Origin of the sequence: Salipiger sp. IMCC34102, assembly GCF_004145405.1 — a bacterium.
In the GTDB taxonomy this organism is placed as follows: domain Bacteria; phylum Pseudomonadota; class Alphaproteobacteria; order Rhodobacterales; family Rhodobacteraceae; genus Loktanella.
The window spans coordinates 56,999-112,702 of sequence record NZ_SELQ01000001.1 but is presented as its reverse complement, the minus strand read 5'-3'; the positions used below and the strand labels follow the sequence as shown (position 1 = coordinate 112,702).

Genomic DNA, 55,704 nt, shown 5'->3' with positions numbered 1-55,704 from the left:
AAGAAACCGACTGTTCAAGCGGTTGGACAAGACAGGCTCGGTCGCGGGACTGCGCGCCGGGGAGGCCGAGCTTGGCGCCTACCTGGCGGCGGGCTGACTACATCAGCGGGCGGGGTTGTGCGGCTTCGACCTCGACCCCGGCAACGTCGGCCAATTTCGCGGTGTCGGGAACGGTGATGTGCCCGTCGGTCCAGCCGATGAACTGCCGCTCGCGCAGCTTGCTCAAGGTCTTGTTGGTATGCACCAGGGACAAACCCAGCGCATCGGCCAGATCCTGCTGGCGCAAGGGCAATTCCACCGTGGCGTTCTCGACCAGCCCCAGTCCTTCGGCGCGTTCGAACAGACGGAGCACCGCCCAGGCGACCGATTCCATGGCGGTGCGTTGCCCAAGGGTCGTCAGCGCCTCGCCCAGGAAGTGCTCCTCGGTCGCGCAGGCCCAGATGATATCATAGGCGCGTTCCGGGTTGTTCTTGATGAAGCCGAAGAGTTCGGAGCGGTTGAAGACGCAAAGCGTCATTTTCGATCGCGCTTCGATGGAATGGGTCATCTCCTCGCGGACGCTGCCTTGGAGCCCCAGAAAATCACCGGGAAAGACGAAATTAATGACCTGTCGCCGGCCGCTTTCGGTGGTCTTGTAGCGGATGCCGATGCCGCGCAGGACGGTAAAGAGCTGCAGGGCATTCGATCCTTCCTGAAGAATTGGCGTTCCGGCATCCACAGTCAGTTCCCCGACCTTGAATCGGTCCATGACGCGGACCTCTTCGGGGGACATCGGCACGAACATCTCGAGCCGCCGCAGCGGGCATCGCGCGCATTTGGTCGCCATTGCGTGCCCTTTCGATCGTTTTTTCCTTGGTTCAGCCTAAGGATGTCCGGTCGCCTGTCTACCGGAAGTTCGACACGAAAAACCCCCGCCCGAGGCCGGGCAGGGGTTTCTTCACTGTGTCGAGAACGGTTTAAAGCAACCCTTCGCGTTGGGCCTTTTTGCGCGCCAGCTTGCGCTGACGGCGGATCGCCTCGGCCTTCTCGCGCGCTTTCTTGACGGAGGGCTTCTCGAAATGCTGCTTGAGCTTCATTTCCCGAAACACGCCTTCACGCTGAAGCTTCTTCTTCAAAGCACGAAGCGCCTGATCGACGTTGTTGTCACGAACACTAACCTGCATGTGGTTTTCACCACCTTTCTAGTCGGATTTGCAATAAGTTGCAGGAGGTGGTCCCATAGCCGTTCCAGCCTAGCTTGTAAAGCCAGGCCCCGCGACGAAAGGCATCCCCATGACCCCCGACCCCGACAAACTGACCCTGCTCGACGCTATCGTGCCGCAGGTGGCCTTCGACGGCTGGTCCGAGACGTCGTTCAAGGCCGCCGTCGCCGCGACAGACGTGCCCGAGGTACGGGCGCGGTCCTTGTGTCCGCGGGGTGCCACGGATCTTGCGATCCTGTTCCACCAGCAGGGCGACCGCGCGATGGTCGAGGCGTTGCGGGCCGAGGATCTCTCGACGCTGCGCTTCCGTGACAAGGTGGCACGGGCCCTGCGCTTGCGTCTCGACGTGATCGAGGACCGCGAGGCCGTGCGCCGCGGTATGACGCTGTTCTCCCTGCCGCATCTGGCCGCCGACGGGGCCAAGCTGATGTGGGGCACGGCGGATGCGATCTGGACGGCGTTGGGCGATACCTCGGCGGACGTGAACTGGTACACCAAGCGCGCCACGCTGTCCGGCGTCTGGAGCGCGGTGATCCTCTACTGGCTGGGCGATCAGTCGGAAGGAACGGTCCAGACCACCGCCTTCATCGACCGCCGGATCGACGAGGTGATGCAGATCGAGTGGGCGAAATCCGCCCTGCGCGGCAACCCGCTGCTCAAGCCCCTCACTGTGCCTCTGGGCAAGCTGGGCGAGATGATCAAGCCGCCCCGACAAACGCCCGACATGGACGTCCCCGGCATGTGGCGGCCCGGAGCGCCGAAATGAGGGCGGTCGAGATCAGCAAGCCCGGCGGTCCCGAGGTCCTGAAGATCTGCGACCGGCCGGTGCCAGAACCGGGGCCCGGACAGGTGGTCCTCAAGGTGGCCTACGCCGGCGTGAACCGTCCCGACGCACTGCAGCGCGCGGGGGCCTACGACCCGCCGAAAGAGGCCTCCGACCTGCCGGGGCTGGAGGCCTCCGGCACCGTCCATGCGGTGGGCGAGGGGGTGACGGATCTGGCCGTGGGCGACGCGGTCTGCGCGCTGCTGCCGGGCGGCGGGTACGCGGAATACGTGGCAACCCCCGCGGCCCATTGCCTGCCAGTGCCCGAAGGCATGGGACTGCGCGAAGCCGCCTGCCTGCCGGAGACCTACTTCACCGTCTGGACCAACGTCTTCGACCGCGGGGCCCTGCGCAAGGGAGAGACCTTGCTGTGCCACGGCGGGTCTTCCGGGATCGGGACCACGGCGATCCAGATGGCCAAGGCCTTCGGGTCGAAGGTCATCGTGACGGCGGGGTCTGAAGACAAGCTTTCGGTCTGCCGTGACCTCGGCGCGGATGTCTGCATCAACTACAAGACACAGGATTTCGTGGAGGTGGTGAAGGCCGAAGGCGGGGCGGACGTCGTTCTCGACATGGTGGGCGGGGATTACATCCCGCGCAACGTGGCTTGCTTGAACGTCGAGGGACGGCTGGTACAGATCGCCTTCCTGGGCGGCGCCAAGGCCGAGATGAACTTCGCGCCGATGATGGTCAAGCGGCTGACTTTGACCGGCAGCACCCTGCGCCCGCAGAGCGATGCCGCCAAGGCCGAGATCGCGCAGGCGCTACTGGGCCACGCCTGGCCCTTGTTGGCCGAAGGCAAGATCGGCCCCGTGATGGACCAGGAATTCAGCCTGGAGGATGCCGCGCAGGCCCACGCCCGCATGGAAGCGGGCGATCACATCGGCAAGATCGTCTTGCGGGTCTGACGGGACGACTCTGCTCGCGGCTGCGTCGCGATGGCGGCTTGTCCGCCACCCCTCATACGCGCGGCGGGCGGCTGCGATAGACCGGTATCCGCCAGCGCCACGCGATCCCGCTCGCGCGCAAGGCGAAGGTCACCGTGCCGCACAGGGCCAGCGGGACGGCGCCCGACAGCCCGGCGGCCTGTGTCAGCACCGCGGCCATGGCCCCGGCCAGCGCGCAGGTGACGTAGGGCTCGCCTTGTTTCAGGACCAGCGGCACCTCGTTGCAGACCACGTCGCGGGCGAGGCCGCCAAAGCAACCTGTGGCGACCCCCATGACCAGCACGACGGGCCAGTCCATGTCCATCGCGCTGGCGACGGCGACTCCCGCGGGCACTGCGACGGCGAGGGCCAGCGCGTCGAACCAGACGATCCCGGCCTTGCGACTGTCCAGTCGGTGCGCGGTGAAGAACACCAGGATCGCAGCCGCGCCCGCGACGGCGATGTAGGTGGGGTCGGCGATCCAGAAGACCGCCGCGCGGTTCAGCAGCACGTCGCGCAGAGTGCCCCCGCCCACCGCGGTAAGGGCGGCCACGAAGACGAAGCCCACGATGTCCAGTTGCGCGCGACTGGCGACCAGCGCCCCGGTGATCGCGAAGACGAAGACGCTGGCGTAATCCAGGGCCGCCATCAGGACGGAGAGGTCCGCGAAGGCGTCCGGGATCACGGCTTGAAGGGCGCCATGCCGGCGCGGGCCAGTTCGTCGGCGCGCTCGTTCTCGGGGTGCCCCGCGTGTCCCTTGACCCATTCCCAGCGCACGTCATGGGCCTGCGTGGCGGCGTCGAGGCGCTTCCACAGATCCTCGTTCTTGACTGGCTTCTTGGCGGCCGTCTTCCAGCCGCGTTTCTTCCAGCCGTGGATCCAGGAGGTGATCCCGTCCTTCACGTACGAGCTGTCGGTCACGATGGTGATCGTGCTGCGCCCCGACAGGCTTTCCAGCGCCGAGATCGCGGCCATCAACTCCATCTGGTTGTTCGTGGTCTTGGCCAGGCCGCCCTTGAGCTCTTTCTCCTTCACCACCGCGTCGCCGTTGCGGGCGACGAGCAGGCAGCCCCAGCCGCCGGGCCCCGGGTTCCCCGAACAGGCGCCGTCGGTATAGGCAAAGAGGTCTGGCATGGCATGGGTCCTTCGCGTGTCGGGGGCTCGCGAAGGGTCATCGGGCGTGCGGGCGGATTTGTCCAGCCGGACCCTTCAGAGGATCAGCGGAAGGTAGGACAGGACCACCACGCCCGTGAGCAGCACGCGAAGACGCATCCACCACTCCGGGGCCCAGCCCTGTTTCGCGAACTGCCAGTCGAGCAGCAGAAGGCCCAGGAAGCCCGCGCAGAGGTTCACCGCCGCCGAGGTCGGCCCGCCGCCTACCATGAAGAAGGCCCACAGGGCGGGGATCACGGACAAAGCATAGGGTACCCAGGATCCCTGCCGCGTGGCGAAGCCCCAGAGCACACCCGACATGAACGACAGGATCACGGAGCCGTAGGAAAGTTGCACGAAGGGGGCGGTGAAGCGCCCCGAGAGGGCGACGTTCGCCCATGCGCCCAGATCCGGAAGGAGGGCAGTCAAGGCCCCCCACAGGAACGGCAGCAGACCTGCGAGGCCAAGAAGAAGCGGACCTTTGGGGATGCCGTGCATGTCTTCACCTCCATCTTGCCTGGCGCGGTTGCCGCCAAGCTGGCCGTTCTGGATCGGGCATGTCCCGGGGCTTTGCCCCGGACCCCGGTTGACTGCAGCCGGTAGAAGCCGCGGGGCGGTCTCTCAGGCGGGTTCGCGCAAGGCGCGGGGGACCTTGAATTCGACCGTCTCGACCGCGGTTTCGACCTGTTCGACCGTGACGTCGTAGCGCGCGCGGAAGGCGTCGATGACTTCTTCGATCAGCACTTCGGGAGCCGAGGCGCCGGCGGTGATCCCGATCGACGAGATCCCCTCGAGCGCACGCCAGTCGATGTCCGCGGCGCGCTGCACGAGCTGGCTGTAGGCGCAGCCTGCGCGCGCGCCGACCTCGACGAGGCGCTTGGAGTTCGACGAGTTGGGCGCGCCCACCACCAGCATCGCGTCGCACTTGGGGGCCATCGCCTTGACCGCCTCCTGCCGGTTGGTCGTCGCGTAGCAGATGTCTTCCTTGTGCGGCCCCACGATGGCCGGGAAACGGGCCTTGAGGGCGGCGACGATGTCGATGGTGTCGTCGACCGAGAGCGTCGTCTGGGTCACGAAGGCGAGGCGCTCGGGATCTCGCACCTCGACCCGGGCCACGTCATCGGGCGTTTCCACCAGAAGCACCTCGCCTTCGGGAAGCTGACCCATGGTGCCGATCGTCTCCGGGTGGCCGGCATGGCCGATCATGATCATCTGCAGGCCGTTCTCGGCGTGGCGCTGGGCCTCGATATGGACCTTGCTGACGAGCGGGCAGGTGGCGTCGACGTAGACCATCTCGCGCCTGGCCGCCGCCGCGGGCACCGCCTTGGGGACGCCGTGGGCCGAGAAGATGACGGGCCGGTCGTCGGGGCAGTCGTCCAGCGTCTCGACGAAAACGGCACCTTTCTCGCGCAGGCTGTCCACGACGAACTTGTTGTGCACGATCTCATGTCGCACGAAGACCGGCGCCCCCCACTTGTCGAGTGCCATCTCGACGATCTTGATCGCGCGATCGACGCCCGCACAGAAGCCGCGCGGCGCGGCAAGATAGAGGGTGAGCGCGGAATGGGTCATCGGAACTCCGGTATCAGGCTGTCCTGAAGGTAAGGGTGCCGCCGTGCAAGGTCCAGTGTCGGGCCCCTCCGAAAGGGCGCCGCATCCGATGCGCTTGGACCAGAACGGCAGGCGCAACGCCCGTCGGCCCCCGCTGGGTCAGGCGTCGGCCGTATCCTGCCGGTCGCGGTCCATCGGTTCGCGCGGAGGGCGGCCGATCACGTCCCGAAGATCCTCGAGATCGATGAAATTGTCGCACTGGCGGCGCAGCTCGTCTGCGATCATCGGCGGCTGGCTTCGGACCGTCGAGACGACGGACACCCGGACGCCTTGCCGTTGCAGCGATGTGACCAACGGGCGGAAGTCGCCGTCGCCGGAGAAGAGCACCACGTGATCGATCCGAGGGGCGAGCTCCATCGCGTCCACCGTCAGTTCGATATCCATGTTGCCCTTGATCTTGCGCCGGCCCGCGGCATCGGTGAACTCCTTGGCGGGCTTCGTGACCATGGTGTAGCCGTTGTAGTGCAGCCAGTCGACCAGAGGGCGAATCGGCGAGTATTCCTCGTTCTCGAGCAGGGCCGTGTAGTAGAAGGCGCGCAGCAATTTGCCCCGCCGCATGAATTCCTGCCTCAGCAACTTGTAGTCGATGTCGAACCCAAGCGCCTTGGCGGCAGCGTAGAGGTTCGATCCATCGATAAAGAGGGCAAGACGTTCGTCGCGATAAAACATTAAGAAGTCCTTGGGGGTCGCAGTCGATCTTGGGTGCCGAACGGGCGCACTTTAAGAGGTTTGACGAGGTGATCAGGCACCGGAACTGCGCTATATGGTAATCGCACGGCTCGCAACAAGGTGTCGAAATGTCAGGTGTTCGTGAAACGGCTTTCGTCGCCCTCGGCGCAAACATGCCGATCGAGCGGAGCCGGCGTATTGCCACCCTCACGCGTGCGATCGAAGCGATCGCCCGCGATCTGGCCCTGCCCGACACCTTGCGCGTTAGCGCCTTCTACGAAACTCCGGCCTACCCCGTTGGAATCGGTGCTGATTTTGTGAATGCCTGCGCCGCGTTCGAGACGACGCGGGCCGCACCTGAGCTGCTGGCGGCGCTCCACGCCATCGAGGCAGAAGCCGGCCGGACCCGTTCGAAGCGGTGGGGAGAGCGTTCGCTCGACCTCGACCTGTTGGCGCTGGGAGGGCAGGTGTGGCCTGACGTCGCGTCACAGGTCCGGTGGCGCGATCTGCCGCTGGAGCGGCAGGCCCGGGAGGCGCCCGCCGAGCTCGTCCTGCCGCATCCGAGGCTGCAGGATCGCGGCTTCGTGCTGGTGCCCCTGGCCGAGATCGCGCCGGGCTGGACCCATCCCGTGACCGGCCTGACGGTCACGGAGATGCGCGATGCCTTGCCGCAGGCGCAGCGCGCCGGAATAGCTGAGATCGACCGCTTGTAATTCGCAACCGCCCGTGGCATCAGCAGGCCTTGCTATTTCAGGTCCTTGACAAACAGGAGTGTGCCGATGGCCCGCGTTACCGTCGAAGATTGCGTCGACAAGGTTCCCAACCGGTTCGAACTGGTCATGCTGGCGGCCCATCGTGCGCGCGAGATCACGGCGGGTTCTCCGGTCACGGTCAACCGCGACAATGACAAGAACCCGGTCGTGTCCCTCCGCGAGATCGCGGACGAGACGCAGCAGGCCGACGATCTGCGCGAGCGCATGATCGAGGCAAACCAGACCCAGATCGAGGTCGACGAGCCCGAAGAGGACCAGATGGCCCTTCTCATGGGGGCCGAGGCCGACAAGCCTGTCGAGGACGACATGTCCGAGGAAAAACTGCTGCGCGCCCTGATGGAAGCGCAGGGTCAGCGCTGACGCGCGCGGCCGCGACATAAGGTGCCGGACCGGGATGACGACAGCCGATGACCTGATCGACCTGGTCCGCACCTACAATCCCCGCTGCAACGATACGCTTCTCAGGCGCGCCTTCGTCTTCGGAGACGAGATGCACGCGGGCCAGTTCCGCCACTCCGGCGAGCCTTACATCACCCATCCCGTCGCCGTGGCCGAGACGCTAGCCAAGATGCAGATGGACGATGCCACCGTCATCACCGCCCTGCTGCACGACACGATCGAGGATACGCCCGCGACCTTCGCCCAGGTCGAGGAAATCTTCGGCCGGGAAATCGCAGACCTGGTCGACGGTGTCACCAAACTCACGAACCTGCAGCTGAACAGCCGGGAGACCAAGGAAGCCGAGAACTTCCGCAAGCTCTTCATGGCCACCAGCCGCGATCTGCGGGTCACGCTGGTCAAGCTTGCCGACCGGCTGCACAACATGCGCACGATCCGGTCGATGAAGCCCGAGAAACAGGCGCAGAAGGCGCGGGAAACGATGGACATCTATGCCCCGCTCGCGGGGCGGATGGGCATGCAGTGGATGCGGGAGGAACTCGAAGACCTCGCCTTCCGCGTCCTTAATTCCGAGGCGCGCAATTCCATCCTTCGGCGCTTCATCAAGCTGCGGCAGGACGCCGGCGACGTCGTCAGCCGGATCACCACCGACATGCGGGTCGAGCTCGATCGCGCCGGTATCTCGGCCGAGGTCATGGGGCGCGCCAAGAAGCCCTATTCGATCTGGCGCAAGATGCAGGAGAAGGACCAGGGCTTCAGCCGCCTGTCCGACATCTACGGCTTTCGGGTGATCACCGCGACTGAAGCGGATTGCTACCGTGCCCTGGGCGCCATCCACCAGCGCTGGCGGGCGGTGCCGGGGCGCTTCAAGGATTACATCAGCCAGCCCAAGACCAACGGGTACCGTTCGATCCACACCACCGTCTCGGGCCGCGACGGGCGGAGGGTCGAGGTCCAGATCCGCACCCGCGAGATGCACGAGGTGGCCGAGACCGGGGTCGCAGCGCACTGGTCCTACAAGAACGGCGAACGGGTCGAGAACCGCTTCGCGGTGGATCCGGTCAAATGGATCAACGCGCTCACCGACCAGTTGGAGGACGACGAGGATCACAACGCCTTCCTCGAAGCCGTCAAGCTGGAGATGTATACCGACCAGGTCTTCTGCTTCACGCCCAAGGGCGATGTCATCAAGCTGCCGCGCGGGGCCACGCCGATCGATTTCGCCTACGCGATCCATACCCGGATCGGCTCGATGTGCCAGGGCGCCCGGGTGGACGGGTTGCGGGTGCCGCTCTGGACCCGGCTGAAGAACGGCCAATCGGTCGAGATCATCACGGCCCAGGGTCAGACGCCGCAATCCACCTGGATCGACATCGCCGTGACGGGGCGGGCCAAGACGGCGATCCGCAAGGTCCTGCGCGACCAGAACCGCGAACGCTTCATCCGGCTGGGACGCGAACTGGCCCGGGTCGCCTTCGAGAACGTGGGCAAGCGCATGACCGAGCAGGCGCTGCGCACCGCCGCTCGGGCCATGACGATCGAGGGCGTGGACGAGATGCTTTCGCAGATCGGCGGGGCGGAGATGTCCGCGCGCGACATCGTGGCGACGCTCTACCCCGATCTGCGCCCGCGCGAAGGTGACGAGGTGGAGGCCGCGCACGCGGTCGTGGGCCTGACCTCGGATCAGACGCACCAGCGCGCGCTTTGCTGCCAGCCCGTGCCGGGAGAGCGGATCGTGGGCATCGCCTTCCGCGGGCAGGGGGTGCGGGTGCATGCCATCGACTGCGCGGCCCTGGCCGATTACGAAGACCAGCCCGAACGCTGGATCGACCTGCGCTGGGAGGACGGCCAGCACCGGCCGGTGCATACCGTCACGCTGGATTTGTCGATCACCAACGACGCTGGCGTCCTGGGCCGGATCTGCACCTTGATCGGTGAGCAGGGCGCCAACATATCGGACCTGAAGTTCATTGACCGAAAACCCGATTACTTCAGGTTGCTGGTGGATGTGGACCTGCGCGATGTGGATCACCTGCATCGGGTCAGAACCGCGATTTCGGCGGACAGCAGCGTTTCGCACGTCAGCCGACACCGCGATCCGGGGCAATCGGGCGCGGGGTGACCGCAGAAAGGCCAAGTGGTGTTCAAGCGCAGGGACAGACGGCCGGCCTGGCAGATCGTGCGTCACACGGTGCGGCCCTACGGCGGCTGGCGGCGCGCATTCTGGTACGTGCAGGCCCGTCTGCAGCGCCTGCCTGACACGCCCGAGAAGATCGGTCGCGGTATTTGGGCCGGGGTCTTCACCACCTTCACGCCGTTCTACGGACTGCACTTCATCGTCGCGGCGCTGCTGGCCAAGATCGGGCGGGGCAATATCCTGGCCGCGCTGATGGCGACCTTCTTTGGCAATCCTCTGACCTATCTTCCCATCGCCGCGGCCTCTCTGACCACCGGTTACTGGATCCTGGGTCGCGACGAAAGCGCCCACGACCCGGCCGCTCTGGGCACCCGTTTCGCGGATGCGGGCCAGGACCTGTGGCACAACACGATCGCGCTGTTCACGCCAGAGCGGGCGGATTGGCACGGGCTGTCGCTGTTCTACGACGACATCTTCCTGCCCTGGCTGGTCGGCGGGCTGATCCCGGGCGCGCTGGCCGCGACCTTGTCCTACTACCTGATCGTGCCGGTGCTGACCGCCCAGCAGAACCGCCGCCGCAAGATCCTGAGCTCCAAGCTCGAGCGTCTCTCGACCCCGAGGCCGCCGGGGGATGGCATCGGGCCGAAAGACGGCTAGGTTTGCCGCAGACCGACAGGAGCCCGCCATGACCGATCGCCTGCGCCTTGGCGTAAACATCGACCACGTCGCCACCGTCCGCAATGCCCGCGGCGGCGACAATCCCGACCCGCTGCGCGCCGCGTTGATGGCGCAGGAGGCGGGGGCAGACGGCATCACGGCGCATCTGCGCGAGGACCGGCGCCATATTCGCGACGCCGACATGGCGGCGCTGAAGGAGCACCTGACGATCCCGCTCAACTTCGAGATGGCCGCCACCGAGGAGATGCGCGAGATCGCCTTGCGCACCCGGCCCCACGCCGTCTGCCTCGTTCCGGAAAAGCGCGAGGAACGCACGACCGAAGGCGGGCTGAACGTGGCGGGGCAGGCGAACGAGCTTGCCTATTACATGCGGCCCCTGCAGGAGGCCGGGGCGCGGATCTCGCTCTTCATCGCCGCGGACCGCGCGCAGGTCGAGGCGGCGCATCGCACCGGCGCACCCGTGATCGAGCTGCACGCCGGCGCCTATGCCGACGCCTGGGCCGAGGGCCGCTGGGCCGACCGCGACGAAGAGCTGCGCAAGCTGACGGAGATGGCCGCCTATGCCCATGACCTTGGGCTCGAGGTCCACGTGGGCCACGGCCTGACCTACGACAGCGTCGGCCCCATCGCCGCTCTGAGCGAGGTGCGCGAACTCAACATCGGCCATTTCCTCATCGGGGAGGCGATCTTTCGCGGTCTGGGCCCCGCGATCGCTGAGATGCGCCGCTGCATGGATGTGGGTCGCGCATGACGCCCGTCGACGCCGAACTCCGCGCGATGCGTGACGTCGCCGACGACGCCTTGCGGCTGCACGCCGAGCAGGGCGGTATCGTCTTCACCGCCGCCGTGGTCCAAGGCGCAAAGACGATCGTTACGGCCCGCAACGAGGTGGCGGAAACCGGCGATCCGTCGCGCCACGCCGAGATCGTGGCGCTGGCGCGGGCCGCACGGAAGCTGGGCACCCGCGATCTGTCGGGCTGCACGCTCGTCGCCTCCTGCCAGCCCTGCGAGATGTGCCTGTCGGCCATGCGCTGGGCCGGGGTCGACCGCCTGATCTTCGGTGCGCGCCAGGAGGACAGCGCGGCGGGCTTCTTCCAGTTCCCCGGCCTTTCCATCGCCGATTACCACGCGGCCTGCGAGGGGGTTTTCGGCTACCTCGGCGGGGTGGAGGAGGACCGGCTTCGCAAGATCTACACGCAAGGGGGCGGGTCATGATCGACCACATCGTCCTGTGTCGCCTTGACCCCGACCACGATCCGCAGGCGCTTCAGGCCGTCATGGCGGGGCTCGCGGGACTGGTAGGCACCTTGCCCGGGTTCCTGTCGTTCGCCCATGGGCCCAACCTCGATCTCGAAGCGCGCTCGCCCGGGTTCGGCTACGGGTTCCGCGCCACGTTCGCGGATCGTGACGCGCTCGGCGCCTATGCCGCGGATCCCGAACACCAGCGTTTGGGCGCGGCGCTCGTCGATCTGTGCGCGGATGGAATAAATGGCCTCTTCATCGCGGATCTGGACCACGTCGCATGATCCTCGGCATCGGGACGGATCTGGCGAACATCGAGCGGATCCAGCGCACGCTGGACCGCTTCGGGGATCGCTTTCGCAACCGCGTCTTCACCGAGGTCGAGCAGGCCAAGGCCGAACGGCGGGCCGATATCGCGGGGACCTACGCCAAGCGCTGGGCGGCGAAGGAGGCCTGTTCCAAGGCCTTGGGCACCGGACTGCGCATGGGCATCGCCTGGCGAGACATGGCGGTGACGAACCTTTCCACCGGGCAGCCCGTGATGGCCGTCACCGGCTGGGCCGCCGACCGTCTGGCCCAGATGACACCGCCGGGACACGAAGCGATCATCCACGTCACCTTGACCGACGACCACCCCTGGGCGCAGGCCTTCGTCCTGATCGAGGCACGACCCATCGCTTGACAGCACGCGCCTGCACGATCATCTAGCCGGGCATTCAGACTGACGGGACAGATCGCAATGGCCGAAGACAAGGGCGCCCTCGCGGGCGTGATCGAGACCGTCAAGACCGTGGTCTACGCGCTTCTGATCGCGGGCATCTTCCGCACGGTGCTGTTCCAGCCTTTCTTCATCCCCTCGGGGTCGATGAAGGACACGCTGCTGGTGGGCGATTTCCTCTTCGTCAACAAGATGGCCTACGGCTATTCCTACGCCTCCTGCCCGTCGATCTATCTGCCGGGGCTGGGCGTCGACATCGGCGCCGACGACTTCTGCGGCGTCTTCGAGGATTACGACGACCGTCTCTTCGGCAGCGATCCCGAACTAGGCGACGTCGTCGTCTTCCGCCACCCTGTCACCGGGCGGGACTTCATCAAGCGGGTCGTTGGGATGCCCGGCGACCGGATCCAGGTCCGCGACGGCACGCTCTACATCAACGACGAGGCGGCACCACAGGTCCCCGCAGGCGAATTCGTCGAGACTTTCGCGCCGCAAGGCTCCGCCCGTCAGCTGCCGCAATGCTCCAACGGGGCGGTGGGGCAAGGGTCTGACTGCATCAAGGAGCGCTATACCGAAACGCTGCCCAACGGCACCGAACACGCCGTCCTGAACATCGGCACCCGCAGCCTGGACAACACGGGCGTCTTCACGGTGCCCGCCGATCATTTCTTCTTCATGGGTGACAACCGCGACAATTCCACCGACAGCCGGGTCGCGCAGTCCGCCGGCGGAGTGGGTTTCGTGCACCGCAAGGATCTGGTGGGGCGCGCCGATCGGGTGATCTTCTCCTCCGCGGGCAGCTCGATGCTGGCCTTCTGGACCTGGCGGTCCGACCGTTTCTTTAAGGCGATCGAGTGAAGCTTTCGGCCCAACTGACGGCCTTCCAGGATCGGCTGGGCCATCGGTTCTCGGACCCGCAACTCTTGTTGCGCGCGGTCACGCATCCGTCGATGTCCAGCCCGCATCGCGATGACAACCAGCGGCTGGAATTCCTGGGCGACCGCGTTCTGGGTCTCGTGATCTCGGAGGCCTTGCTGGAGGCCGACAAGGCGGCCGCCGAAGGACTGCTGGCCCCGCGCTACAACGCCCTCGTCCGGCGCGAGACCTGTGCCGAGGTCGCCCGCCAGATCGACCTGGGCGAGGTGATGAAGCTGGGGCGGTCAGAGATGAAATCGGGCGGTCGCCGCAAGGACGCCCTGCTCGCCGATGCGATGGAGGCGGTGATCGCCGCCGTCTACCTCGACGCGGGCTTCGAGACGGCGCGCGGCCTCGTGCGCGGCCTGTGGGGCGACCGTGTCCGCAACGTGGCCGAGGATGCGCGCGATCCGAAGTCGGCGCTGCAGGAATGGGCGCAGGCCCGCGGGGAACCGCCGCCCACCTATACCGAGGTCGCCCGTTCCGGTCCCGATCACCAGCCCGATTTCACCATCGAGGCGCGGCTGACCACCGGCCAGACCGCCCGCGCCACCGCCCGTGCGAAGCGGCAGGCCGAACAGGCCGCCGCCACCGCCCTCTTGAAGAAGGTAGCCCCATGACCGACGACACCCGCGCCGGATTCGTCGCCCTGATCGGTGAGCCGAATGCCGGCAAATCCACCCTTCTCAACCGCATGGTCGGGGCCAAGGTGTCCATCGTGACTCACAAGGTCCAGACCACCCGCGCCCGGATCCGCGGCGTGATGCAGCACGGTGCCTCGCAACTCGTGTTCGTCGACACGCCCGGCCTCTTCGCGCCGCGCCGCCGTCTCGACCGCGCCATGGTCGCCGCCGCCTGGACCGGGGCCGGGGACGCCGACGTCGTTGTCCTGCTGATCGAGGCGCACCGGGGCCTGACGCCGGGCGTTCAGGCGATTCTCGACGTGCTGGCCGAGCGGGTTGGCCGCGCGAAGGTGGCGCTGGCCATCAACAAAATCGACAAGGTGAAATCCGAACGGCTGCTGGAACTCACCGCCAAGATGAATGCGGCCTATCCTTTCGCGGAAACATTCATGATTTCCGCCGAACGCGGTCACGGCCTCGATGCGCTGAAGGATTGGCTTGCGGGGCAGGTCCCCGAGGGCGCCTGGCTCTACCCCGACGACCAGATCGCCGATGCACCCCTGCGCCAGATCGCGGCCGAGATCACGCGCGAAAAGCTGACGCTGCGCCTTCACCAGGAGCTGCCCTACCAGCTGACCGTCGAGACCGAGAACTGGGAGGACCGCCCCGACGGCTCCGCCCGGATCGACCAGTTGATCTATGTCGTGCGCGACGGTCACAAGGGTATCGTGCTGGGCAACAAGGGCGAGACGATCAAGGCGGTCGGACAATCCGCCCGCGCCGAGATCGAGGACTTGATCGGCCGAAAGGCGCATCTGTTCCTGCAGGTGAAGGTCCGTGCAAATTGGCTCGACGACAAGGAACGCTATTCCGAGATGGGACTCGATTTCACGGACGGCGATGGCTGAGCCACGCCTGACCGCCGATTTCTGGGTGGCGGCCTACCTCGCGCGGCTGCGCAGCTTCGACATTCCCGCCTTCGTGGTGGCTCGCGGCGATGCGACCGCCGGGTCCGTCCTGGTCAAGCTCAACACCCTCGACGGGGAAGCGACCGCCTACCAGCGCAGCTTCGATTTGATGACCGGCGACCGTGTCTGGGCCGTCCTTGTCGAAGGGGCCGAAACGGACGTCGATGCGTCTGTCGCGCGTCAACGCGGCTTCGACCCCGACCTCTGGGTGATCGAAGTGGAAGATCGAGAGGGCCGTCATCTTCTGGACCAGCCGGGTCTGGCCTGACCGCACGAAAAAGGGCCCCCGAAGGGGCCCCGTCTCGAAGTGGTCAGGACCGGCGGTCCTTGAGCTGTCAGTCGAGGAAGCTTTCATCGACGCTGGGCAATTGCTCCAGCTGCTCTTCGGTCTGGCGCACGACCAGCGCGTAGGAACGGTCATCGACCGGCGCCAGCTTGATGTCGTTCATCTCGATCATCACGTGCTTGTCGCCGATGTCGAGGAAGCCGCCGATTTCGGCCACGACACCGACCATCTGACCGTTCTGGTCGAGAACGAGGTCTTCGATCTCACCGATGTCGTTCCAGCCGTCGTCCATCGTGCCGACGTCCATGCTGTCCCAGCTGGTGTCGTCCATGTCGGTGTTCGTCGTGTAGACGTCACCGCCGGTGATGTCGCGCGACCGGATCAGGTTGTCGGTGCTCATCGCGTCCTGCGCCATGGCGGAACCGCCGGCCAGCGTTGCGACGAGAGCGAGTGCGGTAAAGCGTTTCATGTCTTTCCCTCCTTAGGTGTCTGGTCCCCCAACGGCGCGCCCCCGCATGATGTTCCGACCCAATTTCGGCGGATGCGGCTAGTCCCCGTGCGGGATCAAAAGACCGCGAAAACCTGCGAAACCGGGTCGCAATTCTTAAACAAACTGCGCCACAAGGGGTCTCGCAAGCCCAAGCGCCGTGACCTGATCGGCACGTCCGCAGGTGCAATCGGGTCAAAACCTCAAACAGATTTGCATGTGCGGGGACCGCGTTGCACCTTGGGTGAAAAATTGAGGAAGGGCAGCTTCATGTCTATTCGTGCCACCGTCTGGAACGAGAACGTCCACGAGACGCACAACAAGATCGTCGGGGATCTTTATCCCGAGGGGATCCACGGCACCATTGCCGCCGCCCTCAACGCGAGCGACGGGATCGAGGCTACGACCGCCACCCTGCAGGAGCCGGAGCACGGGTTGACGCAGGACCGACTGGACAACACCGACGTGTTGCTGTGGTGGGGCCATGCGGCCCACGGCGAGGTCTCCGACGCGGTGGTGGAGCGCGTGGTCGAGGCGGTCTGGTCCGGCATGGGTTTCATCGCCCTGCACTCCTCGCATTTCGCCAAGCCGTTCAAGCGGCTCATGGGCAGCGCCTGCAACCTTACCTGGCGCGAGGCGGGGGAGCGCGAGCGGCTTTGGGTCACCTCGCGCAACCACCCCATCGCGGCAGGCCTGCCGGACCACTTCGAGTTGGAAAACGAGGAGATGTACGGCGAACCCTTCGGCGTGCCCGAACCGCTGGAGACGGTCTTCGTGAGCTGGTTCCAGGGGGGCGAGGTCTTCCGCTCCGGCCTGACCTACAAGCGCGGCGCGGGTCACGTGTTCTACTTCCGACCCGGGCACGAGACCTATCCCACCTACTTCGACGACAATGTCCGCCGGGTCATCGTCAACGCGACGCGCTGGGCGCATAACCCCGCCGCCCGCGTAACGGGCGTCACCGACGCGCCCAACGTGCCCGTGCAAAAGGCGCTGGAGCCGATCGAGGCCCGCGGTCCGAGCCTGCACGCCGAGGGCGAGGAGGGCTTCCGGTGACCGAGTCTCCTCTGCGCGTCCTGATCGTCGGCACCGGTGGGATGGCCCATGCCCACGCCGATGCCTACAAGGCGATGAATTCCGTCCACCTCGTGGGCGGTGTCGACCGCAATCCTGCGAACCTGCATAGCTTCAACGCCGAATACGGGATTACCCATGGGTTCGATTCCGTGATAGAGGCGCTGCAGTGGGGCGAATTCGATGCCGTGTCGAACGTCACACCGGACGCGGTGCACTTTCCGACGACCCTGCCGCTTCTGGGTGCGGGCAAGCACGTGCTTTGCGAAAAGCCGCTCGCCGTCACCCATGCCGAAGCCGCCCAGATGGCCGAGGCCGCGCAGGAGGCGGGTGTCGTGAACATGGTCAACCTGACTTACCGCAACATCCCCGCGATCATGGAAGCCCACCGGCTGGTGGCCGCCGGAGCGATCGGAGAGGTCCGCCACTTCGAGGCCTCCTACCTGCAAAGCTGGCTGACCCAGCCCGCCTGGGGCAAGTGGAACGAGGAAGAGCAATGGCTCTGGCGGCTTTCGTCCGAGCACGGCTCTCTGGGGGTGTTGGGCGATGTGGGCGTGCACGTGCTCGACTTCGCGACCTTCGTGGCCGGCGCCGATACCGCGCGCATGTCCGCGCGGCTTCAGACCTTCGACAAGGCGCCGGGCGGGCGCGTGGGCGCCTATACGCTCGACGCCAACGACAGCGCGACGATGCAGGTCCAGCTGACCAACGGGGCCGTGGGCGTGATCCATGCCTCGCGCTTCGCCAGCGGGCACCTGAACGACCTGCGCCTGCGCATCTTCGGCACGAAGGGTGGCCTGGACGTCCGCTGGGAGGACGAGCAGTCGATCCTGCGGGCCTGCACCGGTGACGATCTTACCACGGCGGCCTGGGAATATCTGGACGTGCCGGCCGTGCAAACCAACTACACCCGTTTCATCGAGGCGATCCGTGCGGAGTCTTTCGTCCTGCCGGATTTCGCCCGCGGGGCGAAACTGCAGGCGGCCCTGGATGCGGCCGTCGCCTCCAACGCCCACGGCTGCCGGGACGTCCTGGTGGAGTAACCCATCCGCAAGGCGGTGCGGTCATGGCCGCACCGCGATTGCCAGCATCTTATGTCAGACAGCCGCCGGGGATGCCGGGTTGCCGCTGCCAGCTTGCAGCGACGCGGGCCCGACGCGTCGAACCTGCCCCTGTAGATCCGACTGATCGCACCGGGGGCATCCGGTGCCATCGGCGTTGCGGACCAAGGTCCGATGAGTGAAAAGCCATCGACACCCTCCTACTCGCTCCCATTCAACCGAAAACGCACGACGTGCGGTCTTGTGTCCTGCGACGTATGATTACCCGAAACTGAACCCGGGCCCGACACAGTGGCGCCACGGTTAACCCGATATTGACCGCCATCAGGTCAATCGGGCCGCCGACCCGGAAACGGACCCCTGAGCCACGAGAGGCAGTCAAGATGCAACTATCGGTGAAGTTCGAGAATACGCAAGGTGGCGATCCGGGTCGCGGGCCGGTGCAGGTCGGCTGGTTCCTCAACCAGCGCAAGGCCGGCATCGTCTACTTCCCGCCCGAACGCGTCCGCTCGGTCGACATGAACAAGTCGCATGCCAAGTCCGCCAGCCGATGTCCGGCTGTCGTGAATATGGAAAGCCGTTACTTCGTCGTCCGCTGCCCCTTCGATCTGAACCTGCAGTTCGTGCGCGACAAGGACGGCAAGCCCGCGATGCGCAACCTCAACGGCGATCGGTCGGGCATTCGCGCCAACAAGCTGCGCGAGCGGGTCCACCTCGCCGCGGAGCACGAATGGCGCTATCCCGGCGTGCCCACCCTGCAACTGGAACTGCCTTACGTCTTCATCGCGGACGAGCCGGTCTACATGTCCCAGGTCGCGCCCTTCATGCACTACGCGCGCACCCCGCTGCCCGGCACGATCTTCGGTGGGCGCTTTCCGATCAACGTCTGGCCGCGCCCGCTGATGTGGGCCTTCGAGTGGGTCGATCACGAAAAGCCGCTGGTCGTGAACCGCGGCGATCCGCTGTTCTACGTCACTTTCGAGACGACACCGCAGGACCGATCCGTCACCGTGTCCGAGGTCGAGGTCACGCAGGATCTTACCGATTACATGGACCTGATCTCGGGGGCCGTGAACTACGTCAACCAGACCTTCTCGCTCTTCGAGGCGGCAGAGGCGCGCCGCCCCGCCAAGCTGGTCACGCCGCTCAAACGCGGCGAGCGGGACTGACGTGACGGAGGCGGCCCTCTCGCCGGCGGTCCTGCGGGACAAGGGGCTTCGGGCCCATATGGCGGGTGAACCGGACGCGGCCATGCGGGCCTATGCGGACTACCTGGCCCGCGTGCCGGGGGATGCGGTGATCTGGTCGAACCTCGGCGCGCTGCACCGCAAGCAGGGTCGCCACCTGCAGGCCCGCCGGGCCCACGACCGGGCCGTGCAGGCAGACCCCTGGAACGAGACGGTGCTGAACAACGCCGCGAACTGCTACTCGGACATCGGTCTTTACGACCGGTCCATCGCGCTGCGGCAGACCCTTCTCGCGGCCCGACCGGGGGATCCGCAGCAATTGGCCTTGATCGGCCGCTGCCTGCGCGGCAAGGGGGATTACGCCGGGGCGATCCGTTGGTTGACCGACGCGCTCGGCGCCCATCCCGACGATCCCGAACTGCACATGCAACTGGCCTTCGCGCAACTGGGGGCTGGTGACTACGCCGCCGGGTTCGAAAGTTACCGCCATCGCTGGCGGGCCGGGGAGGTAGCGCCGCGCGATCTCCACCTGCCCGAATGGGGCGGTGGCGATCTTGCGGGCAAGACCATCGCCGTCCTGCCGGAGCAGGGGTTCGGCGACGCGATCCTCTTCGCGCGTTTCGTCGCGCATCTGAAGGGCCGCGGCGGGCGTGTCGTGATGCCGCTCAAGGCCCCCCTCCGGCGGCTTCTGGGGGGCGTCGACGGGGTGGACGAGGTCACCGACAGGCAGCCCAGCGCGGATCTCTACGTCAACATGATGGATCTGGCCCTGTCGCATTTCCGCGAAGAGGGCAGAATTCCCCCGCCCGCGGCCCTGACGATACCCGAAGACAGCCACGCCCGCGCGCGCCAGATCCTCGCACCGCATGCGGGAACCTTCAACGTCGGGATCGTCTGGACCGGATCGGTCACCTACAAGGGCAACGCCTTCCGCTCGATGTCGCATCGCGATGTGGCCCCCCTGGCGGATCTGCCGGGCGTGCAACTCTTCTCGCTTTACAAGGGACCGGAACTGGCGCCTTACCATGCCGACGGCACCGATGCCTTCATCATCGACACCGGCGGCTCGGAGCGTGATTTCGCCGACACCGCCGCGATGATGCAGGCGCTGGATCTCGTCATCACCACCGACACCGCGACCGCGCACCTGGCCGGATCTCTCGGGATTCCGGCGTGGGTCGTGCTGCATTGGGATCCCTTCTGGGTGTTCCGCCACGCGGGCGAGACGACCGGCTGGTATCCCACCTTGCGCCTGTTCCGACAGGAGACGCCCCTCGACTGGAGCGGCGTCATGGCCCGTGTCGCGCAGGCCGTGCGCACCCGAACGGAGGACCACCCATGACCGACATCCTTGTTCCAACCGCCCCGGGAGAGCTGATCGACAAGCTGACCATACTGCGGCTCAAGGAAGAGAAGATCACCGACCCCGCGAAGCTGGCGAACGTCCAATACGAACGGCAGGTGCTGCAGGGGATCGCGGATCACCACCTGCCCGGGATCGACGAGCTTTCCGCGCTATGGGACGACCTTTACGCGATTAACGGCGATCTCTGGGCGATCGAGGACGATATCCGGGCCTGCGAGGCCCGCGCCGACTTCGGTCCCGGTTTCATCGCCTTGGCGCGTGCGGTATACGTCACCAACGACGAACGCGCCGCGGTCAAGAAACGGATCAACCTCCTGCTGGGCTCCGCCATCGTCGAGGAAAAATCGTACTACAGCCCGGAAGGTCAGCCCCTATGAACCCCGCCGAACGCGTCGCCGCCGCCCGCAAGGATCTGACGGAGGTCCGCAAGGAACTGTCCGACATCCTGACCAAGGAAAAGAGCCGCCGCCGGGGGCCGGTCATCCGCCTGCTGCACGAGATCGCGGGCATGATGACGCCCGGCTTTCCCTATGCCTCGCAGGCGGGGCAGGATCAGGTCGTCGACACGATCTACAAGGGCAAGACCGGCGGCACCTTCCTCGATATCGGCGCCTTCAACGGGATCACCGGGTCCAACACCGTCTATTTCGAGAAGTGGCGCGGCTGGACCGGGCACCTCGTCGAACCCGTGGTCGAGAACCGCGAAACGGCGGCCCTGTGGCGCACCGCGCCGATCCTGCCCTACGCCGTCTCCGACACCGATGGAGAGGCGCCCTTCATCGCCGTCACCAAGGGCTACACCCAGATGAGCGGGCTGGAGGATACCTATGACGCGGCGCTGCTCAAGCGGGTCCGGTCCGACAAGCGCCACGCAGAGGATCGCCTCACCGTCGAAACCCGCACCCTGAACGCGATCTTCGCAGAGATCGGCACGAAAGAGGTCGATTTCGTCTCACTCGACATCGAGGGCGGAGAGATGACTGCCCTGCGTGCCTTCGACTTCGACGCACACCGGGTCGGCGTCTGGGCGATCGAGAACAACACCGGCAGCCGCGAGATGGTCAAGTTCATGGACGAGCATGGCTACAAGCTGGCCGAGTTCTGCGGCGTGGACGACATCTACATCGCCAAGGACCTCGAGACTTGAACCTGTCCTGCAAGGTCGTCTGCGCCGAGCGATTTTCGGGGCGGACGACTGACGCGGCGCACCGCGCGAGGGAAACTCGCCGCCGGTCCGCATGGCTTTAACTGATCCTTATCCCACATCGCACGAATCCGGCCTTTAATTCCGGTTTCATCCCTTCGCATGCATGACGGTCCCGTATCACAGCAGGACCGTCGCCATGGCCACCGGGCACAACCGACCGATCATCATCAAGCGCAAGAAGATCACCGGCGGGGACGGCCATCACGGCGGCGCGTGGAAGGTCGCCTACGCCGATTTCGTCACCGCGATGATGGCGTTCTTCATGCTCATGTGGCTGCTCAATGCCACCACCGAGCAGCAACGCTCGGGGATCGCGGATTATTTCTCACCGACGATTCCGATAAGCCAGAATTCCGGCGGGGGGGACGGTATCATGGCAGGCGACAGCCTGCAGGCCTCCGATACCATGATACAGACCGGCAGCGGCGGGCTGGCCGAGCGCGAAAACGGCGCCGGTCCGGGCGTGGCCGAAGCAGTCGAAACCCGTGAACTGCGCCAGCTCGAGCAGGCGCTCCTCGGACTGGGGGGCGAATCCTTCGAAATGGAGAACGCACTCAAGCACGTGTTGAGCCGGCTTACCGACGAAGGCCTCGTGATCGAACTGTTCGACCGTCCCGAAGCGTCCTTGTTCGACGGCCCCACCGCCACGCCGAACCCGGTCACGCGCGACCTGGCCCGCATGCTGGCGCGGGTGCTGCGCCTGGTCGACAACGGCATCGCCGTGCGCGCGCATCTGGCCCGGACCGAGGGAATGGACGATGCCGCCATGTGGTCTCTGTCGCTCGATCGGGCCCGGACCTTCGCTGCACTGACGCGCGACGGCGGTCTCGCTCCGGAGCGCATCGCGCGGTTATCCGGGCGGTCGGACCGAGATCCGGCCACCGTCTCGCCCGAGGCGCCGCGGAACAACCGGATCGAGCTGATCGTCCTGCGCGAAAGCCTCTACCGCGATTAACCGGTCTTTCAGGGCTTCGCGCTACACAAGGGCAACACCGCTCCGAACCCGAAAAGGCGTGCATCCTCGATGACCATCTCCTCCTCGCTCAATGCCGGCGTGTCCGGCCTCGCCTCCAACGCGACGCGGCTCGCGACGATCTCGGACAACATCGCGAATGCCTCCACCCACGGCTACAAGCGGGCCGAGACGGATTTTCAGTCCCTCGTCACCGCGAACAGCCGCGGAAAGTATTCCGCGGGGGGCGTCCGAGCGATGACGCAGCGTTTGATCGATCAACGCGGCTCTCTCGTGTCGACGTCGAACTCGACCGATATTGCCGTGCGCGGCCGCGGCATGTTCCCCGTCACGACCGAAGCGTCGATCGTCGCGAACACGGGCGATCTGCCGATGCAGCTGCAGACCACCGGGTCGTTCCGGGCCGACGATGAAGGCTATCTTCGCAGTCCCGCGGGGCTGGTGCTGATGGGGTGGCCGGCAGATGCCGATGGCGCGATCCCGGCCTATCCGCGCGATTCCGCCGCGGGGCTTTCGCCGGTGCAGGTCAACGGCAACCAGTTCTCCGGCGATCCCACGACAGAGATGCAATTGGTCGCAAACCTGCCGGCGACGGAAACCCTGGCGGGGGCCGATGGAACGGCGGAGCCCTTGTCCATCGAATACTTCGACAACCTGGGCAAATCGGCCAACCTCAATGTCACCTTCACGCCGACCGTTCCCGCGGCGGGGTCGTCCAACGAATGGACCATGACGATCGCCGACAGCGCCTCCGGCGGGGCGACGATCGCGGAATACACACTGACCTTCGACGATTCCCGCGGCGGCGGCGGGACACTTGCCTCGGTGACGACCGTGACCGGCAACGCCTACGATCCGGCGGAAGGCACCTTCGTCCTCGATGTCGCCGGCGGCCCCATCACCGCCGAGATCGGGGTGATCGGCAGCGCGCAGGGCATGACCCAACTCTCGGACAGCTTCGCGCCGGTGAACATTTCCAAGAACGGCAGCGTGGTCGGAAGCCTGACATCCATCGACATCGATGCGAACGGGTTCGTGCGCGCGTCCTTCGACACCGGCGTCAGCCAGGTCCTCTACCAGGTGCCGCTGGTCGATGTTCCCAACCTCAACGGGTTGGAAGCGCTGGACAGCCAGGCTTATCGCGTGACCCCTGAATCGGGCACCTTCTTCATGTGGGATGCAGGCGACGGTCCGACCGGCGACATCGCCAACTTCGCACGGGAAGAATCGACCGTCGACGTCGCAAGCGAGCTGACCCAGCTGATCCAGACCCAGCGTGCCTATTCGTCCAACGCGAAGGTCATCCAGACCGTGGACGAGATGATCCAGGAAACCACGAACATCAAGCGCTAGGACCGAACCGAAAGGCTGACCGATGACCATCTCTTCCGCCCTGGCCAATTCCCTGTCCGGACTGACCGCGAATGCGCGCCGGGCCGAGGTGGCGTCGGCCAATATCGCGAACGCTTTGACCGAGGGATATGGCCGACGGTCGGTGGAACTGGCGCCCACGGCGATCGGGGCGCGGGGACAGGGCGGCGTGCAGCGGGCGTCGAACATGGTCATCCTGACCGACCGGCGCAGCTCGGACGGGGCGGCGGCGGGGGCGGACACGCAGGCGCGGGCCTTGCGGACGGTGGAAACCGCGTTCGGCAGCGTCGGCGATCCCGCGAGCCTTTCGGCCCGGCTGGTGGATCTGGAGCTGGCTCTGGGGGCCGCCGCAGGGGACCCGGCGTCGGACCGGTTGCTGCGCGGCGGCGCTCAGGCGCTCAAGGATCTTGCCGGGGCCATTTCGCAAACCGGCGATGCCATTCAGACCGAACGGCAACGCGCCGACACCCGCATCCACGACGCGGTGCGGCGGCTCAACACCGCGCTCGGCCAGGTCGAGACCCTGAATGCCGATATCGAGCGCGCCTACGGCACCGGGCGCGACCCTTCGGCGCTCATGGATCAGCGGCAGGTGGTGATCGACGGGATCTCGGAACTGGTGCCGGTCCGCGAGATCGCCCAGCCGAACGGCAAGGTGGCGCTCTGGACCGCGAGTGGCGCGCAGCTTCTGGACGGTCGCGCCGCCCGCATCGCGTTCACGCCCCGTGCCGTCATCACGCCCGACATGACGCAGGCGAGCGGTGCGCTGTCGGGTCTGACCGTGAACGGCATCCCGCAGGCCAACGGGGGCGTGGGCCGCCTGACCGGCGGTGCACTCGAGGCGGATTTTACCTTGCGGGACGAGACGTTGACCGGCCAGCAGGCAGCCCTCGACGATATCGCGCTGGATCTTCTGTCGCGGTTCTCCGACCCGGCCGTCGATCCCACCATCGCGCCCGGAGCGCCGGGGCTGCTGACCGACAATGGCCTTGCCTTCACCGCGGGCGACGAGGTCGGCCTGGCGCAGCGCCTGCGTGTGAACGCCGCCATCGATCCCGCAGGCCTGGGCGAGGTCTGGCGCCTGCGCGACGGGCTCGGTGCCGCAGCGCCGGGCGAGGTGGGGGATCCATCGCAGCTGAACCGCACGATCGCCGCCCTGTCGGAGCAGCGCGCCACCGGCCCGGGGAGCACAGCACTTTCGGCCTTCGACCGCATCGCCCGCGCCTCCGAAACAGTGTCGATCGACCGGCTCGCCGCCGAGCAGGAGCTGATCTTCGCTTCCGCACGCCGCGACAGCCTGCGCAGCGCCGAACTGGCCGAGGGTGTCGACACCGACGCGGAACTGCAACGCCTGCTTCTGGTCGAGCAGGCCTATGCCGCGAACGCGCGGGTGATCCAGACGATCGACCAGTTGATGCAACGCCTGATGGAGATTTGACCATGCTCACCGTTGGAGATCGCAGCCAAGCGTTCCAGTCGCTCAACACGGGTGCAAGACTGAAGACCGACCTGAACCGTTACAGCAACGAATTGTCCTCGGGCAAGCCTGCGGACGTGGCAAAGCACCTTTCGGGCCGAACGGCGGCAGTCGCGGGGCTCGACCGCGATATCGAGCGGATCGACGGCTTTCTAGACCGCGCCACCGCGCTGGATCTGACCCTTGATCGGCAGCAACTGGCCTTGGCCTCCATCACCGAAACGCTCGAGGATTCGGGCCTGCGCATGATCGTGGTGCGCAGCGATACGACCCTGTCCCAACTCGAAACCGCGGAAAAGCTGGGGGAGGATGCCTTCGGCTCCGCCATCGAGCGGTTGAACGGGTTTTCCGCGGGGCGCTCGCTGTTTTCGGGGGTGGCGACGGATCGCGTGCCGCTCGCTTCGGCCCAGACGATCCTCGACGCGCTCGAGATCGAGGTGGCGGGGCTGACCGAGGCCGGGGATATCGCGACCGCGGTCCGGGACTGGTTCGCCGATCCCGTGGGCGGCTTCTCTGCCGTGGCCTACCAGGGGGCCACCGGCGATGCCGCAAAGCACCGGATCAGCGAGATCCATTCCATCGACGGCACTGCACGCGCGGACGCGCCCGAAGTCCGCAGCGCGCTGGCCGCCAGCGCCACGGCGGCTCTCAGCGCACGTCTCTCCGGCACCATCGGTCATGCCGAAAGGGCGGACCTGCTGAAAGGGGCGGGGACGGATGCCTTTTCCGCGGCACAGGGCTTGCATGGTCTTGCCGCCCGCATCGGTGACGACCAGGCGCTGATTGCGAACGAACGGGTACGCCTCGGGGCGCAGCGCACGATGTTTGCCTCCGCCCGCAACGACCGCGTGAACCTCGATCCCTTCGAGTCCGCAAGCCGCCTGCAAGAGGCCCAGCAAAGCCTGGAACTGCATTTCACCGCAACCGCGCGCCTGTCGCGCCTGAGCCTGGCGAATTACCTATGATGCGATTGCTTCTTCTTTTCCTCGCGTTGACCTTCACCATCGCGGCCCCGGGGGCGCAGGCGACCCAGATCCGGCTCAAGGACCTCGTCGAATTCGACGGCGTGCGGTCCAACGACCTCGTGGGGTACGGGCTGGTCGTGGGGCTCAACGGGACCGGCGACGGCCTGCGCAATTCGCCCTTCACCGAGGAGATCATGGTCAACATCCTCGAACGTCTCGGTGTGAACGTTACCGGAGAGCAGTTTCGCCCGAAGAACGTCGCCGCCGTGCTGGTCACCGCCAGCCTGCCGCCGTTCAGCCGTGCGGGCAGCTCGATCGACGCGACCGTCTCGGCCATCGGTGATGCGAAAAGCCTGCTGGGCGGCACGCTGATCATGACGCCCCTGAACGCGGCCGACGGCGATATCTACGCCGTGGCGCAGGGTACGATCATCGCGGGCGGCGTCGTGGCCGAAGGCGAGGGTGCGACCATCACCCAAGGCGTGCCCACCGCGGGGGTGATTCCGTCCGGTGCCACGGTCGAGCGCGAGGTCGATTTCGACTTTGCCGGGCTCGACCGGATCCGGTTGGCCTTGCGCACCCCCGACTTCACCACGGCCGCGCGGATCGAGCGGGTGATCAACGACAACTTCGGTCGCCACGTGGCCACCATGATCGACGCCGGCACCGTCCAGTTCGAGATCGCCGCGGCCGGCATGCACTCGCCGGCCCATGCCCTCGGCCGGATCGAGACGCTGACGGTCGAACCCGAACGACGGGCGCGGGTCGTGGTGGACCAGGCGTCTGGCACGATCGTCATGGGCGAGGACGTGCGCATCAGTCGCGTCGCGGTCAGCCAGGGCAACCTGACCTTGCGCGTGCAGGAGGCGCCGCTCGTCTCGCAGCCCAATCCCTTCTCGCCGGGTGAGACGGTCGTTGTGCCGCGCACCAACGTCGGCATCGCGGACGAGCCGGGGATCGGTCTGGCCGAGGTGCCCACCGGCACCTCGCTGAGCGAGGTGGTGGCGGGCCTGAACGCGCTGGGCGTCGCGCCGCGCGACATGATCGACATCCTCAAGAGCATCAAGGCGAGCGGTGCTCTGCACGCGGAGTTCGTTGTCCAGTGATGCCCGGGCTTTGCGTTTAGACATTGCCCAGAGCCTGCCATAGGGTGCGGCAGACCAAAGCAATCCACAGGCATCCTTCATGACCGCGACTTTCGCCGACCCGACCGACAGCGCCATTGCGCTGCACATCGTCTCCGACGCCGCCGACGACATCCCCGAAGCCGCCCGCGCCTGGGCGCAGGCCAACGGCTTTGACGGGGCGGCGGGATCCACGCTTTGCGTGCCGGGCCCCGACGGTGCGCTGGCGATGGCGCTTGTCGGCATCGGCGGAGAGACCGCGCGCAAGCGGGACCGGTTCCACGTCGGTGCCGCCGCGCGCAAGCTGCCACAGGGGACCTACGCCATTGCCACCGACCTGCCGTCGGACGCGGCGGAGGAGGCCGCCCTCGGCTGGTTGCTGGCGTCTTACGGTTACAACCGCTACCGCAAGCCCGCCCGTCCGGCGGCGCAGCTGATCGCGCCGGACGGCATCGACCCCGCGCGGGTGGAGGCGATCGCCGCAGGCGAATACCTGACCCGCGATTTGATCAATACCCCTGCCTCCGACATGGGCCCGGAAGAACTGGAGGCCGAGGCCCGCCGCCTTGCCGACACGCATGGCGCGAAGATCACCGTCACCACCGGGGACGATCTCTTGTCCGCGAACTTTCCCATGATCCACGCCGTGGGCCGGGCCAGTGACCGGGCGCCGCGCCTGATCGACCTGCGCTGGGGCGACGAAGGTCCAGCGCTGACGCTCGTCGGCAAGGGCGTCTGCTTCGACACCGGGGGCCTCAACATCAAGCCTGGTAGCTCCATGGGCTTGATGAAGAAGGACATGGGCGGGGCGGCGACCACGCTGGGCCTTGCGCATATGATCATGGCGCTGGACCTGCCGGTGCGCCTGCGCCTGCTGATCCCGGCGGTCGAGAACAGCATCTCCGGCAACGCCTTCCGACCGCAGGACATCCTGGTAAGCCGCAAGGGCCTGACGGTCGAGATCAACAACACCGACGCGGAAGGGCGCCTTGTCCTGGCCGATGCGCTCGCGCTCGCGTCAGAGGACGCGCCCGACCTCATCGTGTCGATGGCGACGCTCACGGGGGCGGCGCGGGTGGCGCTGGGGCCGGACCTGTCGCCCTTCTTCACCGACGACGATGCCACCGCCCAGATGCTGACCGAGGCGGCCGCGCGGGTGGCCGACCCGGTCTGGCGGCTGCCGTTCCACGACCCTTACGAGACGATGATCGAACCCGGCGTCGCGGATCTGGACAACGCGCCCTCGGGCGGCATGGCGGGGGCCACGACGGCAGCGCTCTTCCTGCGCCGCTTCGTAGAGGCGCCTTACCTGCACTTCGACATCTACGGCTGGAACCCCTCGGCCAAGCCTGCCCGTCCGAAAGGCGGCGTCGGCATGGGCGCGCGTGCGCTTCTGGACGCGCTGCCGCGGATCCTGTCGTTGTGACCGACCGCAGGCTCTGGCCCGCGAACGACCGCGTCGCCCTGCGCCGGTTGGGCCTGCCCGACCGCACGCCCGTCGATGGCACGCCGGCACGGCTGGCACGGCCCGTGACGGACCTTCGTGCCGCGCCGGACGGTCGGCGGGAGCGTCAGCTTCTGCTGGGCGAAGAGGTCACCGTGCTGGAAGACCGCGGCGGCTGGTCCTTCGTGCAGACCGCGAACGGGTACTGCGGCTATGTCGAAACGGCCCGGCTCGACAACCTTCACTGGCCCACCCACCGCGTCGGAACCTTCGCCACCCATGCCTACGCCGCCGACGATCTCAAGTCGGAACCGCGCATGGCGCTGCCGTTCGGCGCTCGTCTACGGGTACTGGACGAGCGCAGAACGATGTTCGAGACGCCCCAGGGGTACGTGCCGAAAAAGCATCTGCGCCCGCTCGACCGGCCGTTCACGGACCCGGTCACGGTGGCGCAGCTGCATTTCAACGTGCCTTATCTGTGGGGTGGGAACTCGACGCGCGGGATCGATTGCTCGGGTCTCATACACGCGGCTTTGACCGCCTGCGACATCGCCTGTCCGGGGGATGCGGACCTGCAGGAGCAAGCCCTCGGGGCGGCACTCGCCCCCGACGCGGGGCTTCGCCGCGGCGACATCGTCTTCTGGCCGGGTCACGTCGGGATCATGGTCGACGACGCCGTGATGATCCACGCCAACGGCCACGCGATGGCCTGCACCTACGAGCCGCTGGAAACCGCGATCCTGCGGATCCAGGCGCAGGGTGGAGGAGACGTGACGGCACGGCGTCGCCTGACCTGATCCACGCAAGGCGCGAAGCCGGGCGGCGCGCCGTCGGCGAGCCAGTTCACCTTTGCATGGTCATTCGACGATGCGGATCAGCTTGCGTTCGAGCACCTTCAGAACCTGGCCCAGGTCGTTTCCGCGCTTGAGGACCTGCCCGTCGATACCGACGACGGCATACTGGCCTTGCCGGTTGCGCAGCTTGGGACGTTTCTCGATCCGGTAGATCGGGTTCTCGGCGGTGCGGCGAAAGACGCTGAACACCGCCAGGTCGCGCAGCGCGCTGATCCCGTAATCGCGCCACTCCCCGGCGGCGACGAAGCGACCGTAGAGCGACAGGATCGGCGCCAGTTCGGTCCGGTGGAACGAGACCCGATCGTCGTTTCGGGTGGGGAAAGGTATGGGGGACTGGTCTGTCATCCTACCAAGATCGGACCTTGTTAAACTCAAATCAACCCTGTCGCAGGTTTGCCGTGAAATGGTCTTGCGACGGTCCCCTTGGCCACCCTGGATCGCCACAAGGGTCAGGGATGTATGGGGTCAAGAAGTTCTGCCCCGGACCGGCCTCATGATGCCCCCACCCGTGACGGTCGGACCGGCGGCAGGCTTCGAGTTCACCCCATCCGTCGAGATCGCCGCAGGGTGCCCGCCTTGTCACGCGAAACGATCCTTAGCCCCGCACGCCGGTGTCATGCGTGCCGCGCCTACCCGCAGGTAATGCCTTCGATCAGCCCGGAGGCCCCGATGCGGAAGTTGATCCGCTCTGGGTTGTAGTCCTGCGCCGTCACCATGCCGGGCCGGATGACCTGGATCGGCCCCATGATCAGCACGGTTTCCAGGACTTCGGCGTTCTTGCCCACGAGGCTGCCGTAACGCCGTCCGCCGCAGGTGTTGTCCGTTCCGGTCGGTACCGGGTTGTCGACCACGGGCGCTTGCGGAACGGGACCGTCGCTGCGGGGGCCAGTGCAGGCGGTGGTCAGGGCGATTAGACCCAACGTCGCGATCAGCCGCATGTGATGTCCGTCACGAGGCCCAGGGTATCGACATCGAAGTTGATGCGCTTTTCGTTGTAGTCGGCCGTGACCATGTCGTTGGGCCGGATGACCCGGGCCGGGCGGTCGGTCGGGACGCTGACATCGTCGATCGGCATGCCGAGCGTGTCCGCGAAGGCCGCCGCGCCGCAACCGTCGGCATCGGGCACCGGGGCGGGCCCGAAGCAGGCGGAAAGCAGCAGAAGGGTGGAAAGGGCAATCTTGTTCATGAGCGCACCTTGCCCGGCGGATCGGCGGGGGGCAAGAGCCTTGACCGCGCGGCCCCGGCCGGACGGGGTGGCTCATGCCTTTGCGCCGCGGTAGGACGGGATAACGCACGAAAGGAATTTTGATGCCCGATACCCGCCCCTTGCTCGCCGTGTTGATCGACGCGGACAATACCTCTCCAAAGCACGCCCGCGCGATCTTCGAGGAGGTCGCCCGCTTCGGTGAAGCCAGCGTGCGGCGGATCTACGGGGACTTCGCCTCGAACCAGTTGGCGGGATGGAACCGCGTCCTGCTGGAGCACGGTCTGAACCCGCAGCAATCACCGGCCTACACCACGGGCAAGAACAGCAGCGACATCGCGCTGGTGATCGACGCGATGGATCTTCTGCACACCGGGCGGTTCCAGGGCTTCGTTCTGGTGAGTTCCGACAGCGATTTCACGTCGCTCGCCGCGCGGATCCGGGAGCAGGGCACCGATGTCTACGGGATCGGCCAGAAGAAGACCCCGGACGCCTTCCGGCGCGCCTGCAAGCGGTTCATCTTCGTCGAGAACCTGGGCGCCACGCCCGAGGTCGAGGTGAAGCCCACTTCCGCGGCTGGAGAGCCGTCCAAGGATGCCGCCTACGACGCGATCCCGCTGGTACTGGCAGCGATGGAATCCATCGATCCCGATTCCGACTGGTACACGCTGGGCCAGTTGGGCCAGTATCTGGTCAGCGCCACGCCGGACTTCGACCCGCGCACCTACGGCAGCGCCAAGCTGTCGGACCTTCTGCGGAAGACGGGCCGGTTCGAGATCAAGCAACGGGGGGGCAACCACCTCGAGGTGCGCCGGCTGGACTGACGCGCCCGGCGCTCCTGCTTTAGACTTGTCCTCAAGTTGGGGGCTGCCATGCTGTTTGGAGTTTCCACCCGCCGCCGGTTCCGGGACCTGTCCAGGCATAAGGTGCTGGCGCGCGCCATTTCCTCCGGGGAGGACGGTCACCGCAAGCGCCTCATCGCCCTGCACCGCAGCCAGTTCGGTAAGACAACTCCGCTCATTGGCCGTGGTCTTCGTAGAGTTTTGGGCAATCGCCTGGATCCAAAACCTCTCCGTGCAGACGCCGTTCCTGCGCGCGGCCTTCCAGATGGCCCTGGGCGGCGCGCTGGTTCTCGGTGTCGGGGCTTGGATAGGGGCGGGTCAGGCCCTGGCCGCGTGGCAGCCGTCGGCCAGCGAGGCCACGAAGCTCAGCACGTCAGAGGCCGATTGCCCCGCGCCGATCCGCTCCACGATGGCGGAGCCCACGACCGCGCCATCGGCGACCGAGGCGATGGCCTGCGCGGCCTCCGGCGTACGGATGCCGAAGCCGACGACGACGGGGATGTCGGTCTGGGACTTGATGCGTGCGACCTCCGGCCCGACGTCACCGGCCTGGGCGGCGGCGGTGCCGGTGATCCCGGTAACCGAGACGTAGTAGAGGAACCCGCTGGTGTTGGTCAGCACCTTGGGCAGGCGCTTGTCGTCCGTGGTGGGCGTGGCGAGGCGGATGAAGTTCAGACCCTTGGCCTGGGCGGGCAGGCAAAGCTCGTCGTCTTCCTCCGGTGGCAGGTCGACGACGATCAGCCCGTCGATGCCGGCCTCCTTCGCCTCGTCCAGGAAGCGATCGACGCCACGGGAATAGATCGGGTTGTAGTAGCCCATCATCACGATCGGCGTGGTGTCGTCGGTCTTGCGCAACTCGCGCGCAAGATCAAGGGTCCGAGCCAGCGTCTGGCCGCCTTCCAGCGCGCGCTGCCCGGCAAGCTGGATGGTCGAGCCGTCGGCCATCGGATCGGTGAAGGGCAGCCCCAGCTCGATGATGTCGACGCCCGCCCCCGGCAGGCCAAGGATCACGTCGCGCGAGGTCTCGTAGGTCGGATCGCCCGCCATGACGTAGGCGACAAAGGCCTTGCGGCCTTCGGCCTTGAGTTTGGCGAAACGGGCGTCGATACGGGACATGGGCAGGCCTCTGCGGTCGGTCGTGGCCGCAGGAATGGCGGATTTGCGGGGGTCTGACAAGGCCGCCTGCCCCGCGGGACTGGTGAAAGGCGAACGGCCCCCTATATCGGGGGCATGAACTACTTGCTCGCACTATTGCTCCCGCCCTTGTCGATCTTCCTCGCCGGCCGTCCGTTCGTGGGGATCATCACCTTTTTCATCTGGATCCCGGCGATCATCATCTCGGGCGGTCTGACCCACCCGATGTTCATCGTGCTGGCGTGGCTGATCATCTTCGAACGGCGCAACGCCTGACCCTTGTTTCCGGAAGGCTTGCGGACTAGACGCGGCGGGTCTTTCAAGGGAGTGATCCGATGGGCTTCAAGATGGGAATCGTGGGTCTGCCGAACGTCGGCAAGTCCACCCTGTTCAACGCGCTGACGCGTACCGCGGCCGCCCAGGCCGCGAACTTTCCGTTCTGCACCATCGAGCCGAACGTCGGCGACGTGGCCGTGCCCGACGCGCGGCTGAATACCCTCGCGGGGATCGCGAAGTCGCAGAACATCATCCCGACGCGCATGACCTTCGTCGATATCGCGGGCCTCGTGAAAGGCGCCTCGAAAGGCGAGGGGCTGGGCAACCAGTTCCTGGCCAACATCCGCGAATGCGATGCCATCGCCCATGTGCTGCGCTGCTTCGAGGATCCCGACATCACTCACGTCGAAGGCCGGGTCGATCCGGTCGAGGACGCCAGCGTGATCGAGACAGAGCTGATGCTGGCCGACCTCGAAAGCATCGAGAAGCGCCTGGCCGGTCTCACGCGCAAGGTGCGCGGTGGCGACAAGGAGGCAGTGCAGCAGGAACGTCTGCTCAAGGCCGCACAGGCGGCGCTGGAGGACGGCAAACCCGCCCGAATGGTCGAGGTGGACGCCGACGACGCCAAGGCCTGGCGGATGCTGCAGCTTTTGACGACCAAGCCGGTGCTCTACGTCTGCAACGTCGAGGAAGAAAGCGCGGGGGCGGGCAACAGCCAGTCCGCGCGCGTCGCCGAAATGGCCGCGGCGGAAGGAAATTCCCACGTGGTGATCTCGGCCCGGATCGAGGAGGAGATCAGCCAGCTCGACGCCGAGGAAGCAGAGATGTTCCTGGGCGAGATGGGGCTGGAAGAACCCGGTCTCGACCGGTTGATCCGCGCGGGCTACGCCTTGTTGAAGTTGCAGACCTACTTCACCGTCGGGCCGAAGGAAGCGCGGGCCTGGACGATCTCAGAAGGGACCTCGGCGCCCAAGGCCGCCGGCGTCATCCACGGTGATTTCGAGCGCGGGTTCATCCGGGCCGAGACCATCGCCTACGACGATTTCGTGACCCTGGGCGGCGAGCAGCCCGCGAAGGAAGCGGGCAAGATGCGCGCGGAAGGCAAGGGCTACACCGTCAAGGACGGCGATGTTCTACATTTCCTGTTCAACACCTGAGCGTGGGAGCAAAAACTATTCTAGAATAGTTTTCCGTGGCGAAGACTTTCCGGCCGAAAAGTCTTCCAGCGCGCGCGGGGTGTCTGACGAGGTCTGGGGGCTCTGCCCCCGTCGCGGCAGGCCGCGCCTCCCCCGGGATATTTAGAGCCAGAAGAAGGGGATCGCGGCGCGCCGCTCAAGCGGGGTGCGAAAGGAGGGTGAGGGCTTGCACGGCGCCGGAGAGGTCGGCGCGGAAGGCTTGCTCGGCTTCCTCGCGGGCGTGGTCGGGCAGGCGTAGCAGGTAGGAGGGGTGGACCGTCAGAAAGACTGGGCCGTGGGGCGTGTCCTCGATCTGGCCGCGCCGTTTCAGAATCCCCTTGCGCGTCCCCGTCAGACTTTCCGCCGCGGTCCCGCCCATGGCGAGGATCAGCTTCGGTTTCACCAGCTTGATCTCGGACTCGACCCAGAAGCGGCAATGCTCGATCTCCGAGGTATTGGGGTTCTGGTGAATACGCCGCTTGCCGCGCTGCTCGAACTTGAAGTGCTTGACGGCGTTGGTGACGAAGGCGGTCTTGCGGTCCAGTCCCGCCTGCGCCGCGAGACGGTCGAACAGCTGGCCGGCGGGACCGACGAAGGGCAGGCCTTCCAGGTCCTCCGCATCGCCGGGTTGTTCGCCGACGATCATCAGCGCCGCATCGCGCGGACCGGTGCCCGGCACCACCTGCGTCGCGGGACCATGAAGCGGGCAACGGGTGCAATTGTGCAGATCGGCGTCCAGCAGGTTCCATGACGCGGGTTGCGGCGTCTCGGCCAGTTGGGCACGGATCTTGGCCACGCGCGCGGGGGCGAGGGTGGGGCCCGCCTCCGCCATGTCGCGCACGCGGGCCTCCGCATGGGCGATGAGGTCGGGGATGTGCTGCGCTTCGGGCATGTTCTTCCAGTATTTCTTGGGCATCTCGGCGGTCATCGCCTTCACCTTCAGCCGGGCGGGGTTGAAGATGTTCTTGAAGTAGGTCCCCCAAAGCTCTTCGGTCGCGTCGTCGGGCAGGTCCGGCTTCGGCTGGCCTTCGTGGAACGTCAGCGTGCCGTCCGTGAAACGCGCGGTGATGTCGGGGGTGACGATCATCCAGTCCATGTCCGCGAAGCGACGGGCGAAGAAGGGGGCATTGGGTTCGACCGTATGGTGCGTCGGTTCGAACCAGGCGGCAAAGCTGCGGCGCGGCCCCCCGGTGCGCAGATCGCGGAACCGCACGAAGGCCCGCATCTTGTGCTTGCACCGGTGCACCGCCTTTTCCATCTGCCGCAGCTTGGCGAGGTCAGGGTCGGCGCGGTCCGACATCACTCCCTTGTCAAGCCGAAGCCGCCACAACAGCGCGTAGAGCCGCGCGAAGCGTTGCGGGTCCGCGTGCCAGACGACCCATTTCGCCATGTCGACGAAGTCGGCGGGCACCTTGACCGTGCCGCGGACGGTGGGGGCAGGCAGGTCGGTTGCGAAAAGCTCCGCTTCGCTGCCGGCGAAGTCCCACAGGATGTCCTCCGGCGGGATGCGGGCGGCAAGGCAGGCGCGGGCGGCGGTGCGCCAAGCCTCCCACGTTCCGATGCGGGGCAGGGGAATGGTGTGCATCAGAAAAGCGACAGTTGTTCCGGTGGCGGGGCGAAACGCGCGCGCAGGTTCGCGCTGTCGGTCAGGCCGCCGGGTGTCCAATCCGCGCAGGTGACGAAGGCCTGCGCCTTCTTCAGCGAGGCGCCGAGCCGCAGCAGGTCGTCGTAGCGCAGGCTGCGATGACGCCGCGTGGTCAGGATGCGCCCCACCGTCTTGGTCCCGAAGCCGGGCACGCGCAGCAGAAGCTCGCGCGGCGCGCGGTTCACGTCCACCGGAAACTGATCGCGGTTGCGCAAGGCCCAGGCGAGCTTGGGGTCGATATCCAGATCAAGGTTGCCGTCCGCGGCGGTCGAGGTGATTTCCCCGACGTTGAAGCCATAGAACCGCATCAGCCAATCGGCCTGGTAGAGCCGGTGTTCGCGCATCAGGGGCGGTTTCACCAGCGGCAGTTTCGCGGTCGCGTCGGGGATCGGCGAGAAGGCCGAGTAGTAGACGCGCCGCAGCTTGTAATCCTCGTAAAGCCCGGTGGAGCGGGTCAGGATCGTGGCATCCGTTGCCCCGTCCGCGCCCACGATCATCTGCGTCGATTGCCCGGCGGGCGCGAACTTCGGGGGCCGTTTGCCCGTGTGGCTGCGCTCCTTCGAGGCCGCGCGATGGGTCCGCACGTTGCCCATGGCGCCGCGGATCGTTTCGGGATTCTTTTCCGGCGCGAAGGCCTGCACCGCCTTGTCGGTCGGCAGTTCCACGTTGATCGATAGACGATCGGCGTGAAGTCCCGCCTCTTCGATCAGGGCGGGAGAGGCGTCGGGTATCGTCTTGAGGTGGATGTAACCGCGAAAGTGTTCCTCTTCGCGCAGGCGTCGCGCGATGCGGACCATCTGCTCCATCGTGTCGTCGGGGTTCCGGACCACGCCGGAGGACAGGAACAGCCCCTCGATGTAGTTGCGTCGATAGAACTCGAGCGTAAGTTGCACGACCTCGTCCACGGAAAAGCGCGCGCGTTCGACGTTGGACGACACGCGGTTCACGCAATAGGCGCAGTCGTAGATGCAGAAGTTCGTCATCAGGATCTTCAGCAGACTGATGCAGCGCCCGTCCGGGGCATAGGCATGGCAGATGCCCGATCCTTCGGTGCTGCCCAACCCCTTGCCGTCGCGGCTGTCGCGACGGGTCGTGCCGGAAGAGGCGCAGGACGCATCGTAGCGTGCCGCATCCGAGAGAATCGCGAGTTTTCGGTTCAGTGACATCATAGGTTCATGGTATGTTCGCAGGCGTTGACCGGCAAGGGTCTGCGTCAAATCGCGCGCCAAGGATAAGCTGTCGAGCGGCGGCATGAGTGGGGCGTTCAGGAGTGCCTCGGCATGCGGTTTCCGGTTCCTGCGCCCGCAGTTGGCAGCGGATCCTTGCGCAGGCCGCGCCGCAGTGCAGCATCGACGACGGTTTCCGAAATTCGGGGATGGAAGCGCGGCGGTTGCCTTAAAAATACGCGTGTTTCCAGATCGTAACACCGAAGACGACGGTTGCCTCGTGTGCGTTTCTCGCTAGGCTATTTATCAGTCGATGTCGCATGGTTCGGATCATGACCATGCGAAATTCGAACGCCGCCCGATCCGGTCGGGCCAATCGAGATTTATCTGGGAGGATAATGATGCACCGTACAATGAATACCGTTAGCGTTATCACGCTGCTGGCCGTCTCGGCCGGTGCCGCGAGCGCGCAGGACCTGATCGTCGAGAAGGGCGAAGGCGACTTCAGCTGGTCCGCCCTGGAGGAATTCGCCGCGAATCACGACTACAGCGGCGAGACGCTGAACGTGACCGGTGCGACCACCGGCGATGACGCGCAACGCTATCGCAACCTCTACGCCTATTTCGAGGACGCCACCGGGGCGACCGTCGAATACTCCGGCTCCGAGAGTTTCGAGCAGGACATCGTCATCGCGTCCCAGGCGGGCGGTCTGCCCGACGTGGCCCTGTTCCCGCAGCCGGGTCTGGCCAAGGATCTGGCACAGCAAGGCGCGCTGATGCCGGTGGCGGACGACATGACCGACTTCATGGTCGAGAATTACGCGGCCGGCGACAGCTGGAAGCAGCTGGCGACCTTCGAAGGCTCCGACGGCAACGAGGACGTGTTCGGCCTGTTCTTCGGGACGGACGTGAAGTCGCTGGTCTGGTACGTGCCCGAGCAGTTCGAGGAAGCCGGTTACGAGATCCCCGAGACGCAGGAAGAGCTGATGGAGCTCTCCCAGCAGATCGTCGACGACGGCGGCACGCCCTGGTGCCTGGGCCTGGGATCCGGTGCGGCGACCGGCTGGCCCGCGACCGACTGGGTCGAGGACATGATGCTGCGCACAGCAAGCCTCGAGGATTACGACCGCTGGGTGAACAACGAGCTGGCGTTCAACGATCCCATCGTCGTCAACGCCATCGAGCAGTACGGCATGTATGCCCTGACCGAAGGTTTCGTCGACGGCGGACCGGAGGCGGCGGCCACGACCGACTTCCGCGACAGCCCCGATGGCTTGTTCGATTTCCCGCCGGCCTGCTACATGCACAAGCAGGCGTCCTTCATCCCGATCTTCTTCCCTGAAGGCGTCGAAGCCGGCACGGATGTCGAGTTCTTCTACTTCCCGCCGTTCGAGTCCGAGGATCTGGGCCGGCCCGTCCTGGGCTCCGGGGGCCTCGCGTCGCAGACCAACGACCGCGACGTGACGAACGGCTTCATGGAGTTCCTCGGCACGCCGATCGCGCACGAGCTGATGATGACGCAGGGCCAGTTCCTGTCGCCGCACCAGGATGCGAACCTCGACATCTACACCTCGGACGTCCAGCGTTCGTTGGGTGAGATCCTGACCACGGCCACGTCCTTCCGGTTCGACGGATCGGACCTGATGCCGGGCGAGATCGGCACCAACGCCTTCTGGACCGGCATGGTCGATTACACCACCGGCGCGGATGCGCAGGCCGTGGCCGACCAGATCCAGAGCCGCTGGGACCAGATCCAGTAAGCACGGACATTGCCGGGTCCCCCACGGGGGGCCCGGTCACCCCATAGCCGGTGCTTCGGCCCGGCGTCTTGCGGCTTAGGGAGGAGCAACGCATGAACCCGGTATTCCAGGGGCTCATCACCATCGCGATCGGCGTGGGGGGGATCTTCCTGTACTTCATCGCCTCGAACGCGTTTCTGGACAAGGTCCTGTTCCCGGCGAAGGGGCCGAACGCCTCCCGCAACATCAACCGCGCGAACACGATCCGGCCCTGGCTCTTCCTGGCGCCGACGATCATCGCGCTGTCGCTCTACCTCGTCTATCCGGTGGTGGGTTCGTTCATCCGGTCGCTCTACAACCGGTCAGGCAACGACTTCATCGGCTTCGCGAACTACACGTCGATGTTCGCGTCCTCGGAATTCCGCACCGCCTTCCTGAACAACGTGCTCTGGGCGCTGGTGGTGCCGTCCGTCTCCACCTTCCTGGGGCTCCTGATCGCGCAGCTCACGGACAAGCTGCGCTGGGGGAATATCGCCAAGTCGCTGATCTTCATGCCGATGGCGATCAGCTTCGTCGGCGCCTCGCTGATCTGGAAGTTCGTCTACGCCATCGACCCGGAGCTTGGGATCATCAACGCGATCCGGGTGAACATGTTCGGCGCGCAACCGCTCGACGTGCTGCAGGTGGCCTTTTGGAATAACATCTTTCTGATGGTCATCCTGATCTGGGTGCAGACCGGTTTCGCCATGGTGATCCTGTCGGCGGCCCTGCGCGGCATCCCCGAAGAGACGATCGAGGCCGCGATCATCGACGGGGCGAACCCGTTCCAGATCTTCTTCAAGATCCAGATCCCGCAGGTCACCAATACGATCATCGTGGTCTTCACGACGACGACGATCCTGGTGCTGAAGGTCTTCGACATCGTCTATGCGATGACGGGCGGCAACTTCAATACGCAGATCCTGCCTAGCTACATGATGCAGTTCATGTTCCGCGACGACGGGCGCGCGACGGCCGTGGCCATCGTGATCATGCTGATCGTGACGCCGGTGATGGTGCAGAACATCCGCCAAGCCCGCGCAGAGATGCGCTGAGAGGGGAGAGATCATGGACAATATCGCAGGAAAGAAATCCAGTCTCTCGATCGCGGTCAACATCACCGTGCTTCTGCTGGTGCTGATCTGGCTGATCCCCACCGTGGGGCTGTTCGTGTCGTCCTTCAGGGACCGCGACGCCATCTCGGCCTCGGGCTGGTGGCTGGCGGCGTCCTCGACCGAGCAGACCTTCCGCGGGCGCGGGGACACCGAAACCACAACCCCGGTCGACGGGGGCTTCGCGCTGACCGGCAACGTCTTCGAGGATCCCGAAATCGCGCCCAGCTTCCCCGACGGGCAAGGCAATATTGCGGCTTTCGGTGATTCGGGTAGAGCGCCGGGCGCCTATCCCGCGGGAGAGGTCGCCGACCTCGGCGACGGAGAGACGCTCATCGTCGAACGCAACGGCGATTACGTCTTCACCGTGCCCGAAGATCCCGAGGGGAGCGGTCCGCGTTACTACATCGTGGCAGAGGCACCGCCCAGCTTCACGCTCGACAACTACCGCACGGTGCTGACGGCCGGGGGGATGGGCCAGGCCTTCGTGAACACGCTGACGGTGACGATCCCGACGACGATCATCCCGATCCTGATGGCGGCCTTCGCCGCCTACGCGCTGGCCTGGATGGATTTCGCGGGGCGTACCTGGCTGATTGCCGCGATCATCGGTCTTCTGGTCGTCCCATTGCAGTTGGCGCTGGTGCCGATGCTGACCTTGCACAACCAGGTGGGGATCGGGCAGTCGTTCCTCGGAATCTGGCTCGCGCACTCGGCCTTCGGGCAGCCGCTCGCGGTCTACCTGTTGCGCAACTACATGATCGGACTGCCGCGCGACATCATCGAGAGCGCCCGCGTCGACGGCGGCACCGACTTCCAGATCTTCACCAAGATCATCCTGCCGCTGTCCTTCCCGGCGCTGGCCGCCTTCGCGATCTTCCAGTTCCTGTGGACCTGGAACGACCTGCTGATCGCCAAGGTCTTCCTGCCTTCGTCGGACGAGACGAAAGTCATGACCGTGAAGATCGCCGACGATCTGCTCGGCTCTCGCGGGGGGGACTGGGGGATCCTGGCCGCCGCCGCCTTCGTGTCGATCACGATCCCGCTTCTGGTGTTCTTCACCCTTCAACGCTACCTCGTCCGCGGCCTGCTGGCCGGGTCCGTGAAATAAAGGAGACCGGGTATGGCCACTCTCAAGCTGACCGACATCGAGAAGACCTACGGTGGAACGGTCAACGTCCTCAACGACATCAACCTCGACATCAAGGCGGGCGAATTGATCGTCTTCGTCGGTCCCTCCGGCTGCGGCAAGTCGACCTTGCTGCGGATGATCGCGGGGCTCGAGAAGATCACCTCCGGCACGCTCGAAATCGACGGCCAGGTCGTGAACGACACGCCCCCTGCGCAGCGTGGCATCGCGATGGTGTTCCAAAGCTACGCGCTCTACCCGCACATGACCGTGCGCGACAACATGAGCTTCGCGCTGAAACTCGCCAAGAAGTCCAAGGAAGAGATCGACGCCGCCGTCATGAAGGCCGCGAAGATCCTCCAGCTGGAACCTTACCTCGACCGTCTGCCCAAGGCGCTTTCGGGCGGGCAGCGCCAGCGGGTCGCGATCGGGCGGTCCATCGTGCGCGATCCCAAGGTTTATCTCTTCGACGAGCCGCTCTCGAACCTCGACGCGGCGCTGCGGGTCGCCACCCGGATCGAGATCGCGCAGCTCAAGGAATCGATGCCCGACAGCACGATGATCTACGTCACCCACGACCAGGTCGAGGCGATGACGCTCGCGAGCCGCATCGTCGTCCTGGCCAACAAGGGCATCGCGCAGGTCGGCACCCCGCTGGAGCTTTACGAGCGACCGGAGAACGAGTTCGTAGCGCAGTTCATCGGTTCTCCTGCCATGAACCTGCTCTCGGGCGAGATCGTCGAAACCGGTGCGCAGACCCGGGTGAGGCTGGACGGCGGCGGCACGGCGCTGGCGGACGTCGCCTCGACCGATGCGGACATGGGGGCGCGCGTCAACGTGGGCGTCCGTCCCGAAGACCTCGTCGCGACGGACGGCGATTACATCTTCCATGGAACGGTCAACATCACCGAGGCCCTGGGCGAGGTCACGCTCCTTTACTTCGAGCGGATCGGCGACAACGACGCGGTGATCGGCAAGCTGCCGGGCATCCACGCCGATCTGCGCGGGCGCGACGTGCGCATGTCCGCGGCACCCGAGAAGGTGCAGATCTTCAAGGATGGCCGGTCGCTGAAATACCGCTGACGTCGACCTGCCGCGAAAGGCGCGTCACGCAAGGCGCGCCTTTTTGCATGGCGCAGGTCCGCCCGATCCGGCATGGTCGCGCACAAGGAGGCCCGCATGCCCAAGATCCTGATCCTCAACGGACCGAACCTGAACCTGCTCGGCCAGCGCCAGCCGGAGATCTACGGCGCCCAGACCCTGGACGACGTGGCCGACCTTTGCCGCGCCACGGTGGGGGAAGGCGTGGACTTGCAGTTCGAGCAATCCAACCACGAGGGCACGCTCGTCGATCTGATCCAGGCCGGGCGCAATGATGCCGATGCCATCGTCATCAACCCGGGCGCCTATTCGCACACCTCCGTCGCGATCCTCGATGCGCTGAATGCCTACGACGGACCCGTGATCGAGGTCCATATCTCGAACATCCACAAGCGCGAAGCGTTCCGCCACCATTCCTATGTCTCGGCCCGCGCCGACGCGGTGATCGCGGGGCTGGGCACCGAAGGCTACGCCGCGGCGTTGCGCAGGCTCATGCAGCTTCTGGGATAGGCGGGTTCCCTGCGGCTGGTTTTGCGATAGGTCCGGGGCATGGACTACGACATCTTCATCATCGGCGGCGGCATCAACGGCACCGGCATCGCGCGCGACGCCTCGGGCCGCGGCCTGCGCGTTGGCCTGGCCGAAATGCACGATCTCGCCTCGGCGACCTCCAGCGCCTCGACCAAGCTCTTTCACGGCGGGCTGCGCTATCTCGAATACTTCGAGATCAACCTCGTCCGCCACGCCCTGGCCGAGCGCGAGACGCTGCTGCGCGCCATGCCGCATATCGCCTGGCCGATGCGTTTCGTGTTGCCCTACAGCCCCGACATGCGCTTCGAGAGCGAAACGCCGACCTCGCGGATCCTCAGCACCGTGATGCCCTGGATGAAGGGGCGGCGTCCGATGTGGTTAATCCGGCTTGGCCTCTTCCTCTACGACCACCTCGGCGGCCGTACGATCCTGCCGGGCACGACGACAGTGGACCTGACCGCAGGCCCGGAAGGGGCGCCCTTGGAGGATCGGTTCAAAACGGCTTACGAATACTCCGACTGCTGGATCGAGGACAGCCGTCTTGTCGTCCTGAACGCCCGCGACGCGCAGGAGCGCGGGGCGGATATCTTGGTGCGCACCCGCGTCGTCGCGGCGCGGCGGACGGGGGATCACTGGACGGTCGATCTGGATGGTCCGGGCGGCGCGCGCAGCATCACCGCCCGCGCGCTGGTCAATGCCGGCGGCCCCTGGGTCGGGAACATCATCCACGATACCGTGCACATCCCCAGCACCGAGGGCGTGCGCCTCGTCCGCGGCAGCCACATCGTGACCCGGCGGCTTTTCGATCACGACAAGTGCTACTTCTTCCAGGGCGAGGACGGGCGGATCATCTTCGCCATCCCCTACGAGACCGATTTCACCCTCATCGGCACCACCGATGCCGCCCATGACGATCCCGACACCCCGCCGGTCTGCACGCCGGAGGAGGCGCACTACCTCGTCGATTTCGCGAACCGCTACTTCAAGAAGGACATCAGCACGGACGATATCGTCTGGACCTATTCCGGCGTACGCCCGCTCTACGACGACGGGGCGAAGTCCGCGACGGCGGCGACGCGCGACTACGTGCTGAAGGTCGAAGCCGAAGGTGGTGCGCCGATCCTGAACATCTTCGGCGGCAAGATCACCACATTCCGCAAGCTGTCCGAGGACGCGATGGACAAGCTTGCGCCCTATTTCTCGGACCTGCCGCCCAAGTGGTCCGCAGGCGTGCCGCTGCCGGGCGGTGACTTCGGCGTGACGGAGGTCGACGCGCTGATCGCGCGCCTGCAAGCCGACTACGCGTTTCTCACGCCCTACTGGGCGCGGCGCCTGATCCGGGCCTACGGCACCGACGCATGGCAGGTGCTGGGCGCGGCGCGAGAGGCCGCGGACCTGGGCCGCCATTTCGGCGCGACGCTGACCGAAGCCGAGGTCCGTTGGCTGGTGGCTCGGGAATTCGCACGCACGGCAGCCGATGTCGTCTGGCGCCGGTCCAAGCTTGGCCTGCGTCTTGATGCCGACCAGGTCGCGGCGCTGGACGCCTGGATGCGGAAGGCGGTCGCGCAGGCGGCGTGAGGCTTTCCGACGCCTTGCCATGCCACCCGACTTTCCCATGGCGGCAAACTCGGGCACGATGGAAGCAGGCGCCCGCGCGCGCCCTGCAACGCTCCGGGAGGCCGCCATGACCCATATCCTCGCCATCGACCAGGGCACGACCTCGTCCCGCGCGATCCTCTTCGATGCGCAGATGGCGCCGGTGGCCACGGCGCAGGAGGAGTTCCCCCAGCATTTCCCGCAGTCCGGCTGGGTCGAACACGACCCTGCGGACCTGTGGACCTCGACCGCGGCCACCTGCCGGTCGGTCATCGAACGCGCGGGGCTGCGGCCCGCAGACATCGCCGCCATCGGCATCACCAACCAGCGCGAGACGACGGTCGTCTGGGACAGGACGACCGGCAAGCCGATCCACAACGCCATCGTCTGGCAGGACCGCCGGACCGCCGGGATCTGCCGTGACCTGGGGGATCATGCCAAAACGGTGACGCAAAAGACCGGCCTGCTGCTCGACCCCTATTTCTCGGGCACGAAACTCAAATGGATCCTCGACCGCATCGACGGCGCGCGCGACCGGGCCCGGGCCGGGGAGCTTCTCTTCGGCACCGTCGACACCTGGCTGATCTGGAAGCTGACCGGCGGGGCGGTTCACGCGACCGATGCGACCAATGCCTGCCGCACGATGATGTACGACATCCACAAGGGGCAATGGTCCACCACGATCTGCGAATTGCTCGACGTTCCGATGGAGATGCTGCCAGAGGTCAAGGATTGCGCCGCCGACTTCGGCATGACGCGCCCCGACCTCTTCGGGGCAGAGATCCCGATCCTCGGCGTCGCGGGTGACCAGCAGGCGGCGACACTGGGGCAGGCCTGTTTCGAACCGGGGATGTTGAAATCCACTTACGGAACCGGGTGCTTCGCGCTGCTGAATACCGGGGATACGCCCGTCGCCAGCACCTCGCGGCTGCTCACCACGATCGCCTACCAACTCGACGGAAAGCCGACCTACGCGCTCGAAGGCTCGATCTTCATCGCGGGGGCGGTTGTGCAATGGTTGCGCGATGGTCTGAAGCTGATCCGGGAGGCGGGCGAGACCCAGCCGCTGGCGGAGGCCTCCGACCCGGACCAGCCGGTCATCCTGGTTCCTGCCTTCACCGGGCTCGGCGCACCCTATTGGAACGCCGACTGCCGCGGGGCCGTCTACGGGTTGTCGCGCAATTCGGGCCCCGAGGAGTTTGCGCGCGCCGCCCTCGAATCCGTGGGCTACCAGACCCGCGACCTGCTCGACGCCATGCGCGCCGACTGGGAAGGGCAGGCGGGCGACGCCGCCCTGCGCGTCGACGGCGGCATGAGCGCCTCGGACTACGCGATGCAGTTCCTGTCCGACATCATCGGCGCCCAGGTCGACCGCCCCGAGGTGCTGGAGACCACCGCCATGGGCGCCGCCTGGCTCGCGGGCCAACGTGCGGGCCTCTATCCGGACCGCGAGGGCTTCGCCGCGAAATGGGCTGTCGACCGAAGCTTCACCCCCGACATGGACGAGGACACCCGCGCCGCAAAATATGCCGCCTGGCAGCGTGCGGTGAATGCGACCCAGGTCTTCGCCGACGGTTGACCCCTGCGCGCGCCGTTCGCTTTTCATCTGGCCGAATAAACTCCCGCCGGAGGCTCCCGCCCTTCGCCATTGACACCCCCCGCCCGACCCTTTAAGCGCGCCCGCACCACTGGTGTTGGTGGCCCCCGCAAGGGGACGCCTGTCGGTTCCGGACCACCTCCGGGGCAAAGGACAACGCCCTTCGCAACCTGCGTAGCATCCCGAGGATCGCAGATCCGAAGAAAGCTGCGAAGCAAACCAAAACGAAGGAGATCAGCCGTGACCAAACGCACGTCTGCCAAGTACAAGATCGACCGCCGCATGGGCGAAAACATCTGGGGCCGCCCCAAGTCCCCGGTCAACCGCCGTGAATACGGCCCCGGCCAGCACGGCCAGCGCCGCAAGGGCAAGGTGTCCGACTTCGGCCTGCAGCTGCGCGCCAAGCAGAAGCTGAAGGGCTACTACGGCGACATCACCGAAAAGCAGTTCCGCCGCATCTTCGCCGAGGCCGAGCGCGTCAAGGGCGACACCGGTGAGAACCTGATCGGCCTGCTGGAGCGCCGCCTCGACGCCGTCGTCTACCGCGCCAAGTTCGTCCCCACCGTCTTCGCCGCCCGCCAGTTCGTGAACCACGGCCACGTGACCGTGAACGGCCAGCGCGTGAACATCCCTTCCTACCGCGTGAAGGAAGGCGACGTGATCGCCGTCCGCGACAAGTCCAAGCAACTCGAGATGGTGCTGGTCGCAGCCCAACTGCCCGAGCGCGACGTCCCCGACTACATGGAAGTCGATCACTCCAAGATGTCCGCCACCTTCGTGCGCACCCCGGCGCTCGGCGACGTGCCCTACCCGGTCACGATGGAGCCGAACCTGGTCGTCGAATTCTACGCCAAGAACTGATCCTCGGATCAGGCTGGTTTCGGAAAGGGTCGTCCCGCGGGGCGGCCCTTTCGCGTTCGATCGCCCGTCGGTGCGGCACGAGGGTTCGGGACGCCTCGCCTGCGGGGAAGGTATTTCCCGCTAGAAGAAGCAGGGCGCCCGCGCGGGCCGGCGGGTTGACGCGCGGCCTCTCCGGGGTAGACAGGATCCGTTGCAGGAGGAAGTTGCCATGTCTCATCCCGTTTACGGTCGCATCGAAGGGGCCGTCGTGCTCATCGGCTTCGGATCCATCGGCAAGGGCACGCTGCCGTTGATCGAACGCCATTTCGAGTACGACGCGGACAAGCTGGTGGTGATCGATCCCGATCCCGCGACCCATACCTTCCTGGCTCAACACGGGCATCGACACCTGCAAGTCGCGCTGACCCCGGAGAATTATCGCGAGGTCCTGTCGGACCTGCTGGGGGGCGGCGGGTTCTGCGTGAACCTTTCGGTCGATACCTCTTCGCTGGAGATCATGCGGCTCTGTCGCGAGCTGGGCGCGCTCTACATCGACACGGTGGTCGAACCCTGGGCCGGGTTCTATTTCGACACGGCCGACAATGCCGCGCGCACGAACTACGCCCTGCGCGAGACGGTGCGCGAAGAGGCCGCGGCGAACCCCGGCGGGCCGACGGCCGTGTCCTGCTGCGGGGCCAATCCCGGCATGGTAAGCTGGTTCGTGAAGGAAGGCTTGATGAAACTGGCCGCCGACCTCGGCCGTGACGATCCCGCGCCGACGGACCGCGACGGCTGGGCCAGGTTGATGCAATCGCTGGGCGTCCAGGGCGTGCATATCGCCGAACGCGACACCCAGGCGCGCCGCCTGCCGCGTCCGCGCGGCACCTTCGTCAACACCTGGTCGGTGGAAGGCTTCATCTCGGAAGGGTTCCAGCCCGCCGAGCTGGGGTGGGGCACCTTCGAGCCCTGGTTCCCCGAGAACGGCCACCGGCACGACACCGGCTGCCAGTCGGCGATCTGGCTCGACCGGCCGGGGGCCGCGACGCGGGTGCGGACCTGGTGCCCGACGCCGGGTCCGCAGTTCGGCTACCTCGTGACCCATAACGAGAGCGTGTCCATCGCGGATTACTACACCGTGGGTCCTGCCCATGCGCCGGACTACCGGCCCACCTGTCACTACGCCTATCACCCCAGCGACGATGCGGTGCTGTCGCTGCACGAGATGTTCGGCAGCGGCAAGGTCCAGGAGACGCACGAGATCCTCGACGTGGACGAGATCGTCGACGGCATCGACGAGCTGGGCGTGCTGCTCTACGGGCACGACAAGAACGCCCTGTGGTACGGCAGTCGCCTGTCGAACGCAGAGGCGCGCAAGCTGGCGCCCTACCAGAACGCGACCGGTCTGCAGGTCACCTCGGCCGTGCTCGCCGGGATGGTCTGGGCGCTCGAGAATCCCCAGGCGGGCATCGTCGAGACCGACGAGATGGACCACGCCCGCTGCCTCGAGGTGCAGCGGCCCTACCTCGGTCCGGTCGAGGGGCATTACACGGGTTGGACGCCGCTCGACAACCGGTCGGAGCATTTTCCGGAGGATCTGCTTCCCGAAACGCCCTGGGCGCTCAAGAACACCCTGGCGAACTAGGGCGGCAAGGCGCCCACGAGGCCCGCATCATGTCGTGCTTGTCACTGGTCAGGACACGCGCGCCTCGCTAGAACGTGCAGGCACAAGGGACCGCGCGCATGACCATCTCTCCGAAGCCGTCGATCATGGACATCACGCTCTATAAGGGCGGGGCGAGTTCCGTCGCGGGCATGACGAATATCCTGAAGCTGTCGTCGAACGAGAATCCCCACGGGCCTTCGCCGAAGGCCAAGGACGCCTACGCCCGCGCGGTCCACGACCTGCACCGATATCCGGTCACCGACCATGCAAGACTGCGCCGCGCGATCGGGGATGTCTGGTCGGTCGACCCCGACCGGGTGATCTGCGGCGTGGGTTCGGACGAAATTTTGCACCTGCTGGCCCAGGCCTACACCGGCCCAGGCGACGAGGTGATCTACACCGAGCACGGCTTTGCCATCTACCGCATCGTGGCGCTGGCTGTCGGGGCCACGCCGGTCGTGGTGCCCGAGCGCGAGCGCGTGATCGACGTGGATGCGATCCTCGCGGCCTGCACGGACGCGACCCGTCTGGTCTATATCGCCAACCCCGCCAATCCGACCGCGACGATGATCGGCCAGGCCGAGATCGCGCGCCTCGCCGCCGGGTTGCCGGAGCGCGCGATGCTGGTGCTGGACGGCGCCTACGCCGAGTTCGCGGAAGGCTACGACGGGGGGCGCGCGCTGGTCGAGGCGCGCGATAACGTCTTCATGACGCGCACCTTTTCCAAGATCTACGGGCTGGGGGGCTTGCGCATCGGCTGGGGTTACGGACCGCGCGCAGTGATCGACGTGCTCAACCGCATCCGGGGGCCTTTCAACCTCTCGGGCGGCGCCCTTGCCGCCGCCGAGGCCGCGGTGCGCGACACCGACTACACCGAGAAATGCCGAGCCGAGAATGCCCGGTGGCGCGACTGGCTGTCGACGGCCCTTGCGGAGCGGGGCGTGCCCTCGGACACATCGACCGCGAATTTCATCCTGGCCCGCTTTGCCTCGGAAGACGAGGCGCTGGCCTGCAACGTCTACCTGGAAAGTCAGGGGATCGTGGTGCGGCATCCCAAGTCCTACGGGTTTCCGCATTGCCTGCGGATCACCGTCGGCGACGAAAGCGCCTGCCGCCGGGTGGCGCATGCCATAGGCCAGTTCAAGGACAGCCGATGAGCGTGATCTACGACAAGGTGGCGCTGATCGGCCTGGGCTTGATCGCATCGTCCATGGCCTTGGCGATGAAGCGCGCGGGGCTCGCTGGTCGGATCACCGGCTATGCACGCAGCGTCGAGACGCGAGAGACCGCGCGGGAACTCGACCTGTGCGAGGTCTGCGAGACCGCGGCCGAGGCCGTGGCGGAGGCCGATCTGGTCGTGCTTTGCGTGCCGGTGGGCGCGATGGGCGCCGTGATGGAGGAGATCGGGCCGGCGCTCAAACCCGGTGCAACGCTGTCGGACGTGGGATCGGTCAAGAAGGCGGTGATCGAGGCGGTTCAACCCCATGTGCCTGCAGGCGTGCATTTCGTACCCGCGCATCCGCTCGCCGGAACCGAACACTCCGGCCCGCGCGCGGGCTTCGCGGAGCTTTACGACAACCGCTGGTGCATCCTGGTGCCGGTGGAGGACACCGATCAGGGGGCCGTGGACCGGCTGGCGCGCCTGTGGCGCGGCATGGGGGCCAACGTCGACCAGATGGACGCCGAGCATCACGATCTGGTCCTGGCCGTGACCAGCCACACGCCGCACCTCATCGCCTATACCATGGTCGGCGTGGCCGACGACCTGAGCCGGGTGACTGACAGCGAGGTCATCAAGTATTCGGCCGCGGGCTTTCGCGACTTCACGCGAATCGCGGCCTCGGACCCCACCATGTGGCGCGATGTCTTCCTGACCAACAAGGATGCCACGCTGGAGATCCTGGGCCGGTTCACCGAGGAGCTCTTTGCGTTGCAGCGTGCGATCCGGACCGCCGACGGTCCGGCGCTGCACGATTATTTCACCCGCACCCGCGCGATTCGGCGGGGGATCATCGAGGCGGGCCAGGATACCGACGCGCCGGATTTCGGGCGCAAGGCCGGTACGAAGTGAGGCTCGCCATCGCAAGCGCGCTTCTGTGTGCAGTGTTGGTTCTACCCGGGTCCGTTTCCGCGCAGGAGATCCCGCGACCGCCGGCGCGATCCGCAGACGCCTCGGCGGACGTGACTGCAGCGGCCAACGAGGCCGACGAAATGGACAGTGGCGCCGCGGATCGCGGCCAAGTCCTGCCGATCCGACCGCGCTTGCGAACGGCCCCCAATACCGCGACCGACGTGCCGCAGCCCGAAATGCGGCCTCGGGAAGAACCCGCGCTCTCGATCGGCTACGACACCGGTCCGCAGCGCCGGGCCGAGCGGGATCTTTTCGCTTTCAGCCCCTTCGCGCCCCGCTCCGTGGAACGGCCCGACGCGCGTCCCGCGGCGATCGTGCAAGCGGCGATCACGCAAGCGGTAGAGCGTCAACGCGGGGCGATCTGCGGCGATCCCGAGATCCAGGGCGAACCGATCGGGACCATCGACGGACCCGGCGGTTGCGGTGTCGAGGGGGCCGTGAAGGTGCGCTCCATCGCCGGGGTCAACTTGCAGACCAACCCGACCGTCGATTGCCGAACCGCACAGGCGATGAAGACCTGGATCACGAACGGGATCATCCCCGCGGTGGGGGGCACCGGTGGCGGCGTGGCGCGCCTGCGCGTCGTGGGACATTACGTCTGCCGCAACCGGGTCGGCGGCAGTTCCGGCAACCGGCGCCTGTCGGAGCACGCGCTGGGGCACGCGGTGGATATCGCCGGGATCGGTCTGAAGTCGGGGCGCGAGATCACGGTGCTGACAGACTGGAACAGCCGGTCCGATGGCGCGATCCTGCGTCGGGTCTGGCAATCGGCCTGCGGTCCGTTCGGAACCGTCCTTGGCCCCAACGCCAACGCCGCCCACCGCGACCACTTCCACGTGGATACGGCGCGCTATCGCTCGGGCGCCTACTGCCGGTAGCCGTGCCGGTCGGAGGTGAGGCGGGGACGCAGGGCCCATGGGATGGTGCGCTCTGCGCCGGCCGGCGGCCCGGCCGCTGCCCGGGTTGGGGGCTCTGCCCCCGGTGCTGCCCACCTCCCCCGGAGTTTATTCCGCCAGATGAAGGATCGGCGTGACGAGCCGTTGGTTCGGAGGATGGGTGGCCCGGGCCTCAATCGGTTCGCACCGCTTGTCGCTCCGAAGGCAGGGTCCTATAAGCGCTGCGATGACGGGATTTCGGATCATACGAATTAGCCTCCCGGCGCGCTGACGGTTCGGCGCTGCCGGGTCACGCCTGTTTCACACCGATCGACCGAGAGGACGCCTCCATGTGCGCCGACACCACCGACACCCCGGACTACAAATCCACCCTGAACCTGCCGCAGACCGACTTTCCCATGCGCGCGGGCCTGCCCAAGCGTGAACCCGACTGGCTGGCCCGGTGGGAACGGATCGGCGTCTACGACCGTCTGCGCGAAAAGGCGGGGCGACCGCCCTTCACCCTGCACGATGGGCCGCCCTACGCGAACGGGAACCTGCACATCGGGCACGCGCTCAACAAGATCCTCAAGGATTTCGTGGTGCGCAGCCAGCAGATGATGGGTCACGACGCGCGCTACATTCCCGGCTGGGACTGCCACGGTCTGCCCATCGAGTGGAAGATCGAGGAGCAGTATCGAAAGAAGGGCCGCGACAAGGACGACGTGCCAGTCAACGAGTTCCGGGGCGAATGCCGTGACTTCGCCGCCGAATGGGTCGACATCCAGCGCGCGCAGTTCAAGCGGCTGGGCGTCACCGGCAACTGGGCCGATCCCTATCTGACCATGGATTTCCACGCCGAGCGGGTGATCGCGGAGGAGTTCCAGAAGTTCCTCATGAACGGGACGCTCTATCAAGGCAGCAAGCCCGTGATGTGGTCCCCGGTCGAGAAGACGGCCCTGGCCGAGGCCGAGGTCGAATACCACGACAAGGAAAGCTTAACCGTCTGGGTCAAGTTCGCGGTGCGCGAGACCGACAACGAGGCGATCAGGGGCGCCCACGTGGTGATCTGGACCACCACGCCCTGGACCATGCCGTCCAACAAGGCCGTCGTCTATTCCAAGGACATCTCCTACGGGATCTACGAGGTCACGGAGGCGCCGGAGGACAACTGGGTCAAGCCGGGCGAACGCTACCTGCTGGCCGACAAGCTGGCCGGCCCGGTCTTCGGGCAAGCCCGCGTGGAGGCCTTCGAGCGGATCGGCGACGCGGGCGATCTTTCGGGCACCACCCTGTCGCATCCCCTGAAAGACGCCGAAGGTGGCAACGGCGAATGGGACCAGCCGCGCGATTTCCGGGCGGCGGACTTCGTCACCGACGACGAGGGGACGGGGTTTGTCCATTGCGCGCCCAGCCACGGGATGGAGGAATTCGAACTCTACCGCGATCTGGGCATGCTGGAAGAGGTCATCACCTACAACGTGAACGAGGACGGGCGTTTTCGCGACGACCTGCCGTTCTTCGGCGGCAAGGCGATTCTCAAGCCCAACGGCAAGGAAGGCAACGCCAACGCCGCCGTGATCGACAAGCTGGCAGAGGTCGGCGGGCTTTTCGCGCGGGGCAAGATCACGCATTCCTACCCCCATTCCTGGCGCTCCAAGGCACCGATCATCTATCGCAACACGCCGCAATGGTTCGCGGCCATCGACAAGCCGGTTCCCGACGGGCTGGACGAGTATGGCGTGACGATCCGTGAACGGGCGCTGCAGTCGATCGACGCGCTGGTGACCTGGACGCCCCCGCGCGGTCGCAACCGGCTGCACGCCATGGTGACGCAGCGGCCCGACTGGGTGCTGTCGCGCCAGCGCGCCTGGGGCGTGCCGCTCACCTGCTTCGTGAAGGTCGGCGCCCTGCCGACCGATCCCGATTTCCTGCTGCGCAACGAGGCGGTCAACGCCCGCATCCTCGAGGCTTTCGAGACCGAAGGGGCCGACGCCTGGTACGAGGAGGGCGCAAAGGAACGCTTCCTCGGCGACGACGTGAACCCCGACGACTACGCCCAGGTCTTCGACGTGCTGGACGTGTGGTTCGACAGCGGCTCGACCCATGCCTTCGTGCTGCGCGACCGGCCCGACGGGTCCGAGGACGGTCTGGCGGATCTGTACCTCGAAGGGACCGACCAGCATCGCGGCTGGTTCCAGTCCTCGTTGCTGCAAGGCTGTGGCACCATCGGGCGCGCGCCCTATCGCGGTGTGATGACCTGCGGCTTCACGCTGGACGCCAAGGGCATGAAGATGTCCAAGTCCCTGGGCAACATCATCCCGCCCGCCCAAGTGACCGACCAGTACGGCGCCGACATCCTGAGGCTTTGGGTGGCGCAGGTCGATTACACCAACGACCAGCGCATCGGGGACGAGATCCTCAAGGGCGTGGCCGACAGCTACCGCCGGTTGCGGAACACGCTGCGCTTCATGCTGGGCAGCCTGACGGAGATCACCCCCGCCGAGCAGATCGACCATACCGAGCTGCCCGACCTGGAACGGCTGATCTTGCACAAGGTCGCCGTCCTCGATGAGCGGGTCCGCACCGGCTACGCCGCCTACGATTTCCAGGGCGTGCTTCGGGCGATCTTCGATTTCGCCACGCTGGATCTGTCGGCCTTCTACTTCGACGTGCGCAAGGACGCGCTCTACTGCGACGGCGACACGCCCGAACGGCGGGCCGCGCGGCAGGTGCTGGGGGTGCTCTTCGAGCGACTGACCACGTGGCTCGCGCCGATCCTGACCTTCACGATGGAGGAGGTCTGGCTGGAGGTGCACCCGGGGGACGAGTCCTCGGTCCACCTGCAGGACTTCCCGCAGACGCCCGTCGTCTGGAAGGACGCGCCCCTGGCCGAACGCATGGAACGGCTGCGCGCCCTGCGCCGCGTCGTCACCGGCGCGATCGAGGTGAAGCGCACCGCGAAGGAGATCGGATCCTCGCTGGAGGCCAAGCCGATCGTCTACCTCTCGCCGGAACTTGCGGATCTGGTCAGCGAGGCGGCGAGTTTCGCCACGCTGTGCATCACCTCGGACATCGAACTGTCGACGGACCCCGCCCCGCAGGACGCCTATCGCTCGGACGAAGCGCCGGGTGTTGCGGTGCGCGTGGTGCGTGCCGAAGGCGCCAAATGCGAGCGGTGCTGGAAGATCAAGCCCGACGTCGGTGCCTACGATCATCCGGGCGTTTGCGGGCGTTGCGAGGAAGCCCTTTCGTGACCCCGCGCAACCCCGAGGGCATCGAGCGGATGCGCGCGGGGTTCGACCGGCAGGGGGTGATGCGCACGCTCGGGGTCGAGATCGAGGAGGTCTCGCCCGGGCGTGTATCGCTTCTGCTGCCGTTCGACGCGGATTTCACCCAGCATCACGGGTTCCTGCACGCGGGCATCGTGACCACCGTGATGGACAGCGCCGCGGGCTTCGCGGCCTTCACGCTGATGGAGGCCGACGCCGAGGTGCTGACGGCGGAGTTCAAGGCCAGCTTCCTGGCCCCCGCGCGGGGCACGCGCTTTCGGATGGTGGGCGAGGTCATCAAGCCCGGTCGCACCCTCACCTTCTGCGAAGCGCGAGCCTACACGCTGGGCGAGCGAGAGGTGCTGTTCGCCACGCTCACCGCTACGATGATGGCGGTGCGGGACCGGCCCTCGGTGCGGTCGTGAGCCTTTGAGCCTGACCGTCTTCTTCGCTGTTCTCTGCGCCGCGCTTTTGCATGCGCTTTGGAATGCGCTGATCAAGACCGGCGCGGACAAGCAGACGGCGATGATGGTGCTCTCGCTCGGCAACGCGCTGACGGGGCTGCTGGTGGTCTGCTTCCGGCCCTGGCCCGCGGCGGAGGTCTGGGTCTGGATCCTGGCGTCGGGTGCGATCCATGCGGCCTACCAGATGTTCTTGGCCTATGCATACGCGCAGGGCGATCTGAGCCGGGTCTACCCGCTGGCCCGCGGTGGGGCGCCGATGATCGTGCTGGCGGTCAGCCTTGCCCTGGCGCTCGATCCCGTCACGGGGGTGGAGGTGGCGGGGATCCTGCTGCTGGGCGCGGGCTTGGCGGTCATGACGCGGGGCATCTTCACCGACGCCGAATCCCGCCGGATGATCCCCTTCGCGGCGGGATCCGCCTGCGCGACCGCGGGATATACGCTGGTGGACGGCGTGGGCGTGC

The 55,704-nt window shown here is 66.4% G+C and carries 60 protein-coding genes and 1 pseudogene (2 of these 61 only partly in view); 47 read left to right on the top strand and 14 right to left on the bottom strand.

All coding sequences use genetic code 11. The features are described from left to right. Positions 1-97, top strand: the final stretch of a protein-coding gene (locus EU805_RS00575; RefSeq protein WP_129762002.1) for a DNA topoisomerase IB. The gene continues 911 nt to the left of window position 1, outside the view; 97 of the gene's 1,008 nt are visible here — the last part of the coding sequence; the start codon falls outside the window, past its left edge; the stop codon is at positions 95-97. Here EU805_RS00575 and EU805_RS00570 read toward each other — a convergent pair whose 3' ends face one another. Together EU805_RS00570 and rpsU are read right to left on the bottom strand one after the other, a co-directional pair. Next, positions 98-826: a Crp/Fnr family transcriptional regulator gene (locus EU805_RS00570; RefSeq protein WP_129762001.1), complete on the bottom strand. Its 729-nt coding sequence runs from the start codon at positions 824-826 to the stop codon at positions 98-100. 130 nt (positions 827-956) lie between these two features. Beyond that, positions 957-1,163, bottom strand: coding sequence for a 30S ribosomal protein S21 (gene rpsU / locus EU805_RS00565; RefSeq protein ID WP_056030482.1), 207 nt, complete (start codon positions 1,161-1,163; stop codon positions 957-959). Positions 1,164-1,272: 109 nt separating this feature from the next. Here rpsU and EU805_RS00560 point away from each other — a divergent pair, with 109 nt between their 5' ends. Further along, positions 1,273-1,968: a COQ9 family protein gene (locus EU805_RS00560; RefSeq protein WP_129762000.1), complete on the top strand. Its 696-nt coding sequence runs from the start codon at positions 1,273-1,275 to the stop codon at positions 1,966-1,968. Beyond that, positions 1,965-2,933 (top strand): NAD(P)H-quinone oxidoreductase, encoded by a 969-nt coding sequence (locus EU805_RS00555; protein ID WP_129761999.1) that lies wholly within the window; start codon positions 1,965-1,967, stop codon positions 2,931-2,933. The genes EU805_RS00560 and EU805_RS00555 overlap by 4 nt, the downstream gene beginning before the upstream one ends. 52 nt (positions 2,934-2,985) lie before the next feature. On the opposite strand, the gene EU805_RS00550 is transcribed toward EU805_RS00555, so the two are convergent. From EU805_RS00550 to EU805_RS00530, 5 genes are all read right to left on the bottom strand, one after another. After that, on the bottom strand, positions 2,986-3,600 hold the full coding sequence (locus EU805_RS00550) for a trimeric intracellular cation channel family protein (RefSeq protein ID WP_129762693.1): 615 nt from the start codon (positions 3,598-3,600) through the stop codon (positions 2,986-2,988). Between the two features lie 32 nt (positions 3,601-3,632). After that, complete coding sequence (rnhA, locus tag EU805_RS00545; protein WP_129761998.1) at positions 3,633-4,085, bottom strand: ribonuclease HI; 453 nt, start codon at positions 4,083-4,085, stop codon at positions 3,633-3,635. A gap of 75 nt (positions 4,086-4,160) precedes the next feature. Next, positions 4,161-4,601, bottom strand: coding sequence for a DUF3429 domain-containing protein (locus EU805_RS00540; RefSeq protein ID WP_129761997.1), 441 nt, complete (start codon positions 4,599-4,601; stop codon positions 4,161-4,163). A 123-nt stretch (positions 4,602-4,724) separates the two neighbouring features. Next, positions 4,725-5,675 carry a 4-hydroxy-3-methylbut-2-enyl diphosphate reductase gene (ispH, locus tag EU805_RS00535; protein ID WP_129761996.1) on the bottom strand — a complete coding sequence of 317 codons (951 nt, stop codon included), beginning with the start codon at positions 5,673-5,675 and terminating at the stop codon, positions 4,725-4,727. Positions 5,676-5,813: 138 nt separating this feature from the next. After that, positions 5,814-6,383 (bottom strand): NYN domain-containing protein, encoded by a 570-nt coding sequence (locus EU805_RS00530; RefSeq protein ID WP_129761995.1) that lies wholly within the window; start codon positions 6,381-6,383, stop codon positions 5,814-5,816. A 128-nt stretch (positions 6,384-6,511) separates the two neighbouring features. Between EU805_RS00530 and folK the strand changes: the two genes are divergently transcribed. The 12 genes from folK (at position 6,512) to EU805_RS00470 (ending at position 15,104) form a co-directional block, all read left to right on the top strand. Next, positions 6,512-7,096, top strand: coding sequence for a 2-amino-4-hydroxy-6-hydroxymethyldihydropteridine diphosphokinase (gene folK, locus EU805_RS00525; protein ID WP_129761994.1), 585 nt, complete (start codon positions 6,512-6,514; stop codon positions 7,094-7,096). 66 nt (positions 7,097-7,162) lie between these two features. Beyond that, positions 7,163-7,516, top strand: coding sequence for a DNA-directed RNA polymerase subunit omega (gene rpoZ / locus EU805_RS00520; protein ID WP_129761993.1), 354 nt, complete (start codon positions 7,163-7,165; stop codon positions 7,514-7,516). A 34-nt stretch (positions 7,517-7,550) separates the two neighbouring features. After that, entirely contained in the window at positions 7,551-9,677 is a 2,127-nt protein-coding gene (locus EU805_RS00515; protein ID WP_129761992.1) for a bifunctional (p)ppGpp synthetase/guanosine-3',5'-bis(diphosphate) 3'-pyrophosphohydrolase, read from the top strand. A gap of 18 nt (positions 9,678-9,695) precedes the next feature. Then, positions 9,696-10,349, top strand: coding sequence for a DUF2062 domain-containing protein (locus EU805_RS00510; RefSeq protein WP_370318149.1), 654 nt, complete (start codon positions 9,696-9,698; stop codon positions 10,347-10,349). 28 nt (positions 10,350-10,377) lie between these two features. After that, positions 10,378-11,121 carry a pyridoxine 5'-phosphate synthase gene (locus EU805_RS00505; protein ID WP_129761990.1) on the top strand — a complete coding sequence of 248 codons (744 nt, stop codon included), beginning with the start codon at positions 10,378-10,380 and terminating at the stop codon, positions 11,119-11,121. After that, positions 11,118-11,585, top strand: coding sequence for a nucleoside deaminase (locus tag EU805_RS00500; protein ID WP_129761989.1), 468 nt, complete (start codon positions 11,118-11,120; stop codon positions 11,583-11,585). The genes EU805_RS00505 and EU805_RS00500 overlap by 4 nt, the downstream gene beginning before the upstream one ends. Next, positions 11,582-11,896 carry a Dabb family protein gene (locus EU805_RS00495; RefSeq protein ID WP_129761988.1) on the top strand — a complete coding sequence of 105 codons (315 nt, stop codon included), beginning with the start codon at positions 11,582-11,584 and terminating at the stop codon, positions 11,894-11,896. The genes EU805_RS00500 and EU805_RS00495 overlap by 4 nt, the downstream gene beginning before the upstream one ends. Beyond that, a complete protein-coding gene (gene acpS / locus EU805_RS00490) occupies positions 11,893-12,294 on the top strand; it encodes a holo-ACP synthase (protein WP_129761987.1) in 402 nt (133 codons plus the stop codon). Before EU805_RS00495 ends, acpS begins: the two co-directional genes overlap by 4 nt. 57 nt (positions 12,295-12,351) lie before the next feature. Continuing rightward, the gene (lepB, locus tag EU805_RS00485) at positions 12,352-13,188 is read left to right on the top strand and encodes a signal peptidase I (protein ID WP_129761986.1); all 837 of its coding nucleotides are present in this window, start codon (positions 12,352-12,354) and stop codon (positions 13,186-13,188) included. Next, positions 13,185-13,865: a ribonuclease III gene (rnc, locus tag EU805_RS00480; RefSeq protein WP_129761985.1), complete on the top strand. Its 681-nt coding sequence runs from the start codon at positions 13,185-13,187 to the stop codon at positions 13,863-13,865. Before lepB ends, rnc begins: the two co-directional genes overlap by 4 nt. After that, complete coding sequence (gene era / locus EU805_RS00475; RefSeq protein ID WP_129761984.1) at positions 13,862-14,776, top strand: GTPase Era; 915 nt, start codon at positions 13,862-13,864, stop codon at positions 14,774-14,776. The genes rnc and era overlap by 4 nt, the downstream gene beginning before the upstream one ends. After that, a complete protein-coding gene (locus tag EU805_RS00470) occupies positions 14,769-15,104 on the top strand; it encodes a DUF1491 family protein (RefSeq protein WP_129761983.1) in 336 nt (111 codons plus the stop codon). The genes era and EU805_RS00470 overlap by 8 nt, the downstream gene beginning before the upstream one ends. Positions 15,105-15,171: 67 nt before the next feature. Here the strand turns inward: EU805_RS00470 and EU805_RS00465 are convergent, their stop codons facing one another. Further along, on the bottom strand, positions 15,172-15,591 hold the full coding sequence (locus tag EU805_RS00465; RefSeq protein ID WP_129761982.1) for a PRC-barrel domain-containing protein: 420 nt from the start codon (positions 15,589-15,591) through the stop codon (positions 15,172-15,174). A 288-nt stretch (positions 15,592-15,879) separates the two neighbouring features. On the opposite strand from EU805_RS00465, the gene EU805_RS00460 reads away from it, so the two are divergent. From EU805_RS00460 to EU805_RS00400, 13 genes are all read left to right on the top strand, one after another. Then, a complete protein-coding gene (locus EU805_RS00460) occupies positions 15,880-16,665 on the top strand; it encodes a ThuA domain-containing protein (RefSeq protein ID WP_129761981.1) in 786 nt (261 codons plus the stop codon). Next, positions 16,662-17,726 (top strand): Gfo/Idh/MocA family protein, encoded by a 1,065-nt coding sequence (locus EU805_RS00455; protein WP_242494014.1) that lies wholly within the window; start codon positions 16,662-16,664, stop codon positions 17,724-17,726. The genes EU805_RS00460 and EU805_RS00455 overlap by 4 nt, the downstream gene beginning before the upstream one ends. Positions 17,727-18,127: 401 nt before the next feature. Further along, the gene (locus tag EU805_RS00450; RefSeq protein WP_129761980.1) at positions 18,128-18,913 is read left to right on the top strand and encodes a hypothetical protein; all 786 of its coding nucleotides are present in this window, start codon (positions 18,128-18,130) and stop codon (positions 18,911-18,913) included. Position 18,914: 1 nt separating this feature from the next. Continuing rightward, entirely contained in the window at positions 18,915-20,273 is a 1,359-nt protein-coding gene (locus EU805_RS00445; protein ID WP_129761979.1) for a lipopolysaccharide assembly protein LapB, read from the top strand. Further along, the gene (locus EU805_RS00440; RefSeq protein WP_129761978.1) at positions 20,270-20,674 is read left to right on the top strand and encodes a DUF6165 family protein; all 405 of its coding nucleotides are present in this window, start codon (positions 20,270-20,272) and stop codon (positions 20,672-20,674) included. The genes EU805_RS00445 and EU805_RS00440 overlap by 4 nt, the downstream gene beginning before the upstream one ends. Continuing rightward, entirely contained in the window at positions 20,671-21,444 is a 774-nt protein-coding gene (locus EU805_RS00435) for an FkbM family methyltransferase (protein ID WP_129761977.1), read from the top strand. The genes EU805_RS00440 and EU805_RS00435 overlap by 4 nt, the downstream gene beginning before the upstream one ends. Positions 21,445-21,640: 196 nt before the next feature. Next, entirely contained in the window at positions 21,641-22,459 is an 819-nt protein-coding gene (locus tag EU805_RS00430; protein WP_129761976.1) for a flagellar motor protein MotB, read from the top strand. Positions 22,460-22,528: 69 nt separating this feature from the next. Further along, a complete protein-coding gene (locus EU805_RS00425) occupies positions 22,529-23,830 on the top strand; it encodes a flagellar hook protein FlgE (protein ID WP_129761975.1) in 1,302 nt (433 codons plus the stop codon). Between the two features lie 22 nt (positions 23,831-23,852). After that, positions 23,853-25,286, top strand: coding sequence for a flagellar hook-associated protein FlgK (gene flgK / locus EU805_RS00420; RefSeq protein WP_129761974.1), 1,434 nt, complete (start codon positions 23,853-23,855; stop codon positions 25,284-25,286). Between the two features lie 2 nt (positions 25,287-25,288). Further along, positions 25,289-26,290: a hypothetical protein gene (locus EU805_RS00415; protein WP_129761973.1), complete on the top strand. Its 1,002-nt coding sequence runs from the start codon at positions 25,289-25,291 to the stop codon at positions 26,288-26,290. After that, a complete protein-coding gene (locus tag EU805_RS00410) occupies positions 26,287-27,396 on the top strand; it encodes a flagellar basal body P-ring protein FlgI (RefSeq protein WP_129761972.1) in 1,110 nt (369 codons plus the stop codon). The genes EU805_RS00415 and EU805_RS00410 overlap by 4 nt, the downstream gene beginning before the upstream one ends. A 79-nt stretch (positions 27,397-27,475) precedes the next feature. After that, positions 27,476-28,840, top strand: a complete 1,365-nt coding sequence (locus EU805_RS00405) for a M17 family metallopeptidase (protein WP_129761971.1) — start codon at positions 27,476-27,478, stop codon at positions 28,838-28,840. After that, entirely contained in the window at positions 28,837-29,655 is an 819-nt protein-coding gene (locus EU805_RS00400) for an NlpC/P60 family protein (protein ID WP_129761970.1), read from the top strand. Before EU805_RS00405 ends, EU805_RS00400 begins: the two co-directional genes overlap by 4 nt. A gap of 60 nt (positions 29,656-29,715) precedes the next feature. Here EU805_RS00400 and EU805_RS00395 read toward each other — a convergent pair whose 3' ends face one another. The 3 genes from EU805_RS00395 to EU805_RS00385 form a co-directional block, all read right to left on the bottom strand. Further along, complete coding sequence (locus EU805_RS00395) at positions 29,716-30,057, bottom strand: DUF2794 domain-containing protein (protein ID WP_129761969.1); 342 nt, start codon at positions 30,055-30,057, stop codon at positions 29,716-29,718. A gap of 284 nt (positions 30,058-30,341) precedes the next feature. Continuing rightward, on the bottom strand, positions 30,342-30,650 hold the full coding sequence (locus EU805_RS00390) for an I78 family peptidase inhibitor (RefSeq protein ID WP_129761968.1): 309 nt from the start codon (positions 30,648-30,650) through the stop codon (positions 30,342-30,344). Then, entirely contained in the window at positions 30,641-30,898 is a 258-nt protein-coding gene (locus tag EU805_RS00385) for an I78 family peptidase inhibitor (RefSeq protein ID WP_129761967.1), read from the bottom strand. Before EU805_RS00385 ends, EU805_RS00390 begins: the two co-directional genes overlap by 10 nt. 122 nt (positions 30,899-31,020) lie before the next feature. On the opposite strand from EU805_RS00385, the gene EU805_RS00380 reads away from it, so the two are divergent. Together EU805_RS00380 and EU805_RS17615 are read left to right on the top strand one after the other, a co-directional pair. Continuing rightward, positions 31,021-31,740, top strand: a complete 720-nt coding sequence (locus EU805_RS00380; protein ID WP_129761966.1) for an NYN domain-containing protein — start codon at positions 31,021-31,023, stop codon at positions 31,738-31,740. A gap of 193 nt (positions 31,741-31,933) precedes the next feature. Further along, positions 31,934-32,077 (top strand): annotated as a pseudogene (locus tag EU805_RS17615) (rubrerythrin family protein); the annotation flags it as partial. Here the strand turns inward: EU805_RS17615 and trpA are convergent. Beyond that, the gene (trpA, locus tag EU805_RS00370; protein ID WP_129761965.1) at positions 32,077-32,874 is read right to left on the bottom strand and encodes a tryptophan synthase subunit alpha; all 798 of its coding nucleotides are present in this window, start codon (positions 32,872-32,874) and stop codon (positions 32,077-32,079) included. The pseudogene EU805_RS17615 and the gene trpA overlap by 1 nt on opposite strands. Positions 32,875-32,988: 114 nt before the next feature. On the opposite strand from trpA, the gene EU805_RS00365 reads away from it, so the two are divergent. Then, the gene (locus EU805_RS00365) at positions 32,989-33,168 is read left to right on the top strand and encodes a hypothetical protein (RefSeq protein ID WP_129761964.1); all 180 of its coding nucleotides are present in this window, start codon (positions 32,989-32,991) and stop codon (positions 33,166-33,168) included. A 59-nt stretch (positions 33,169-33,227) separates the two neighbouring features. Further along, entirely contained in the window at positions 33,228-34,325 is a 1,098-nt protein-coding gene (ychF, locus tag EU805_RS00360) for a redox-regulated ATPase YchF (RefSeq protein ID WP_129761963.1), read from the top strand. Positions 34,326-34,500: 175 nt separating this feature from the next. Here ychF and EU805_RS00355 read toward each other — a convergent pair whose 3' ends face one another. Both EU805_RS00355 and EU805_RS00350 read right to left on the bottom strand, forming a co-directional pair. Beyond that, on the bottom strand, positions 34,501-35,928 hold the full coding sequence (locus EU805_RS00355) for a UdgX family uracil-DNA binding protein (RefSeq protein ID WP_129761962.1): 1,428 nt from the start codon (positions 35,926-35,928) through the stop codon (positions 34,501-34,503). Next, positions 35,928-37,154, bottom strand: coding sequence for a putative DNA modification/repair radical SAM protein (locus EU805_RS00350; RefSeq protein ID WP_207208044.1), 1,227 nt, complete (start codon positions 37,152-37,154; stop codon positions 35,928-35,930). The genes EU805_RS00355 and EU805_RS00350 overlap by 1 nt, the downstream gene beginning before the upstream one ends. 401 nt (positions 37,155-37,555) lie before the next feature. Between EU805_RS00350 and EU805_RS00345 the strand changes: the two genes are divergently transcribed. The 15 genes from EU805_RS00345 to EU805_RS00275 form a co-directional block, all read left to right on the top strand. Continuing rightward, positions 37,556-38,914, top strand: a complete 1,359-nt coding sequence (locus EU805_RS00345) for an ABC transporter substrate-binding protein (protein WP_129761960.1) — start codon at positions 37,556-37,558, stop codon at positions 38,912-38,914. 92 nt (positions 38,915-39,006) lie between these two features. Then, a complete protein-coding gene (locus EU805_RS00340; protein WP_129761959.1) occupies positions 39,007-39,987 on the top strand; it encodes a carbohydrate ABC transporter permease in 981 nt (326 codons plus the stop codon). 13 nt (positions 39,988-40,000) lie between these two features. Next, complete coding sequence (locus EU805_RS00335) at positions 40,001-41,155, top strand: carbohydrate ABC transporter permease (RefSeq protein ID WP_129761958.1); 1,155 nt, start codon at positions 40,001-40,003, stop codon at positions 41,153-41,155. A 12-nt stretch (positions 41,156-41,167) separates the two neighbouring features. Beyond that, positions 41,168-42,256: an ABC transporter ATP-binding protein gene (locus EU805_RS00330; RefSeq protein ID WP_129761957.1), complete on the top strand. Its 1,089-nt coding sequence runs from the start codon at positions 41,168-41,170 to the stop codon at positions 42,254-42,256. A gap of 96 nt (positions 42,257-42,352) precedes the next feature. Beyond that, positions 42,353-42,784: a type II 3-dehydroquinate dehydratase gene (gene aroQ, locus EU805_RS00325; RefSeq protein ID WP_129761956.1), complete on the top strand. Its 432-nt coding sequence runs from the start codon at positions 42,353-42,355 to the stop codon at positions 42,782-42,784. Positions 42,785-42,823: 39 nt separating this feature from the next. After that, positions 42,824-44,383 (top strand): glycerol-3-phosphate dehydrogenase, encoded by a 1,560-nt coding sequence (gene glpD / locus EU805_RS00320; protein WP_129761955.1) that lies wholly within the window; start codon positions 42,824-42,826, stop codon positions 44,381-44,383. A 106-nt stretch (positions 44,384-44,489) separates the two neighbouring features. Next, positions 44,490-45,980: a glycerol kinase GlpK gene (gene glpK, locus EU805_RS00315; protein ID WP_129761954.1), complete on the top strand. Its 1,491-nt coding sequence runs from the start codon at positions 44,490-44,492 to the stop codon at positions 45,978-45,980. Between the two features lie 258 nt (positions 45,981-46,238). After that, positions 46,239-46,859, top strand: coding sequence for a 30S ribosomal protein S4 (gene rpsD, locus EU805_RS00310; protein WP_129761953.1), 621 nt, complete (start codon positions 46,239-46,241; stop codon positions 46,857-46,859). Between the two features lie 208 nt (positions 46,860-47,067). Continuing rightward, positions 47,068-48,480, top strand: coding sequence for a homospermidine synthase (locus EU805_RS00305; protein ID WP_129761952.1), 1,413 nt, complete (start codon positions 47,068-47,070; stop codon positions 48,478-48,480). Positions 48,481-48,578: 98 nt separating this feature from the next. Next, positions 48,579-49,658 carry a histidinol-phosphate transaminase gene (hisC, locus tag EU805_RS00300; RefSeq protein ID WP_129761951.1) on the top strand — a complete coding sequence of 360 codons (1,080 nt, stop codon included), beginning with the start codon at positions 48,579-48,581 and terminating at the stop codon, positions 49,656-49,658. Next, positions 49,655-50,572 (top strand): prephenate/arogenate dehydrogenase family protein, encoded by a 918-nt coding sequence (locus tag EU805_RS00295; protein ID WP_129761950.1) that lies wholly within the window; start codon positions 49,655-49,657, stop codon positions 50,570-50,572. The genes hisC and EU805_RS00295 overlap by 4 nt, the downstream gene beginning before the upstream one ends. A gap of 110 nt (positions 50,573-50,682) precedes the next feature. Then, positions 50,683-51,510 (top strand): extensin family protein, encoded by an 828-nt coding sequence (locus EU805_RS00290; protein ID WP_242494013.1) that lies wholly within the window; start codon positions 50,683-50,685, stop codon positions 51,508-51,510. Between the two features lie 347 nt (positions 51,511-51,857). After that, a complete protein-coding gene (gene ileS / locus EU805_RS00285; protein ID WP_129761949.1) occupies positions 51,858-54,764 on the top strand; it encodes an isoleucine--tRNA ligase in 2,907 nt (968 codons plus the stop codon). Further along, positions 54,761-55,204, top strand: a complete 444-nt coding sequence (locus EU805_RS00280) for a PaaI family thioesterase (protein WP_242494012.1) — start codon at positions 54,761-54,763, stop codon at positions 55,202-55,204. Before ileS ends, EU805_RS00280 begins: the two co-directional genes overlap by 4 nt. Positions 55,205-55,208: 4 nt before the next feature. Beyond that, a protein-coding gene (locus tag EU805_RS00275; protein WP_129761947.1) for a DMT family transporter crosses the window boundary here: on the top strand, positions 55,209-55,704 show its 5' portion. The gene runs 341 nt beyond the window's last position; 496 of the gene's 837 nt are visible here — the first part of the coding sequence; its start codon is at positions 55,209-55,211; its stop codon lies off the right edge, out of view.

What these genes read in the sequence shown, in the direction of transcription:
- EU805_RS00570 (WP_129762001.1), bottom strand. Translation starts at nt 826, where the DNA reads ATGGCGACCAAATGCGCGCGATGCCCGCTGCGGCGGCTCGAGATGTTC.
- rpsU (WP_056030482.1), bottom strand. Translation starts at nt 1,163, where the DNA reads ATGCAGGTTAGTGTTCGTGACAACAACGTCGATCAGGCGCTTCGTGCT.
- EU805_RS00560 (WP_129762000.1), top strand. Translation starts at nt 1,273, where the DNA reads ATGACCCCCGACCCCGACAAACTGACCCTGCTCGACGCTATCGTGCCG.
- EU805_RS00555 (WP_129761999.1), top strand. Translation starts at nt 1,965, where the DNA reads ATGAGGGCGGTCGAGATCAGCAAGCCCGGCGGTCCCGAGGTCCTGAAG.
- EU805_RS00550 (WP_129762693.1), bottom strand. Translation starts at nt 3,600, where the DNA reads ATGGCGGCCCTGGATTACGCCAGCGTCTTCGTCTTCGCGATCACCGGG.
- rnhA (WP_129761998.1), bottom strand. Translation starts at nt 4,085, where the DNA reads ATGCCAGACCTCTTTGCCTATACCGACGGCGCCTGTTCGGGGAACCCG.
- EU805_RS00540 (WP_129761997.1), bottom strand. Translation starts at nt 4,601, where the DNA reads ATGCACGGCATCCCCAAAGGTCCGCTTCTTCTTGGCCTCGCAGGTCTG.
- ispH (WP_129761996.1), bottom strand. Translation starts at nt 5,675, where the DNA reads ATGACCCATTCCGCGCTCACCCTCTATCTTGCCGCGCCGCGCGGCTTC.
- EU805_RS00530 (WP_129761995.1), bottom strand. Translation starts at nt 6,383, where the DNA reads ATGTTTTATCGCGACGAACGTCTTGCCCTCTTTATCGATGGATCGAAC.
- folK (WP_129761994.1), top strand. Translation starts at nt 6,512, where the DNA reads ATGTCAGGTGTTCGTGAAACGGCTTTCGTCGCCCTCGGCGCAAACATG.
- rpoZ (WP_129761993.1), top strand. Translation starts at nt 7,163, where the DNA reads ATGGCCCGCGTTACCGTCGAAGATTGCGTCGACAAGGTTCCCAACCGG.
- EU805_RS00515 (WP_129761992.1), top strand. Translation starts at nt 7,551, where the DNA reads ATGACGACAGCCGATGACCTGATCGACCTGGTCCGCACCTACAATCCC.
- EU805_RS00505 (WP_129761990.1), top strand. Translation starts at nt 10,378, where the DNA reads ATGACCGATCGCCTGCGCCTTGGCGTAAACATCGACCACGTCGCCACC.
- EU805_RS00500 (WP_129761989.1), top strand. Translation starts at nt 11,118, where the DNA reads ATGACGCCCGTCGACGCCGAACTCCGCGCGATGCGTGACGTCGCCGAC.
- EU805_RS00495 (WP_129761988.1), top strand. Translation starts at nt 11,582, where the DNA reads ATGATCGACCACATCGTCCTGTGTCGCCTTGACCCCGACCACGATCCG.
- acpS (WP_129761987.1), top strand. Translation starts at nt 11,893, where the DNA reads ATGATCCTCGGCATCGGGACGGATCTGGCGAACATCGAGCGGATCCAG.
- lepB (WP_129761986.1), top strand. Translation starts at nt 12,352, where the DNA reads ATGGCCGAAGACAAGGGCGCCCTCGCGGGCGTGATCGAGACCGTCAAG.
- era (WP_129761984.1), top strand. Translation starts at nt 13,862, where the DNA reads ATGACCGACGACACCCGCGCCGGATTCGTCGCCCTGATCGGTGAGCCG.
- EU805_RS00470 (WP_129761983.1), top strand. Translation starts at nt 14,769, where the DNA reads ATGGCTGAGCCACGCCTGACCGCCGATTTCTGGGTGGCGGCCTACCTC.
- EU805_RS00465 (WP_129761982.1), bottom strand. Translation starts at nt 15,591, where the DNA reads ATGAAACGCTTTACCGCACTCGCTCTCGTCGCAACGCTGGCCGGCGGT.
- EU805_RS00460 (WP_129761981.1), top strand. Translation starts at nt 15,880, where the DNA reads ATGTCTATTCGTGCCACCGTCTGGAACGAGAACGTCCACGAGACGCAC.
- EU805_RS00450 (WP_129761980.1), top strand. Translation starts at nt 18,128, where the DNA reads ATGCAACTATCGGTGAAGTTCGAGAATACGCAAGGTGGCGATCCGGGT.
- EU805_RS00440 (WP_129761978.1), top strand. Translation starts at nt 20,270, where the DNA reads ATGACCGACATCCTTGTTCCAACCGCCCCGGGAGAGCTGATCGACAAG.
- EU805_RS00435 (WP_129761977.1), top strand. Translation starts at nt 20,671, where the DNA reads ATGAACCCCGCCGAACGCGTCGCCGCCGCCCGCAAGGATCTGACGGAG.
- EU805_RS00430 (WP_129761976.1), top strand. Translation starts at nt 21,641, where the DNA reads ATGGCCACCGGGCACAACCGACCGATCATCATCAAGCGCAAGAAGATC.
- EU805_RS00425 (WP_129761975.1), top strand. Translation starts at nt 22,529, where the DNA reads ATGACCATCTCCTCCTCGCTCAATGCCGGCGTGTCCGGCCTCGCCTCC.
- flgK (WP_129761974.1), top strand. Translation starts at nt 23,853, where the DNA reads ATGACCATCTCTTCCGCCCTGGCCAATTCCCTGTCCGGACTGACCGCG.
- EU805_RS00415 (WP_129761973.1), top strand. Translation starts at nt 25,289, where the DNA reads ATGCTCACCGTTGGAGATCGCAGCCAAGCGTTCCAGTCGCTCAACACG.
- EU805_RS00410 (WP_129761972.1), top strand. Translation starts at nt 26,287, where the DNA reads ATGATGCGATTGCTTCTTCTTTTCCTCGCGTTGACCTTCACCATCGCG.
- EU805_RS00405 (WP_129761971.1), top strand. Translation starts at nt 27,476, where the DNA reads ATGACCGCGACTTTCGCCGACCCGACCGACAGCGCCATTGCGCTGCAC.
- EU805_RS00395 (WP_129761969.1), bottom strand. Translation starts at nt 30,057, where the DNA reads ATGACAGACCAGTCCCCCATACCTTTCCCCACCCGAAACGACGATCGG.
- EU805_RS00390 (WP_129761968.1), bottom strand. Translation starts at nt 30,650, where the DNA reads ATGCGGCTGATCGCGACGTTGGGTCTAATCGCCCTGACCACCGCCTGC.
- EU805_RS00385 (WP_129761967.1), bottom strand. Translation starts at nt 30,898, where the DNA reads ATGAACAAGATTGCCCTTTCCACCCTTCTGCTGCTTTCCGCCTGCTTC.
- EU805_RS00380 (WP_129761966.1), top strand. Translation starts at nt 31,021, where the DNA reads ATGCCCGATACCCGCCCCTTGCTCGCCGTGTTGATCGACGCGGACAAT.
- trpA (WP_129761965.1), bottom strand. Translation starts at nt 32,874, where the DNA reads ATGTCCCGTATCGACGCCCGTTTCGCCAAACTCAAGGCCGAAGGCCGC.
- EU805_RS00365 (WP_129761964.1), top strand. Translation starts at nt 32,989, where the DNA reads ATGAACTACTTGCTCGCACTATTGCTCCCGCCCTTGTCGATCTTCCTC.
- ychF (WP_129761963.1), top strand. Translation starts at nt 33,228, where the DNA reads ATGGGCTTCAAGATGGGAATCGTGGGTCTGCCGAACGTCGGCAAGTCC.
- EU805_RS00355 (WP_129761962.1), bottom strand. Translation starts at nt 35,928, where the DNA reads ATGCACACCATTCCCCTGCCCCGCATCGGAACGTGGGAGGCTTGGCGC.
- EU805_RS00350 (WP_207208044.1), bottom strand. Translation starts at nt 37,154, where the DNA reads ATGTCACTGAACCGAAAACTCGCGATTCTCTCGGATGCGGCACGCTAC.
- EU805_RS00345 (WP_129761960.1), top strand. Translation starts at nt 37,556, where the DNA reads ATGCACCGTACAATGAATACCGTTAGCGTTATCACGCTGCTGGCCGTC.
- EU805_RS00340 (WP_129761959.1), top strand. Translation starts at nt 39,007, where the DNA reads ATGAACCCGGTATTCCAGGGGCTCATCACCATCGCGATCGGCGTGGGG.
- EU805_RS00335 (WP_129761958.1), top strand. Translation starts at nt 40,001, where the DNA reads ATGGACAATATCGCAGGAAAGAAATCCAGTCTCTCGATCGCGGTCAAC.
- EU805_RS00330 (WP_129761957.1), top strand. Translation starts at nt 41,168, where the DNA reads ATGGCCACTCTCAAGCTGACCGACATCGAGAAGACCTACGGTGGAACG.
- aroQ (WP_129761956.1), top strand. Translation starts at nt 42,353, where the DNA reads ATGCCCAAGATCCTGATCCTCAACGGACCGAACCTGAACCTGCTCGGC.
- glpD (WP_129761955.1), top strand. Translation starts at nt 42,824, where the DNA reads ATGGACTACGACATCTTCATCATCGGCGGCGGCATCAACGGCACCGGC.
- glpK (WP_129761954.1), top strand. Translation starts at nt 44,490, where the DNA reads ATGACCCATATCCTCGCCATCGACCAGGGCACGACCTCGTCCCGCGCG.
- EU805_RS00305 (WP_129761952.1), top strand. Translation starts at nt 47,068, where the DNA reads ATGTCTCATCCCGTTTACGGTCGCATCGAAGGGGCCGTCGTGCTCATC.
- hisC (WP_129761951.1), top strand. Translation starts at nt 48,579, where the DNA reads ATGACCATCTCTCCGAAGCCGTCGATCATGGACATCACGCTCTATAAG.
- EU805_RS00295 (WP_129761950.1), top strand. Translation starts at nt 49,655, where the DNA reads ATGAGCGTGATCTACGACAAGGTGGCGCTGATCGGCCTGGGCTTGATC.
- ileS (WP_129761949.1), top strand. Translation starts at nt 51,858, where the DNA reads ATGTGCGCCGACACCACCGACACCCCGGACTACAAATCCACCCTGAAC.